We start from the raw sequence: 57,671 nt of genomic DNA on the forward strand, positions 1-57,671 counted from the left end.
CCTCCGCAAACTACGCTGCTCGACCACCCGGATTACCAGCCTCGTCCAGGCCATCCTCACCCTTCATCTGACCTGTTCAGGGTGAAGATGGAAAAGGCTCACTGAGTGGACGTTAAGTCCGTTTCTGGTAGCGGCCTCGTCCGGGCTGGGTGAGGAAGCCTTGGCGGGTGAGGCGTCCGAGGCGGCTGCGAGTGATGTTGACAGCCGCCTCGTGGGTGGGCATGCCGAGGAGTTCATGCAGCTCACGGGCTCTGAATGCCCGGCCGGGGTGCTCGTTGAAAGCGTTCACGATGGCCTGGTAGGCGGTGGCCGTCTCGGGCGGTTCGGGTTCGTCTCCCGCCGGGGCGAGTCCGGCGATGACCTTCTGGGTGGTGGCCAGGTCCGCGAGGTGCGCTTCGGTCTCGGCCAGGGCGGCGGTCAAGTGCGCGATCTGCTCGCGTAGTTCACCGGCCCGGGCCGTCGTCTCGTCGTGCTGTGCCTGGAGGCCGGCCAGCAGTTCAATGACGTTCACGCGGCCAGCTCGAGGGTGTCGCGCCAGGTGGGACTCGGTGTGGTGAGGCGGCGGGTCATGTTCGCGATGGAGGCCCAGTAGACACGCGAGGCAGAGGTGTCGAGGCGGTGGTCGTACTCGCGGGCCAGGCGGCGGCGCAACATCAACGTGCCGTTGACCTGCTCCACGATCCACCGCTTGGGCTGCGGGACGAACCCTTTGCCCTGGTCTTCGGGGTTGCGGCGGACGACCTCGACGTCGATGTCCATCAACGCGCCGTGGATGACGACTTCGTCCTTGAAGCCCTGGTCCACCAGGGCCTTCTCCAGCCGCATCCCGCACCGCTCGGCAGCCTGGTCGAGCAGGGCCATGCCGGCCATGTTGTCGTGGGCGGAGGCGGCCAGCACCACGACGCCGATGACCAGCCCCAGCACGTCGACGGCCAGCCCCCGCTTGCGGCCCGACACCTTCTTGTGCGCGTCCAGCCCCGTCGTGGCCTTCGGGACACCCGCCGCGGCGCGGACGGACTGGGTGTCGAGGATCACGAGGGACGGGTCCTCTAACCGGCGGGCCCTCTCCCGCACTTGGCAGCGCAGAAGTTCCTGAATCCGCTGGTCGAGGCCGTCCTGGCGCCACAGGCCGAAGTAGTAGAACACCGCCGACCAGGCCGGTAGATCGTGCGGCAGGTACCGCCACTGGCAGCCCGTCCGGTTCTGGTAGAAGATCGCGTTCACGACCTCCCGCAGGTCGCAGGACCCGGGGTCCCCAGTAGCCGACCGGGCCACCCGGTCCTGCTCCCAGGCCGTGATCATCGGTTCGATCAACGCCCACTGCTCGTCCGACAAGTCGCTGAGGTACGGCTCTCTCTTCACGCCCCGCATCTCAACATGGACATGCCCAGAAGGCGGCCTGGATGGCGATCGGTACCACGATCGAGCGATCACGAACCGAGGAAGATCGGACTTAACGTCCACTGAGCTCAGTGTGTGCTTTCGGCAACCACTCTGCCCCGCGTGCCACGCGCACGATCACAGGCACCGAGGCCAGTCGGAACAGTGCATTCTCTCCAAAACGGATCAGTTCCGCGCCTCTGTCGTCGAGTCCGGCGGCCCGGCATGCGGCAGTCATGACCCGGACTGCCTCAGCCGACGTGAATACCCCGCCCGATCCCCGCGCAGTGTCAACCGCCATGCCCGTACCAGCTCCCCTAGTCTAGTCGCACGCGATCAACCGGCGCATGCTGACGGGCGACCAACCCGACGCACGCCGGACACGACCACGACCGTACCCATAGGTGCCGAATGGGGGCGAGGCCGCCCGAACAGCCGGAGCTGTCACAGGCTTGCGGTGAGGGTGGCACGTGAGATCGAGGCTGCAATTGATGACAGCGGCCAGCGGACCCGCTCCGGCGGCCCCTCGCGCTCCCGCGGCCGCGCTCAAGGCGCTGACCGAAGGGTCCCTGCCTGCATTGCCTGCCGTCCGAGCGTCGAGCTGGGCGTGTTGGGGTGGGCTGAACGGGCATTACATGCGACCGATTGAGCTATTGAAGGAGCAATATCGGGTGATAATTCCCTAATGTCTGCGTGTTGGCCGATCGGGGCGGGAGGCATGTGTCCGGTGGGTGTGCTGCCGGGTCGGCGACCGTTGCGGAGGTTCTCCGGTTGCGGCACGAACAGGTACGGGCCGCCTCGAACCTCACAGCAACGGAAGGATACAGGGCATGACGGATGTGCAGGAGCCGATGGGACTGCCGGTGGCCCGCAACGCGGCGGGCGGAGTGCAGCGCGCCGGGAGGTGGAGAGTGGCGGCCGTCCTGGCAGGCGCTGCGATGGCCTTGGGCGTTAGTCCGGCAGCAGCCGAAAATGCTGTTCCGATGCCCCCGACCCCCCCGAAGCAGCCTGTGAGGGTCCAGGGCACGGACTACCCCGGAGTCCCGGTGCCTTTCGTCGAGCGGGGGCAGACAGCCGCGGTCACGTTCGGCATCAAGGACAGCACTCCCGTCGGCTATGCTCACGGTTACCCCGCCATTACGAATAACTGGGAGATGATTTTCTACGCTCCGGATCACACAGCGTTTGCGGACGACACGCTGACCCCGGTGGGGGACGCGGTGGGCTCGTGGTCTTGCACGCGGCTTTCGAGCGGAAGCTTCATGCAATGCACCTCCACATATGCTGGGCCGCCGCCCCCGGTGACGGGGGCGCAGTGGCAGGTGAACCTCACGGTCCTCCCGGACGCGCCCAGCGACACCATGCTGACTGGTGGGTACGGCGTTCTTCAGGTTGCGTCTCCCGATCCCGATGCAAGCCCGCACTGGAACAGGTGGGATACACCGAACATGAGTCTGTCCGTCGGCACGTGCCCTGCTCAGCAGGGTTGATGCACGACGAAACGCCCCTTGCGTCTCCCCGAAGGGGAGACGCAAGACGGCACAAGTGAGGTTCCCCCGCTGCGCGAGAGGTGCTCGACCACCCGGATCAGCAAACTCGTCCAGGCCGTGCTCACCCTCCATCTGACGAGCTCAGAGTGAGGATGGAAAACGCTCACTGCCTGATGGGGATTCGGGGCGATAGCCGCTCGGTCCTCGGATACATCGCGGATCTGTTGAAGAGCCCATCCCGGGATTAGCCGTGCGTCTGCCATTCATGGATGATCTCACTCGCCAGGTATGAACACGGCCTTGGGAACTCGACCGAGAGCGTCCCTGAGCGCCGTCAGCCAGTGAAACGAAGACCGGGCAGCGGTGCTGGTGAACTCCTTCGCGTGAAGTCGTTGATGGCACCTGTGCTCATACTTTCTCTGCCGGGGTGCAATAGCCTCTAATTTACGGACGGGATGTGTGCAGCTCGATTTTGGCAGCATGGACGAACCGTGGTTCTTCCTCGCTGAATTGGCGAACGGCATCAAAGTAAGATTCGGTATGGGTAGGAGGTCGAGACTGCCATCCCTCTAGGAGAGCTTCAAACTCCTCGTGGTCCAGAGTGTCAGGTGGTAGTGCGCTCTCGGCTTCACGACAGGACCGCACTGCCGCTCGGGTGGCCGGGCTGCTTGGATCAACCGGTCCTGAGGGGTCACTGGAATAAACGTTCCTCAGGGCGCTGAGTGCCTCCAAGAGTCGTGCAGCAGTGGAGCTGACGTCTGGCAGCTCGGCGTCGAAAATTCGGCCAAGCTTGCCCCATGCTCTCTCGTAAATGGCTTGCTTGCGGAGATGGTACCCCGTAATCTCCGCAGCTCGGGCCATTCCTGCAGCGGGGGCGGCGACGCTATCAGGGCCCTCTAGCTCGATAATTGTTTGTGCTTCTTTGAGGGCTACGAGAGCATCCTCAAGGGAAGATTTCCCGGACCTGATGCTCTCTGCCGATAGAGCCTCTGTATTTTCCATGGCGAATCGCTCGCCCAGGTCCCTTACCCGATTTGCGCTAAGGAGGAAAGACGCGTAGGCCTCCCGTTGAGTACTGCGACGCCACTGCAGATGGGCTGCCTCCTCCCCGGCGCGAACAGCGTCCAACGCCGCGCGGTACGCAGATGCGGCTTGAGCCAGGCCCGCTTCGCTGGTTGCCTCCGCGGTACGCAGTGTGGCCCTCAACTGCCACCGGCCGATGAGCACGCTTGCAGGTATCCCGATCAACGTTACGGCGGCCGCGGACAGCGCACCTACCCCCTCAAGGTCCATGCAGGCTATGGTGCCGCAACTGACGGGCGGGGCTACATGGCACAGGTTGGTGGAGTGGCTTTGGGCAGCACGCCGCCGCGCGGAACGAAGGACTCCTGCCCGCACAGGTTGTCGGCCGGAGGCCTTCTGCGACATGCGGAGACCGACGACTGTCGTTAGAGAACCTCTAGCAACCGAGTGGCCGCGGTGGTGTTCGCACGGCTGACCTGGGAGAAGGCGGGCAAGGTCAATTACGTCGTCATTACGTTCACTGTCATGCGTCCGCTTTCGGCGACATCTGCCTGCACGTACAACAAGACCCCGCGTCCAGCGAAGTGGCTGGTCACGGGGTCTTTAGGCACCTACTAACAGGTGCCCCCGGCAGGATTCGAACCTGCGCACACGGCTCCGGAGGCCGTTGCTCTATCCCCTGAGCTACGGGGGCGTTCACCGCTTGGCGGCGACGGGTTGAACACTACCAGCTCTCGTGGGGTGGCTGTGAACAGGTATTTCCGGTGGCCGGCGGGGGTGGGGTCCCCCGCAGGGGGCGGAAGTGGGGAAAACCCGGACGCGGCGACGGTCGCGGACCTAACCTCGAGATGTGTCAGGCGTGTCCGGCCGGGTGCTTGTTGTCGACGACAACAAGGTCATCCGGCAGCTGATCAGGGTCAACCTCGAGCTGGAGGGCTTCGAGGTCGTGACCGCGGCCGATGGTGCCGAGTGTCTGGAAGTGGTGCACCGGGTCTGTCCGGATGTGATCACTCTGGACGTCGTGATGCCACGGCTCGACGGGCTGCGTACGGCCGCACGGCTGCGGGCGGACGCGCGTACGCGGCATCTGCCGCTCGCGATCATCAGTGCCTGTACGCAGTACGAGGTCGAGAACGGGCTCGCCGCCGGTGTGGACGCGTTCCTGGCCAAGCCCTTCGAGCCGGCCGAGCTGGTCAAGGTCGTACGGCAGCTGATGCACCGGGAGGCCCCGCCGTCCGCCGACGGCAACAGGCAGCCCGGACGAGCCGGTCGGGCGGCCGGTACGAGTCGCGGCTGAGCCGTGGCGGCAGGGGTGGGTACGCCCCTTCGCCCCGCCCCAGTGCGGTCGGCCCTATGCCGTCAGCCCCTCCGGCCCCGCCGCCCGCCGACAGCAAAGTCGCGGCTGCGGGGTAGGGGAGTACGCCCCTCGCCCCCCAGTGGCGTCTGCCCGCCCCGAGCACAGTCGCGCCCAGCCCCACCCCGGCCCCGCCGCACCCTCGCCGGGGTCCCGCTGCACGCCCGCCCCGGCACCCCGGCCCCGCCGCACCCCCATCCCCCGCCCCCCGGAGGGCCGACGCCCACATCCCGAAACCGATTACCCGCCCCCACCCCCCTCTCCCATACGCTGGTCCCGTGACCCCCGCAGAGCTCTCCCGTACCGTCGTGCGTGCCGTGCGCAGTGCCGTCGACGAGGGTGTGCTGTCCGTGGTCGTGCCCGATGACGTCAAGGTCGAGCGGCCTCGGCCGGGCGGGGGCGGGGACTACGCCAGTGCCGTCGCGCTGAAGCTCGCCGCCGCCTCCGGGCTGGCGCCCCGCGCCGTCGCCGAGGCGCTGCGCGGGCACCTCACCGGCGCCCCCGGGGTCGCGCGCGTCGACATCACCGGGCCCGGGTTCCTGAACTTCACCCTCGACGCCGGCCCCGCCGCCCACGACGAGCTCGTACGTCGGGTCCTCGCGCTCGGGCCGCGCTACGGGTACGGCGACTCCCTCGCCGGGCAGCACACCTCCTTCGCCCCCGTCGACGAGCCCCGCGCCCTCGCCGTCACCTCCGTGGTCGTCGAGCTGCTGCGCTCACAGGGCGCCACCGCCGAGATCACCCCGTACGGGAGCGAGCGGATCCACGTGCTGCCCGCCCACCTCCCGGAGGTCGGGCCCGACGCCGCCCGCTGGGCCTACCTCCGCGCCGCCGCCCACGACCGGCCCGCCCCCGCCGCCGAGCTCCTCGCCCAGCGCGACAGCAATTCGTACTTCCGGGTGCGGTACGCGTACACCCGCACCCGCGCCCTCACCCGCAACGCCCACGCCCTGGGCTTCACGAGCGCCCCGGGCGACCTCGGTATCCGCGAAGGCGCCCCCGGCGCACCGCATGCCACCCACCGCACCCCGAATCGCGCCCCCGGCGACCTCGGCCTCCCCGAAACCGCCCCCGGCGACACCGGTACCCCCGACACCGCCACCCCCCTCCTCACCCGCCTCACCGACCACCCCGACGTCCTCCTCCGCGCCGCCCACCTCGCCGCCCCCGACCGCGTCGCCCGGCAGCTCGAAGGGGTGGCCGATGCCGTTCTCGACTTTCAGCACCGTGTGCTGCCGCTCGGGGACGAGAAACCCTTGGCCGCCCACCGTGCCCGGCTCGCGCTCGCCGAAGCCGCCGGGGCGGTGCTGGCCGGTGGCCTGTCCCTGTTCGGCATCGACGCCCCTGAATTCCTGTGAACTCGTGAGAGTCGTAAGAGTTGTGAGAGTGACAGCATGAGCCGTTCCGCACACCCCGCCGGGCCCCGTCACGCCGACGTCCTTCCCGAAGGGCACTACTCGGCCCCGCCCGCCGACCTCAACTTCCTTGATCCGAAGGTCTGGTCGCAGACCGTCGGGCGGAACACCGACGGAATCGCGACCGTCGCCGGGCGCGATGTCGCCTCGCTCGCCGAGGAGTTCGGCACTCCTGCCTACTTCCTCGACGAAGCCGACTTCCGCGCCCGCTGCCGCGCCTGGGCCGACGCCTTCGGCAAGGATGCGGATGTTTTCTATGCCGGGAAGGCCTTCCTTTCGCGTGCCGTCGTCCGGTGGCTCCACGAAGAAGGGCTCAACCTCGACGTCTGCTCCGGCACCGAGCTCGCCACCGCCCTCTCCGCCGGAATGCCCGCCGAGCGCATCGCCTTCCACGGCAACAACAAGTCCGAGGACGAGATCCGGCGGGCCGTCGAGGTCGGTGTCGGGCGCATCGTCCTCGACTCCTTCCAGGAGATCGTCCGCGTCGCCCACATCGCCCAGAGCCTCGGCAAGCGCCAGCGCGTCCAGATCCGTGTGACCGTGGGCGTCGAGGCGCACACCCATGAGTTCATCGCCACCGCTCATGAAGATCAGAAGTTTGGTATCGCCCTTGCTGGGGGGCAGGCCGCCGAGGCCGTGCGGCGCGCCCTCAAGCTCGATGGGCTTGAGCTCATCGGGATCCACTCCCACATCGGGTCCCAGATCTTCGACATGGCGGGGTTCGAAGTCTCCGCCCGGCGGGTGGTGCAGCTGCTCGCCGACGTGCGCGACGAGCACGGTGTCGAGCTGCCCGAGATCGACCTCGGTGGCGGGCTCGGCATCGCGTACACCTCCGACGACGACCCCCGCGAGCCGCACGAGATCGCCAAGGCGCTCAACGAGATCGTCACCCGCGAGTGCGAGGCCGCCGGGCTGCGTACGCCGCGCATCTCCGTCGAGCCGGGGCGCGCGATCGTCGGGCCCAGCGCCTTCACGCTGTACGAAGTCGGGACGATCAAGCCGCTGGAGGGCCTGCGGACGTACGTCAGCGTCGACGGCGGGATGTCCGACAACATCCGGACCGCCCTGTACGACGCCGAGTACTCCGTCGCGCTCGTCTCGCGCACCTCCGACGCCGAGCCGATGCTGGTACGGGTCGTGGGCAAGCACTGCGAGAGCGGCGACATCGTCGTGCGGGACGCGTTCCTGCCCGCCGACCTGGCGCCCGGCGACCTCATCGCGGTGCCCGCCACCGGGGCGTACTGCCGCTCCATGGCCAGCAACTACAACCACGCCCTGCGGCCGCCCGTCGTGGCCGTCCGCGACGGCGAGGCACGGGTCGTCGTACGGCGCGAGACCGAGGAAGATCTCCTGCGGCTCGACGTCGGATGATGAATAAATGAATAGATCGATGAATAAATAGTGGAATATGTGTCTCAGGATCCGGACGGGGGGGCGGAAACCTCCGTCCGGTGAGTGAGACTGGTCGGCATTCAAGCTGGTAGAAGGAAACGAGGTCGGATGATGCGTACGCGTCCGCTGAAGGTGGCGCTGCTGGGCTGTGGAGTGGTCGGCTCAGAGGTGGCGCGCATCATGACGACGCACGCCGACGACCTCACGGCGCGCATCGGCGCGCCCGTCGAGCTCGCCGGTGTCGCCGTACGCCGGCCCTCGAAGGTGCGCGAGGGCATCGACCCCGCCCTCGTCACCACCGACGCCACCGCCCTCGTCAAACGCGGCGACATCGACGTCATCATCGAGGTGATCGGCGGCATCGAGCCTGCTCGTACGCTCATCACCACCGCCTTCGAGCACGGCGCCTCCGTCGTCTCCGCCAACAAGGCGCTGCTCGCCCAGGACGGCGCCGCGCTGCACGCCGCCGCCACCGAGCACGGGCGGGATCTGTATTACGAGGCGGCGGTGGCGGGTGCCATTCCGCTCATCCGGCCGCTGCGCGAGTCGCTCGCCGGTGACAAGGTCAACCGGGTGCTCGGCATCGTCAACGGCACGACCAACTTCATCCTCGACAAGATGGACTCGACCGGCGCCGGGTACCAGGAGGCGCTCGACGAGGCCACCGCCCTGGGGTACGCGGAGGCCGACCCGACCGCCGACGTCGAGGGCTTCGACGCCGCCGCCAAGGCCGCCATCCTCGCCGGGATCGCCTTCCACACCCGGGTCCGCCTCGACGACGTCTACCGCGAGGGCATGACCGAGGTCACCGCAGCCGACTTCGCCTCGGCGAAGGAGATGGGCTGCACCATCAAGCTGCTCGCCATCTGCGAGCGCGCGGCCGACGGCGAGTCCGTGACCGCCCGGGTGCACCCCGCGATGATCCCGCTCGACCACCCGCTGGCCTCCGTGCGCGGCGCGTACAACGCGGTGTTCGTCGAGGCCGAGGCCGCCGGACAGCTGATGTTCTACGGGCCGGGCGCGGGCGGCGCGCCGACCGCCTCCGCGGTCCTGGGCGACCTGGTCGCGGTCTGCCGCAACAAGCTCGCCGAGTCCACCGGACCGGGTGAGTCCGCGTACACCCAGCTGCCCGTGAGCCCCATGGGCGACGTGGTGACGCGCTATCACATCAGCCTCGACGTGGCCGACAAACCGGGTGTGCTCGCCCAGGTGGCCACCGTCTTCGCCGAGCACGGGGTGTCCATCGACACCGTCCGCCAGCAGGGGAAGGACGGCGAGGCCTCCCTCGTCGTCGTCACCCACCGCGCGGCCGACGCGGCCCTCACCGGGACCGTGGACGTGCTGCGGGGGCTCGACACCGTGCGGGGTGTCGCCAGCATCATGCGTGTGGAAGGGGAGTAACGAGCAATGGCCCACCAGTGGCGCGGAATCATCGAGGAGTACCGGGACCGGCTCCCCGTCTCCGCTACGACCCCGGTCGTCACCCTCCGCGAGGGCGGCACGCCGCTCGTGCCCGCGCAGGTGCTCTCCGAGCGCACGGGCTGCGAGGTCCACCTCAAGGTCGAGGGCGCCAACCCGACCGGGTCCTTCAAGGACCGCGGGATGACGATGGCGATCACCCGGGCGAAGGAGGAGGGCGCGAAGGCGGTCATCTGCGCCTCCACCGGCAACACCTCCGCCTCCGCGGCCGCCTACGCGGTACGGGCCGGAATGGTCTGCGCCGTCCTGGTGCCGCAGGGCAAGATCGCGCTCGGCAAGATGGGCCAGGCGCTGGTGCACGGCGCGAAGATCCTCCAGGTGGACGGGAACTTCGACGACTGCCTCACGCTGGCCCGCGGCCTCTCCGACAACTACCCGGTGGCGCTGGTCAATTCGGTCAACCCGGTCCGCATCGAGGGCCAGAAGACCGCCGCGTTCGAGATCGTGGACATGCTCGGCGACGCGCCCGACATCCATGTGCTTCCCGTCGGCAACGCCGGCAACATCACGGCGTACTGGCGTGGTTACCGGGAGTACGCGGCCGACAAGCTGGCCACGCACACCCCCCGGATGTGGGGCTTCCAGGCCTCCGGCTCGGCGCCGATCGTGCGCGGCGAGGTGGTCAAGGACCCGTCGACGATCGCCACCGCGATTCGCATCGGCAACCCCGCGTCCTGGCAGTTCGCGGAGGCCGCGCGCGATGAATCGGGCGGTCTCATCGACGAGGTGACGGACCGTGAGATCCTGCGGGCCTACCGGCTGCTCGCCGCCCAGGAGGGCGTCTTCGTGGAGCCCGCGTCGGCCGCCTCGGTCGCCGGTCTGCTCAAAGCCGCCGAGCAGGGCCTGGTCGACCCCGGCCAGAGGATCGTGTGCACGGTCACCGGAAACGGCCTCAAGGACCCGGACTGGGCCGTCGCGGGCGCTCCGCAGCCGGTCACGGTCCCGGTGGACGCGGCGGCCGCGGCCGAGCGCCTCGGTCTGGCCTAGCCGAAACCCGTACAACGCCGTGCAACTCGGCACGTAGGGGCGCAGGGGGCTCGCGACACGCATCGTGCGCCTCCTGTGCGCCCTATGTCGCCACTGAACCTTCCTTCGATAGGCTGTACCCAACCCACCCCGCCGCATATGCCGCGGTGCAGTTGCCCCCGTGGCCGTCGGGTCTTGGGTACCTCTTCGAAAATCTCGCAGCAGTCTCACAAGGAGAGTCATCAGAGCGATGGCCGGTCCCGCATTCCGCGCCGCCGCCGTACGGGTGCGCGTCCCCGCCACCAGTGCCAACCTCGGCCCGGGCTTCGACTCCCTGGGCCTGTCACTGGGGCTGTACGACGACGTGGTCGTCCGCGTCGCCGACTCCGGCCTGCACATCGACATCGCGGGCGAGGGCGCCGAGACGCTGCCCCGCGACGAGAGCCACCTCCTCGTACGGTCGCTGCGCACCGCGTTCGACCTGCTCGGCGGGCAGCCGCGCGGCCTGGAGGTCGTCTGCGCCAACCGCATCCCGCACGGCCGGGGCCTGGGCTCCTCGTCGGCCGCCATCTGCGCCGGGATCGTCGCGGCGCGCGCGGTGACCATAGGCGGCGACGCCCGGCTCGACGACGCGGCGCTCCTGGAACTGGCCACCGAGATCGAGGGCCACCCCGACAACGTCGCGGCCTGTCTGCTCGGCGGGTTCACGCTCTCCTGGATGGAGGGCGGAGCCGCCCGGGCCATCAGGATGGACCCCGCCGATTCCGTCGTTCCGGTGGTCTTCGTGCCCGGGAAGCCGGTGCTGACGGAGACCGCGCGGGGACTGCTGCCGCGCACCGTCCCGCACGGGGACGCGGCGGCCAACGCCGGGCGTGCGGCGCTGCTCGTGGAGGCGCTGACCAGGCGCCCCGAGCTGCTGCTCCCGGCCACCGAGGACCGGCTCCACCAGGACTACCGGGCACCGGCGATGCCCGAGAGCGTGGCGCTGGTCAACCGACTGCGGGCGGACGGCGTCCCCGCGGTCATCTCCGGCGCGGGGCCCACGGTCCTGGCGCTGGTCGAGGACGGTGCGGCCGACAAGGTCGCACGGCTGGCGGGCGACGGGTGGGCCGCGAACCGGCTCCGCCTCGACGCCTCGGGCGCGAGCGTCCTGCCACTGGGGGCCTAGGGCCGTCAGGGCGGGACGCGCGGCTTGCCGGTGAACGAGAGGGGGAATGTTTGTTGGATCCGGTAGTGTTAACCTCAAGTCTGCATCGGTCGTCATTGTGGCGCGGTGCTTCGTGTCCCCTTCAGGGACCGCCATTCTTCCGGGAGCCTCCCAAACTGCCTGCGCAGCCTGCCTGAGCAGTTTCCGAGCACGCTCCGGAACCGGCTTGACACCCCCCGCTTTTCCCAGGGGGCCGAGTAGGGGAACTCGGGCCGGACCCCACGCACGTTTATCTCTCCGCCGTACGCGGCGGACCACCGCCCCGGCACGGTCAGTGACCCCAGGTCACGAGCCGCGTTCGGACAGCACAACCGGTCGCCGAGCCAGACAGGCCGACGTCCGCTCCAGGGAAGGACCCTTCGTGAGCGACACCACCGATCTGATGGGCGTGACTGCCGACACTTCTGTCGGCGACGCCGCGCCCGCCGCAGGTGCTGCCTCGGGCACCACCTCACGGCGCCGCCGCTCCGGCACCGGCCTCGACGGCATGGTCCTGGCCGAGCTGCAGCAGGTCGCGTCCGGCCTCGGCATCAGGGGCACCGCGCGGATGCGCAAGAGCCAGCTGATCGAGGTCATCAAGGAGGCGCAGTCCGGTTCCGGCTCCGCCGCCCAGGCCAAGGGCGCCGACGCGGCCGAGACCAAGCCCAAGCGCCGCGCCACCTCCAAGGCCCGTACGGGTGACGAGGCCGCCGAGAAGCCCGCCGCCCAGCAGCAGATCGAGATCCCCGGCCAGCCGGCAGGGGGCCCCTCCCGCGCGAGCGAAGCCGAGCGTGGGGGAGACGACCAGCCCGTGGGCGAGCGCCGTCGTCGGCGGGCCACCGCGGCCGCCGGATCGCCGGAGACCGCGACCGCCGTCGCCGAGCCGCAGACCGCCAAGGCCGAGGCCAAGGCGGACGTCCGGGCCGAGCAGAAGACCGACGCCCAGCCGGACGCCAAGGCCGCCGAGGCCGTCGACGGCGCCGAGGGCCGGCGCGACCGCCGGGACCGCGGCGAGCGGGGCGACCGCCAGGGCCGCCAGCGCGGCGACCGCGACCGCGGCGAGCGGGGTGAGCGCCGCGGCAAGGGCGACGACCAGCAGGGCCAGGGCGGCCAGCGCCAGCAGCGCCAGGGCGGCCAGGGCCAGCAGAACAACGGTCCCCAGGACGACAGTTACGACGACGAGGGCCGCCGCGGGCGTCGCGGCCGCTACCGGGACCGCCGCGGCCGCCGCGGTGGCCGGGACGAGTTCGGCGCCGAGCCGCAGGTCAACGACGACGACGTGCTGATCCCCGTCGCGGGCATCCTGGACATCCTCGACAACTACGCGTTCATCCGGACCTCCGGCTACCTGCCGGGCCCGAACGACGTGTACGTGTCGCTCGCCCAGGTCCGCAAGAACGGTCTGCGCAAGGGTGACCACGTCACCGGCGCGGTGCGTCAGCCGAAGGAGGGCGAGCGCCGCGAGAAGTTCAACGCGCTGGTCCGCCTGGACTCGGCGAACGGCATGGCGGCCGACTCCGGCCGGGGCCGTCCCGAGTTCAACAAGCTGACCCCGCTCTACCCGCAGGACCGCCTGCGCCTGGAGACCGACCCGGGCGTGCTGACCACGCGGATCATCGACCTCGTGTCGCCGATCGGCAAGGGCCAGCGCGGTCTGATCGTGGCCCCGCCGAAGACCGGCAAGACCATGATCATGCAGGCGATCGCCAACGCGATCACCCACAACAACCCCGAGTGCCACCTGATGGTCGTCCTGGTCGACGAGCGTCCGGAAGAGGTCACCGACATGCAGCGGTCGGTCAAGGGCGAGGTCATCTCCTCGACCTTCGACCGTCCCGCCGAGGACCACACCACCGTCGCCGAGCTGGCCATCGAGCGCGCCAAGCGCCTCGTGGAGCTGGGTCACGACGTGGTCGTGCTGCTTGACTCGATCACCCGTCTGGGCCGTGCGTACAACCTGGCGGCCCCGGCCTCCGGGCGCATCCTGTCCGGTGGTGTCGACTCGACCGCGCTCTACCCGCCGAAGCGCTTCTTCGGTGCCGCGCGCAACATCGAGGACGGCGGCTCGCTGACCATCCTCGCCACCGCGCTCGTGGAGACCGGCTCGCGCATGGACGAGGTGATCTTCGAGGAGTTCAAGGGCACCGGCAACATGGAGCTCAAGCTTGACCGCAAGCTCGCCGACAAGCGCATCTTCCCGGCGGTGGACGTCGACGCGTCCGGCACCCGCAAGGAAGAGATCCTGCTCGGCAGCGACGAGCTCGCGGTCGTCTGGAAGCTGCGCCGGGTGCTGCACGCGCTCGACCAGCAGCAGGCGATCGAGCTGCTCCTGGACAAGATGAAGCAGACGAAGTCGAACGCCGAGTTCCTGCTCCAGATCCAGAAGACCACCCCGGGCAACGGCAACGACTGACGTCACCGCCGTAGCCTGCGAGAACGCCCCCGGCACCTCGGTGCCGGGGGCGTTTTTCGTCCGTACGAGACCAATCCGGGCGTAGAGAGCTTCACCACAGGCCCAGGGCGTTCTTAAGGCGTTCTTAGAACCCTGTGCAACCCTTCTTGGTGCTTCTCCGTCTGACAAGTGTCGACAAACCGTGCCTGACAGACACGGCGGGGGGTACCAGGAGCGGCAGCGAGGACTGAGGAGACCATGGCCGAGCAGAGTGAGAGCGGCAGCGCCCGAATAACCGGCGGTGGCCGGGGACGGCGCCGCAAGCGCCCGACCACGGGCCGCCGCGCCGTGAAGATAGCGGCCTGGTCCGCGGCGGGCGTCGTGCTGGCCGGCGGGGCCGGCCTCGGGTACGTCTACTTCAAGCTGAACGGCAACATCAAGGGCGTCGACATCAACGCCCAGCTCGGCACCGACCGCCCGCAGGACGTCGACAACGGATCCATGGACATCCTGGTCCTGGGCTCCGACTCGCGGGCCGGCGCCAACAAGGAGTACGGCAAGGACGAGGGCGGTGCCCGCTCCGACACCGCGATGATCGTCCACGTCTACGAGGGCCACAAGAGCGCCAGCGTCGTCTCCGTCCCGCGCGACACCCTGGTCACCCGGCCGTCCTGCACCACCACGGACGGCAAGACGGACCCCGGTGGCAAGCGCCAGATGTTCAACACGGCGTACGAGGTCGGCGGCCCGGCCTGTGCGGTCAAGACGGTCGAGCAGATGTCCGGCATCCGGATGGACCACTACATCGAGGTCGACTTCACCGGCTTCAAGAAGCTCATCGACGAGCTCGGCGGGGTGCCCGTCACCACCGCGAAGCCGATCAAGGACACCAAGAGCCATCTGGACCTGCCGGCCGGAAAGCACACCCTCAACGGCGAGCAGGCGCTCGGCCTGGTGCGCACCCGGCACGGCGTGGGCGACGGCTCGGACCTCGGCCGCATCCAGCTCCAGCAGGCCTTCATCAAGGCGCTGATCGAGCGGGTCAAGGGCGTGGGCGTCTTCACCAGCCCCACCAAGCTGTACGGCCTCGCGGACGCCGCCACCAAGGCGATCACCACCGACTCCGACCTGAACTCGATCAACAAGCTGATCGGCTTCGGCAACGGGCTCAAGGGCCTGGGCGCCAACGACGTCCACATGGTCACCCTGCCGGTGATGTACGACCCGGCCGACCTCAACCGCGTACTGCCGCAGCAGGCCCAGGCCAAGCAGGTCTGGGACGCCCTGCTGAAGGACCAGCCGATCCCGGCCTCCGCCACCAAGGACTCGGCGGGTGACAAGGGTGACGCGGGCACCGTGGTCAGAACCGGCTGACCTGCGGTTTCGCCGAGCGGGACGAGCCGTGGAATAGATCGGGGCAGACCCCGGTTTTGGGAGATACGGCCAGTCCTGGCAGACTGGTACGTCGGCCCCGGTTCACGTGTGCGCATTCCCGCGCGGACGACCCGGAGCCCTCCCTGAACTAGGAGACACCTTGAAGCGCGACATCCACCCCGAGTACGTCGAGACGCAGGTCAGCTGCACCTGTGGCGCGTCGTTCACCACCCGTAGCACCCTGGCCGAGGGCACCATCCGTGCCGAGGTCTGCTCCGAGTGCCACCCGTTCTACACGGGCAAGCAGAAGATCCTCGACACCGGTGGCCGCGTGGCCCGCTTCGAGGCCCGCTTCGGCAAGGCTGCTGCCGCCAAGAAGTAGCGAGCCACTGCGCCGGTCTTCGGCCGCCCCCGTGCGGGGCGGCTGGGACCGGCGCTTTGCCGTCTGCCGCAGCCACTCAACGATTACCAGGAGCCCCCGATGTTCGAGGCGGTCGAGGAACTGATCGGCGAACACGCCGATCTGGAGAAGAAGCTCGCCGACCCTTCGGTCCACGCCGACCAGGCGAACGCGCGCAAGCTCAACAAGCGCTACGCCGAGCTGACGCCGATCGTCGGGACGTACCGCTCCTGGAAGCAGACGGGCGAGGACATCGAGACGGCCAAGGAGTTCGCGGCGGACGACCCCGACTTCGCGGCCGAGGTCAAGGAGCTGGAGAAGCAGCGCGAGGTGCTGACGGAGAAGCTGCGGCTGCTCCTGGTCCCGCGCGACCCCAGCGACGACAAGGACGTCCTCCTGGAGATCAAGGCGGGCGCGGGCGGCGACGAGTCGGCCCTGTTCGCCGGCGACCTGCTGCGGATGTATCTGCGGTACGCCGAGCGCGTCGGCTGGAAGACCGAGATCATCGACGCCACCGAGTCCGAGCTGGGCGGCTACAAGGACGTCCAGGTCGCGGTGAAGACCAAGGGCGGCAACGGCGCCACCGAGCCCGGCCAGGGCGTCTGGGCGCGGCTGAAGTACGAGGGCGGGGTGCACCGCGTGCAGCGCGTGCCCGCCACCGAGTCGCAGGGCCGCATCCACACCTCCGCCGCCGGCGTGCTCGTCACGCCCGAGGCCGAGGAGGTCGACGTCGAGATCAACATGAACGACCTGCGCATCGACGTGTACCGCTCGTCGGGTCCCGGCGGCCAGTCCGTCAACACCACCGACTCGGCCGTGCGCATCACGCACGTCCCGACCGGTGTGGTCGCCTCCTGCCAGAACGAGAAGAGCCAGCTCCAGAACAAGGAGCAGGCCATGCGCATCCTGCGCTCCCGGCTGCTCGCGGCCGCCCAGGAGAAGGCCGAGGCGGAGGCCGCCGACGCCCGGCGCAGCCAGGTGCGTACCGTGGACCGCTCCGAGAAGATCCGCACCTACAACTTCCCGGAGAACCGCATCTCGGACCACCGGGTCGGCTTCAAGGCGTACAACTTGGACCAGGTGCTCGACGGCGACCTGGACGCGATGATCCAGGCGTGCGTCGACGCCGACTCCGCCGCCAAGCTCGCCGCGGCGAGCTGACACCCGTAAGACACCCGGCACTTCCCCCGCCGCACGATGGGGCGGGGGAGGCCCATTGCAGCCCGGAGGACCAGCGTGCCGCAACATTCTGGGGGGCGAACCCCAGGCCCCCGCAGTGTGCTGCTCGCGGAGGTGGCCCAGGCCACCCAGCGGCTGGCCGACGCCGGCGTGCCCTCGCCGCGCTTCGACGCGGAGGAGCTCGCCGCGCACATCCACGGCGTCAAGCGGGGAGAGCTGCACCTGGTCAAGGACGCCGACTTCGACGCCCGGTACTGGGAGGCGATCGCCCGTCGTGAGGCGCGCGAGCCGCTCCAGCACATCACCGGGCGGGCGTTCTTCCGCTATCTGGAGCTCCAGGTCGGCCCCGGCGTCTTCGTGCCGCGCCCCGAGACCGAGTCGGTCGTCGGCTGGGCCATAGACGCCGTGCGCGCCATGGACGTGGTCGAGCCGCTCATCGTCGACCTGTGCACCGGCTCCGGCGCGATCGCCCTCGCCATGGCCCAGGAGGTGCCCCGCTCGCGGGTGCACGCCGTGGAGCTGTCCGAGGACGCGCTGGAGTGGACCCGCAAGAACGTCGAGGGCTCGCGCGTCGTGCTGCACCAGGGCGACGCCCTGACCGCGCTGCCCGAGCTGGACGGCCAGGTCGACCTGGTCATCTCCAACCCGCCGTACATCCCGCTCACCGAGTGGGAGTACGTCGCCCCCGAGGCCCGGGACCACGACCCCGAGCTCGCCCTCTTCTCCGGCGAGGACGGCCTCGACACGATCCGGGGCATCGAGCGCACCGCCCACCGGCTGCTGCGGCCCGGCGGCCTCGTCGTGATCGAGCACGCCGACACACAGGGCGGCCAGGTGCCGTGGATCTTCAACGAGGAGGCCGGCTGGGCGGACGCCGCCGACCACCCCGACCTGAACAACCGTCCGCGCTTCGCCACGGCCCGCAAGGCCCTGCCGTGACCGTCGTTACCCCCAACCGCTTCAAGACCGCGTACGTGTACGAGGAGGCCCCGTAAATGGCTCGGCGATACGACTGCAACGACGCGACCGACCGCACGACCGGTCTGCGCGAGGCCGCCTCCGCAGTGCGCCGCGGCGAGCTCGTCGTCCTCCCGACGGACACCGTCTACGGCATCGGCGCCGACGCGTTCAGCTCCGAGGCCGTCGCTTCCCTGCTGGACGCCAAGGGCCGCGGCCGCAACATGCCCACCCCCGTCCTGATCGGGTCCCCGAACACGCTGCACGGCCTGGTCACGGACTTCACCGAGCAGGCGTGGGAGCTCGTCGACGCGTTCTGGCCGGGCGCCCTGACGCTGGTCGCCAAGCACCAGCCGTCGCTCCAGTGGGACCTGGGCGACACCCGGGGCACGGTCGCGATCCGGATGCCGCTGCACCCGGTCGCCATCGAGCTGCTCACCGAGGTCGGCCCGATGGCCGTCTCCTCCGCCAACCTGACCGGGCACCCCTCGCCCGAGGACTGCGACGCCGCGCAGGGGATGCTCGGCGACGCCGTCTCGGTGTACCTGGACGGCGGCCCCACCCCGGGCATCGTCCCGTCGTCGATCGTCGACGTCACGGGCAAGGTGCCGGTGCTGCTGCGCGCGGGCGCGCTCGACGCCGACGAGCTGCGCAAGGTGGTACCCGACCTCGAGGTGGCGAATTGACAGCCCCTGAGACGGGGCGTGGCATAGGCACCGGGCTCACCGGCACCACCTTCCGCATCCTCCACGTCAGCACCGGCAACGTGTGCCGCTCGCCCATCACCGAGCGGCTGACCCGGCATGCCCTGACCGATCGCCTCGGCGACCCCTTCACGGGCGGCCTGATCGTGGAGAGCGCGGGCACCTGGGGCCACGAGGGCGCCCCGATGGAGGCCAACGCGGCGGCCGTCCTCGCCGACTTCGGCGCGGACGCCTCCGGCTTCACGGGGCGCGAGCTCCTGGACGAACACGTCATCACCGCGGACCTGGTCCTCACCGCCACCCGCGACCACCGCGCCCAGGTCATCTCCATGGGCCACTCGGCGGGCCTGCGCACCTTCACCCTGAAGGAGTTCACCCGCCTGGTCCGCGCCATAGACCCGGCCACCCTGCCGGACGCCTCGCAGGAGGGCATGGTCGAGCGCGCCCGCGCCCTGGTCCGCGCGGCCGCGGCCCTGCGCGGCTGGCTGCTGGCCCCGAGCGCCGAGGCGGACGAGGTGAACGACCCGTACGGCGCCCCGATCACGTTCTTCCGCTCGATCGGGGACGAGATCAACACGGCCCTCGAACCGGTCGTCACGGCTCTTACGGGTGTGCCCGCGCCGCACTGACGGGATTCCGTCGGGCGCCGGTGCACGCGTCGGCCTACATTGGATCTGACGCCTCACACCACCCCCTGTCAGGCCCGGAGACCCCGATGACGGTCACCACCGCAGCCGTGTCCGCTGCCCGCTCCACCGCCCCCGAAGGGGCGTTGGACGCCCTGCGGCGCCAGGATCCCGAGATCGCCGACGTGCTGCTCGGCGAGACGCGGCGGCAGGCCACCTCGCTCCAGCTCATCGCCGCCGAGAACTTCACCTCGCCCGCCGTGCTCGCGGCGCTCGGCTCCCCGCTCAGCAACAAGTACGCCGAGGGCTACCCCGGCGCCCGCCACCACGGCGGCTGCGAGATCGTGGACGTGGCCGAGCGGATCGCCGTGGACCGGGCCAGGGCGCTCTTCGGGGCCGAGCACGCCAACGTACAGCCGCACTCCGGCTCCTCGGCCGTGCTGGCGGCCTACGCGGCGCTGCTGCGCCCGGGTGACACGGTGCTCGCCATGGGGCTCCCGTACGGGGGACACCTCACCCACGGCTCGCCCGCCAACTTCTCCGGCCGGTGGTTCGACTTCGTCGGCTACGGCGTCGACCCGGAGACCGGCCTCATCGACTACGAGGAGGTCGCGGCCCTGGCCGAGCGCCGCCGCCCGAAGGCGATCGTCTGCGGCTCGATCTGCTACCCGCGCCATCCCGACTACGAGGCGTTCCGCGAGATCGCCGACTCGGTGGGCGCCTACCTCATCGCGGACGCGGCGCACCCGATGGGCCTGGTGGCCGGGGGAGCGGCGCCCAGCCCCGTCCCGTACGCCGACGTGGTCTGCGCGACCACCCACAAGGTGCTGCGCGGCCCGCGCGGCGGGCTGCTGCTGTGCGGCGGGGAGCTGGCGGCCCGGATCGACCGGGCGGTCTTCCCGTTCACCCAGGGCGGCGCCCAGATGCACACCATCGCGGCGAAGGCGGTCGCGTTCGGGGAGGCGGCGACCCCGGGGTTCACGGGGTACGCCCATCAGGTGGTCGCCAACGCGCGCGTGCTCGCGGCCGGGCTGGCCGCCGAGGGGTTCGGCGTGGTGACCGGCGGCACCGACACCCACCTCATCCTGGCCGACCCCGGCCCGCTGGGAGCCGACGGAAGGGCCGCCAGGGGCCGCCTGGCGGGCGCCGGGCTCGTCCTGGACACCTGTGCCCTGCCGTACGACGAAGCGCGCGGCATCCGGCTCGGTACGGCCGCGCTGACCACCCAGGGGATGGGCGAGGCGGAGATGGCGAGGATCGCGGTGCTGTTCTCGGCGGCGCTGCGCGGGGACGCCGAAGCGGGCGGTGGGGCGCACGCCGACGTCCGTGCCGAAGTGCGGGAGCTCGCGGGAAGATTTCCCCCGTATCCGCACTAGATGGGGTTGATATCCCCACTGGATGGGGTTGACTGCAACCATCTCGTGTACCCGCATGTCCTCAACCATGTGGGCGCGAAGCTAGTGTGTGGGGCTGAGATGGCCAGCGATACCTCTGGGGCAGCCCGTGCGTGAATACCTGCTGACGCTCTGCGTCACGGCCGCGGTGACCTACCTGCTCACCGGGCCGGTGCGGAAGTTCGCCATCGCGACCGGCGCGATGCCGGAGATCCGCGCCCGGGACGTGCACCGCGAACCGACGCCGCGGCTCGGCGGCATCGCCATGTTCGGCGGACTGTGCGCGGGCCTGCTCGTCGCCGACCACCTGGACAGCCTCAACGGCGTCTTCGAGCGCTCCAACGAACCGCGCGCGCTGCTCTCGGGCGCGGCCCTGATCTGGATCATCGGCGTCCTGGACGACAAGTTCGAGATCGACGCGCTGATCAAGCTGGGCGGTCAGATGATCGCCGCCGGTGTGATGGTCGTGCAGGGTCTGACGATCCTGTGGCTGCCCATCCCGGGCATCGGCGCGGTCTCGCTCACCTCCTGGCAGGGCACGCTGCTCACGGTCGCCCTGGTGGTGATCACCATCAACGCGGTGAACTTCGTGGACGGCCTGGACGGCCTCGCCGCGGGCATGGTCTGCATCGCCGCCGCGGCGTTCTTCATGTACGCGTACCGGATCTGGTTCGGGTACGGCATCGAGGCCGCGGCCCCGGCCACCCTCTTCGCCGCCATCCTGATGGGCATGTGCCTGGGCTTCCTGCCGCACAACATGCACCCCGCGCGGATCTTCATGGGCGACTCGGGCTCGATGCTGATCGGGCTCGTCCTCGCGGCCGGCGCCATCTCCATCACCGGCCAGGTCGACCCGGACGCGCTGCGGATGAACCTCAGCCTCAGCGGCAGCGAGCGCGAGGCCACCCACGCGATGCTCCCGGTGTTCATCCCGCTGCTGATGCCGCTGACCATCATCGCGATCCCGATGGCCGACCTGGTGCTGGCGATCGTGCGGCGCACCTGGAAGGGCCAGTCGCCGTTCGCGGCCGACCGCGGGCACCTGCACCACCGGCTCCTGGAGATCGGCCACTCGCACAGCCGCGCGGTGCTGATCATGTACTTCTGGGCGGCCCTGATCGCCTTCGGGACGCTGGCGTACTCGGTGCACTCGGCGTCGATGTGGATCGTCTTCGTCATCGTCGCGCTGAGCGCGGTCGGTCTGGTCCTGCTGCTGCTCCCGCGCTTCACCCCGCGCGCCCCGCGCTGGGCCGAGGCGTTCGTCCCGCCGCGCTACCGGCGCCGTACGCGGCTCGCCGCGGCGGCCGCGGCCGCGGAGGGCACCGAGGAGTGGGACGGGGCCGAGGAGGAGCGCACACCGGTCGGCGCGGGCGTCTCAGGCGTCAACGGGGCGACCGCCGTCGGCCCCCGTTCGCGCTTCCCCGACCGGCGGAAGACCGGCGCGTCGCGCTGACGAATTGCCGCACCGGGCCCTAATACCAGACAAGTTGCCGTCCGTTCTGCACATGCGCGCACGTTCACTCTCATGTGTGACGGGCAGCACACCATCATGGTAAAGACCTCATCAAATAGTTTGTGATACGGTTCACGAGACCCGGCAACAGAGCCGAAGGACCGTAGTGCGACGGCCCATTGGCCCGAGGGATCCCCTCGGCCGGGGCCTACGCTCGTCCATGACGACACCCTGCCCCCACCCAGTAAGCGGAGCTGCCGCCATGCCGTCCAACGACGCCCGCACCCTCCTTCGGACCGCCCTACCCACCGCTGCCGCCGGCGTCATCGCCGTCGCGGTCAGCGCCGGGGTCGCGGGCGGCAAGGGGGCCATCGGCGCCGCCATCGCGACGGTCGTGGTCATCGGCTTCATGGGCATCGGGCTGCTCGTCCTGGAACGTACGGCGAAAAGCCTGCCCCACCTGTTCCAGGCCATGGGGCTGATGCTGTACACGGCTCAGTTGCTGTTGCTCTTGATCTTCGTCGCGGTCTTCAAGGACACGACGCTGTTCAACCCCAAGGCGTTCGCCGCCACGCTCGTCGCGCTGACCCTCGTCTGGATCGGCATGCAGGCACGTGCGCACATGAAGGCCAAGATCCTTTACGTCGAGCCGGATTCGGAGGCTCACAAGCCCACGAAATCCGGGTCTTCGTCGTGAAAGGTAGGGGCGGAATAAATGCGAGTTCGAGACCCTGCTATCGTCCGGTGCCAACTGCGGCACTGCGGGCGCGGGCATCTGAGCTGACGCCTGCTCGATCGCGAGGCTTGATGCCCGACCGCCGCCCCATCATCCGTAACACCAGTCCAGTGCCGAACCGCGGCTGCGCGCCGCGCCGACACAACGAGGTTGCCGTACCTATGCGCCACGCTGAAGGAGCCCGCGGTGAGTGCTGACCAGACCCAGCTCGCCTTCGACTGGAACTGCCGCATCCTGTCCGACAACGGCTGTGGCTTTCCGGCTCCGGGCCTGCACTCCTTCCTCTTCAAGCCGCTCTTCACCGTCGGTGGCTACGAGTTCAACAAGGTGATGCTGCTCGCGCTCGTCACCACCCTGCTCATCATCGGCTTCTTCTGGGTGGCCTTCGGCCAGGCCAAGGTGGTCCCGGGCAAGCTCCAGATGGTCGGCGAGGCCGGCTACGACTTCGTGCGCCGCAACATCGTGTACGAGACGCTGGGCAAGCGGGAGGGCGAGAAGTACGTCCCGCTGATGGTCTCGCTGTTCTTCTTCATCTGGATCATGAACGTCTGGTCCGTGATCCCGCTGGCGCAGTTCCCGGTCTCCTCGGTCATCGCCTTCCCGATGGTGCTCGCGGGTCTCGTCTGGGTCCTCTGGGTCAGCGTGACCTTCAAGCGCCACGGCTTCGTCGGCGGCCTGAAGAACATCACGGGCTACGACAAGAGCCTCGGTGCGGTACTGCCGCTGGTGATGGTGATCGAGTTCCTGTCGAACCTGTTCGTCCGGCCGTTCACGCACGCCGTGCGACTCTTCGCCAACATGTTCGCCGGCCACCTGATGCTGGTCATGTTCACGGTCGCGTCCTGGTACCTGATGAACAGCTACATGATTCCGGCCGCCGGAGTCTCGTTCGTCATGACCATCGTCATGATCCTCTTCGAGCTTTTCGTGCAGGCGGTGCAGGCGTACGTCTTCGTGCTCCTCGCCTGCTCGTACCTCCAGGGCGCTCTGGCCGAGCACCACTGAGCCCTGGCCCGCCCCGCAAAACCCCTAGTCGTCCGGTGGCCAACCCCCACCGGTCCATGAAAGAGAAGGAAGAACTGGCATGTCCCAGATCCTCGCTGCCTCCGAAGTCACCGGCTCGCTCGGCTCGATCGGCTACGGCCTCGCCGCCATCGGCCCCGGCGTCGGCGTCGGCATCATCTTCGGTAACGGCACCCAGGCCATGGCCCGTCAGCCCGAGGCCGCGGGCCTGATCCGCGCCAACCAGATCCTGGGCTTCGCCTTCTGTGAGGCGCTCGCCCTCATCGGCATCGTTATGCCGTTCGTGTTCGGTAAGTAAGCACCTATTACTGACACGCATCGACGAAAGGCACTGATGTGATCGCCAACCTGGCTGCACTCGCGGCCGAGGAAGAGCAGAACCCGCTCATTCCCGCGGGCCCCGAGCTGCTCGTCGGCGCCATCGCCTTCGCCATCGTCTTCTTCGTCTTCGCCACGAAGCTGCTCCCGCGTATCAACAAGACGCTGGAGGAACGCCGCGAAGCCATCGAGGGCGGTATCGAGAAGGCCGAGGCCGCGCAGACCGAGGCTCAGAGCGTGCTGGAGCAGTACAAGGCCCAGCTCGCCGAGGCCCGCCACGAGGCTGCCCGCCTGCGCCAGGAGGCGACCGAGCAGGGCACCGCGCTCATCCAGGAGATGAGGGCGGAAGGCCAGCGGCAGCGTGAGGAGATCATCGCTGCCGGCCACGCCCAGATCGAGGCCGACCGCAAGGCCGCGGCGCACGCGCTCCGTCAGGACGTGGGCAAGCTCGCCACCGACCTGGCCGGCAAGCTCGTCGGCGAGTCCCTTGAGGACCACGCCCGGCAGAGCCGCACCATCGACCGCTTCCTCGAGGGTCTCGAGGACGCTTCGAAGGCCGAGGCCACGCGATGAACGGAGCGAGCCGCGAGGCACTGGCTGCCGCGCGCGAGCGTCTCGACGCGCTGATGGACAACACGTCCGTCGACGCGGCGAAGCTCGCCGGGGAGCTGGCGGCCGTCACCGCGCTGCTCGACCGCGAGGTGTCGCTGCGTCGGGTCCTCACCGACCCGTCGCAGCCCGCCGAGGCCAAGGCCGAGCTGGCCGGACGCCTCCTCGGCGGCCAGGTCGGCGGCGAGACCGCCGACCTGGTGAGCGGCATGGTCCGCTCCCGCTGGTCGCAGTCGCGCGACCTGGTGGACGCCCTGGAGGAGCTGGCGAGCACCGCCGACCTCACCGCCGCGCAGCAGGCCGGTGCGCTCGACGACGTGGAGGACGAGCTGTTCCGGTTCGGCCGGATCGTCACCTCCAACGCCGACCTGCGCTCCGCGCTGACGAACCGCGCCGCCACCACGGCCGCCAAGGGCGAGCTGCTCGGCAGCCTGCTCGGCGGCAAGGCGAACGCGGTCACCGAGCGGCTCGTCGCGCGTCTTGTGACCAAGCCGCGTGGACGTAGCCTGGAAGCGGGACTCGACTCCCTCTCCAAGCTCGCCGCGGAGCGCCGGGACCGCATGGTCGCCGTGGTCACCTCGGCGGTGCCGCTGACCGACGTGCAGAAGCAGCGCCTCGGCGCGGCTCTGGCGAAGGTGTACGGCCGCCAGATGCACCTGAACCTGGACGTGGACCCGACGGTCCTCGGCGGGATCTCGGTGCGGGTGGGCGACGAGGTCATCGACGGCACGATCGCGCAGCGTCTCGACGAGGCGAGCCGGCGACTGGCCGGCTGACCTGCCTCGGCAGGTCACCTGAGTACACAGCATCACAGCGGCCCGGTTGGGCCGTGCAGAACTTGCAGAAGTTCCTGGGGGCCGCCCCCAGACCCCCTAAGAAGCTTCAGGCCCAACAAGGAGAGCAGGGAACCCAGATGGCGGAGCTCACGATCCGGCCGGAGGAGATCCGGGACGCACTGGAGAACTTCGTCCAGTCGTACCAGCCGGACGCGGCCTCGCGCGAGGAGGTCGGTACGGTCAGCGTTGCCGGCGACGGCATCGCGAAGGTGGAGGGCCTGCCCTCCGCCATGGCGAACGAGCTGCTGAAGTTCGAGGACGGCACCCTCGGTCTCGCCCTCAACCTCGAGGAGCGCGAGATCGGTGCGATCGTCCTCGGCGAATTCAACGGCATCGAGGAGGGCCAGCCGGTGCAGCGCACCGGTGAGGTCCTCTCCGTCGGCGTCGGCGAGGGCTACCTCGGCCGCGTCGTCGACCCGCTCGGCAACCCGATCGACGGTCTCGGCGAGATCGCGACCGAAGGCCGCCGCGCCCTCGAGCTGCAGGCCCCGGGCGTCATGGTCCGTAAGTCGGTGCACGAGCCGATGCAGACCGGCTACAAGGCCGTCGACGCGATGGTGCCGATCGGCCGTGGCCAGCGTCAGCTGATCATTGGTGACCGTCAGACCGGCAAGACCGCTCTGGCCGTCGACACGATCATCAACCAGCGCGACAACTGGCGCTCGGGCGACGTGAACAAGCAGGTCCGCTGCATCTACGTCGCCATCGGCCAGAAGGGCTCGACCATCGCGTCCGTTCGCGGCGCCCTGGAAGAGGCCGGCGCGCTCGAGTACACGACGATCGTCGCCGCCCCGGCGTCCGACCCGGCCGGCTTCAAGTACCTGGCGCCGTACACCGGTTCCGCCATCGGCCAGCACTGGATGTACGCCGGCAAGCACGTCCTGATCATCTTCGACGACCTGTCGAAGCAGGCCGACGCCTACCGCGCCGTGTCGCTGCTGCTGCGCCGCCCGCCGGGCCGCGAGGCCTACCCGGGCGACGTCTTCTACCTGCACTCGCGTCTGCTGGAGCGCTGCGCCAAGCTCTCCGACGAGATGGGTGCCGGTTCGATGACCGGTCTGCCGATCGTCGAGACCAAGGCGAACGACGTGTCGGCGTTCATCCCGACCAACGTCATCTCCATCACCGACGGTCAGTGCTTCCTGGAGTCCGACCTGTTCAACGCGGGCCAGCGCCCGGCGCTGAACGTCGGTATCTCGGTCTCCCGCGTCGGTGGCTCGGCCCAGCACAAGGCCATGAAGCAGGTCTCCGGCCGACTTCGCGTGGACCTCGCCCAGTACCGCGAGCTGGAGGCGTTCGCCGCCTTCGGCTCCGACCTGGACGCCGCGTCGAAGGCCTCGCTGGAGCGCGGCAAGCGCATGGTCGAGCTGCTGAAGCAGGGCCAGTACCAGCCGATGCCCGTCGAGGAGCAGGTCGTCTCCGTCTGGGCCGGCACCACCGGCAAGATGGACGACGTCCCGGTCAACGACATCCGTCGCTTCGAGTCGGAGCTGCTGGAGCACCTGCGCCGTGAGCGCAAGGAGCTCCTCACCTCCATCGCCGAGGGCGGCAAGATGTCGGACGACACCCTGACCTCCATCGCTGACGCCATCGCTGCCTTCAAGCGGCAGTTCGAGACCTCGGACGGCAAGCTTCTGGGCGACGACGCGCCGGTCTCCACCAGCAAGTGACGACGGAAGGGACCTGACTCATGGGAGCGCAGCTCCGGGTCTACAAGCGTCGCATCCGTGCCGTCACGGCGACCAAGAAGATCACCAAGGCGATGGAGATGATCGCCGCCTCGCGCATCGTCAAGGCGCAGCGCAAGGTGGCGGCGTCGATGCCGTACGCGACCGAGCTCACCCGTGCGGTGACCGCGGTGGCGACCGGCTCGAACACCAAGCACGCCCTGACCACCGAGGCCGAGGCGCCGACCCGTGCCGCGATCCTGCTCATCACGAGCGACCGCGGTCTGGCCGGCGGCTACTCCTCGAACGCCATCAAGCAGGCGGAGCGGCTCACCGAGCGGCTGCGCGGCGAGGGCAAGGAGGTCGACGCCTACGTCGTCGGCCGCAAGGGTGTGGCCTACTACGGCTTCCGTGAGCGCAAGATCGCGGATTCGTGGACCGGCTTCACCGACAGCCCGGCCTACGCCGACGCCAAGCGCGTCGCGGCGCCGCTGATCGAGGCCATCCAGACGGAGACGGCCGAGGGCGGCGTCGACGAGCTGCACATCGTCTACACGGAGTTCGTGTCGATGATGACGCAGAACGCGGTGGACAACCGGATGCTGCCGCTGTCGCTGGAAGCGGTCGAGGAGGAGAGCGGTACGAAGGGCGAGATCCTTCCGCTGTTCGACTTCGAGCCGTCGGCGGAGGACGTCCTCGACGCCCTGCTGCCGCGCTACGTCGAGAGCCGCATCTACAACGCACTGCTGCAGTCGGCCGCTTCCGAGCACGCCGCCCGCCGCCGTGCGATGAAGTCGGCCACCGACAACGCCGGGGACCTCATCAAGAGCCTCTCCCGGCTTGCCAACGCGGCCCGCCAGGCCGAAATCACCCAGGAAATCAGCGAGATCGTCGGTGGCGCGAGCGCCATGGCTGACGCGACCGCGGGGAGTGACAAGTAATGACGACCACTGTTGAGACGGCCGCCGCCACGGGCCGCGTCGCCCGGGTCATCGGCCCGGTCGTCGACGTGGAGTTCCCCGTCGACGCCATGCCCGAGATCTACAACGCGCTCACCGTCCAGGTGGCCGACCCGGCCGAGGACGGCAAGCTCAAGACGCTGACCCTGGAAGTCGCCCAGCACCTGGGTGACGGCCTGGTCCGCACCATCTCGATGCAGCCCACCGACGGTCTGGTCCGCCAGGCCCCGGTGACCGACACGGGCACGGGCATCACCGTCCCCGTCGGTGACTTCACCAAGGGCAAGGTGTTCAACACCCTGGGCGAGGTGCTCAACTACCCCGAGGCGAACGCCGAGGTCACCGAGCGCTGGCCGATCCACCGCAAGGCCCCGAACTTCGACGAGCTCGAGTCGAAGACCGAGATGTTCGAGACCGGCGTCAAGGTCATCGACCTCCTCACCCCGTACGTCAAGGGTGGAAAGATCGGTCTGTTCGGTGGTGCCGGTGTCGGCAAGACCGTTCTGATCCAGGAAATGATCTACCGCGTCGCCAACAACCACGACGGTGTGTCGGTGTTCGCGGGCGTCGGTGAGCGTACCCGTGAGGGCAACGACCTCATCGAGGAGATGGGCGACTCCGGCGTCATCGACAAGACGGCGCTCGTCTTCGGCCAGATGGACGAGCCCCCGGGCACCCGTCTTCGGGTCGCGCTGGCCGGTCTGACGATGGCGGAGTACTTCCGTGACGTCCAGAAGCAGGACGTCCTCTTCTTCATCGACAACATCTTCCGGTACACCCAGGCGGGTTCCGAGGTGTCGACCCTGCTCGGCCGTATGCCCTCCGCGGTGGGCTACCAGCCGAACCTGGCCGACGAGATGGGTCTCCTCCAGGAGCGCATCACCTCGACCCGTGGTCACTCGATCACCTCGATGCAGGCGATCTACGTCCCCGCGGACGACCTGACCGACCCGGCCCCGGCCACCACGTTCGCCCACCTCGACGCGACGACGGTTCTCTCCCGTCCGATCTCCGAGAAGGGCATCTACCCGGCCGTGGACCCGCTGGACTCCACGTCCCGCATCCTGGACCCGCGCTACATCGCGAAGGACCACTACGACGCCGCCATGCGCGTCAAGGGAATCCTCCAGAAGTACAAGGACCTCCAGGACATCATCGCGATCCTCGGTATCGACGAGCTGGGCGAGGAGGACAAGCTCGTTGTCCACCGTGCCCGTCGCGTCGAGCGCTTCCTGTCGCAGAACACCCACGTCGCCAAGCAGTTCACCGGCGTGGACGGTTCGGACGTGCCGCTCGACGAGTCGATCACCGCGTTCAACGCGATCTGCGACGGTGAGTACGACCACTTCCCCGAGCAGGCGTTCTTCATGTGCGGTGGCATCGAGGACCTGAAGGCCAACGCCAAGGAGCTGGGCGTCTCCTGAATCGCCTGACTCGTAAGAGTCGCGTTTCGGCGGAGAGGGGCGGGCACGTCCCGCCCCTCTCCGTACGCCCACGCTGCATCTCCCGGGGGACAACCCCCGGACCCCCGGCCGAAAGGCCGGGTGGGCCCCGGCGCTCCATCGCTCCGGGCCCTACTAGACTTGACCCAACACCCGGCTCCAATCGCCGGGTGGTGACCCGAGGAGCCCACCTTGGCTGCTGAGCTGCACGTCGAGCTCGTCGCCGCGGACCGCAGTGTCTGGTCCGGCGAGGCCACCCTGGTCGTCGCGCGCACCACGTCCGGCGACATCGGCGTCATGCCCGGTCACCAGCCGCTCCTCGGAGTGCTGGAGTCCGGCCCGGTGACCATCCGTACGAGCGAGGGCAGCACCGTCGTCGCCGCTGTGCACGGCGGGTTCATCTCGTTCGCGGACAACAAGCTCTCCATGCTCGCCGAGATCGCGGAGCTCGCGGACGAGATCGATGTCCAGCGCGCCGAGCGGGCGCTGGAGAGCGCCAAGTCGGCCGAGGACGGCGCCGCCGAGCGTCGCGCCGAGGTCCGGCTGCGTACGGTGTCGGTGCGCTAGCACCCCGCCGAACAGTTTTGCCCTCAGCCGCGGTCACGGGTCTGGAATCTTCCGGACCCGGCCGCGGCTGAGGCGATGCAGGCACAAGAGAGACCGGGGCGATCCCCCGGCCCCGAATGGAGCGAGGAGGTCGGTGTAGATGACCCTCGTTCTGCTTGTGGGCGGCCTGGTCGTCGCGCTGGTACTGGTGGGACTCTTCGTCTTCGGTCTGCGCCGGCGGCTGATCCAGCGTTCCGGCGGGACCTTCGACTGCAGTCTGCGCTGGGACGTGCCGGAGGGCGGCGATCCCGGGGGCAAGGGCTGGGTGTACGGAGTCGCACGGTACAGCGGTGACCGGATCGAGTGGTTCCGTGTCTTCTCCTACGCGCCTCGGCCGCGGCGGCTGCTCGAGCGCTCCGCGATCGAGGTCGTGGCGCGGCGGCAGCCGGCGGGGGAGGAGGAGCTGGCGCTCCTGTCCGACGCGATCGTTCTCGGCTGTACGCATCGGGGCGTGCGCCTCGAACTCGCGATGAGCGAGGACGCGCTGACGGGCTTCCTGGCGTGGCTGGAGGCGGCACCGCCGGGCCAGCGCGTGAACGTGGCGTAGGGGTTTTTCCCCACCCCGCCCCTTCCCTGAAGCCCTGGGCGGGCGGCCTGTTCTTCGTCTGCGCGCCGTCCCCCACTGGTCGCGCAGTTCCCCGCGCCCCTAGGAGCGCCCCGAAGGGGCGCATTTAAGGGGCGCGGGGAACTGCGCGAGCAACCCGCCACCGGGCCGCGGACAAACGGTGACACCGGGGAACGGGGACGGGCCGTCCGCCCGGTGTCGTACCAGGAGCGGGTTACCTGAGGCCGCTGTCGATCGCCGAGATCAGCTCACCCCCGGCCGTGTCGCCGCTGAATTCCCAGAAGAACGCGCCCTTCAGGCCCTGCGCCTTCACATACGACATCTTCCCCGCGATCGTCGACGGCGTGTCGTAGCTCCACCAGTTGGAGCCGCAGCGGGCGTACGCCGTGCCCGCGATCGTCCCCGTCGTCGGGCACGAGCTCTTGAGGACCTTGTAGTCCTCGATGCCCTGCTCGTACGTCCCGGGGGCCGGCCCCGTCGCCGTACCGCCCGGCGCGTCCTGGGTGACGCCGGTCCAGCCGCGGCCGTAGAACCCGATCCCCAGGTTGAGCTTGCTCGCCGGAATCCCCTTGCCCCGGTACTTCTGGATCGCCGCGTCCGTGTTGAAGCCCGCGATCGGGATGCCGTTGTACGAGGTGAGCGGGGAGTGCGGAGCCGTCGGCCCCTTCGCGTCCCACGCACCGAAGAAGTCGTACGTCATCACGTTGTACCAGTCGACGTACTGCGCCGCTCCGGCGTAGTCGGCCTGGTCCATCTTGCCGTTGGCCGAGCCGTCGGCCGTCACGGCCGCCGTCACCAGGTTCGAGGAGCCGAACTTGGCCCGCAGCGCGGACAGCAGGTTCTTCAGCGCGGCCTGGCCGCTGGTGTCGCAGGAGAGCCCGCAGGCGTTCGGGTACTCCCAGTCGATGTCGATGCCGTCGAAGACGTCGGCCCAGCGCGGGTCCTCCACCAAGCTGTAGCAGGAGTTGGCGAACGCCGTCGGGTTGGCCGCCGCCGCGCCGAAGCCGCCGGACCAGGTCCAGCCGCCGAACGACCACAGCACCTTGATGTTCGGGTACTTCTTCTTCAGCTCGCGCAGCTGGTTGATGTTGCCCGCGACCGGCTGGTCCCAGGTGTCGGCGGTGCCGTCGACGCTGGAGGAGGCGTCGTACGTCTTCTGGTAGTCGGCGTACGCGTCACCGATGGCGCACTGGCCGTTGGTGACGTTGCCGAACGCGTAGTTGATGTGCGTCAGCTTGGCCGCCGAGCCCGAGGTGACGATGTTCTTCACGTGGTAGTTGCGCTGGTAGACGCCCCAGTCGGTGAAGTAGCCGAGCTTGACCGTGGAACCCGGGTCCGGATTGCCGCCGCCGCCCGTCGTGGTGACGGTCGTCGAGCCGGAGGAGGGGCCCGTCTGGTCGGCGGTGTCGCGCGCGGTCACGCTGTACGTGTACGTCGTTCCGGCGGTGAGGCCCGAGTCCGTATACGTGGTGCCTGTCACCGTCGCGATCTTCGACGAGCCGCGGTAGACGTCGTAGTTCTTGACGCCCTTGTCGTCGGTCGCGGCGGTCCACGACAGGTTCACCGAGGTGTTGGTGACGCCGCTCGCCGTCGGAGTGCCCGGCGCGGAGGGCGGGTTGTCGCCCGGCGGGGTGGTACTCCCGTCGCAGGAGCCGCCGTTGAGCTTGCAGCCGGACGGGGCGCCGGAGCCCGCGCCGTTGAAGCCGAAGGTGACGCTGGCGCCGGGTGCCAGCGTGCCGTTGTACGACTTGTTCTTGGCGGTCCAGTGGTTGACATCATGAGTGACGTCCGCGTCCCAGAACGAGGTCACGGACGTCCCCGAGGGGTAGTCCCACTCCACGGTCCAGGAGGTGAGCGCCGTGGTGCCGGTGTTCTTGACGGTCCACTGGGCGCCGAAGCCGGAGCCCCAGTCCTGGGTCTTGACGTAGGTGGCGGTCGCCGAGGCGGCGGCCGCGGCGGGAGTGGCGCCGGCCAGGCCGACGACTGCGGCCAGGGGAAGGGCCAGCGCGGTGAGGACGGCCGCGGCTCTGGTTCTGAAGCGGGTGCGGGTGCGGATGCGCGTGGGAGTGCTCAAGGAAGCTCCTCGAGTGAGGTCCGACGGGTGTGGGTGGGACCCTGCTCCGCCCGGTGAGCACACGGTGGGTCGTGGGCACGCTCACACAGCAGTGCCGTGAGCGTAGAAAGGTCTGTACCAACCGTCAAGAGGTCCAGACCAACGGCCGGAACCTGCCGTCAGACGCCCAACTCCTGGGCCAGTACGGCCGCTTGGACCCGGCTGCGCAGCTCCAGCTTCCCCAGCAACCGGCTGACATGGGTCTTCACCGTGGCCTCGGCCATCGCGAGGCGACCCGCGATCTCGGCGTTCGACAGCCCCTCGCCGATGCACGACAGCACCTCCCGCTCGCGGCGGGTCAGCGTGTCGAGGGCGGCCGGGCACACGGAAGGCGCCTTGGCCGCCGGGGCCGCGAACTCCGCGATCAGCCGGCGCGTGACGGCCGGGGCGATCGTGCCCTCGCCGCGCGCCACCGTCCGTACCGCCTCGATCAGGTCCCTCGCCTCCGTGTTCTTCAGCAGGAAGCCCGCCGCGCCCGCGCGCAGCGCCCCGAAGACGTACTCGTCGAGGTCGAACGTCGTCAGCACCAGCACATCGGCCAACCGCTCCGCGACCACCTGACGGGTCGCCGCGACCCCGTCGAGCCGGGGCATCTGCACATCCATCAGCACCAGGTCCGGGCGCAGTTCGCGGGCGAGCCGGACCGCCTCCTCGCCGTCGGCGGCCTCCCCGGCCACCTCGATGTCCGGGGCGCTGCCCAGGATCAGGACCAGACCGGCCCGTACCGACGACTGGTCCTCCGCGACCAGCACCCGGATCGTCATGTGGTCGACTCGCTTTCCTGGATGGGCAGTTCGGCCCGGACCCGCCAGATCTTGGTGCCGTCGTCCCCCGGCTCGGGCCCCGACTCGAAGCTCCCGCCGAGCAGGACGGCCCGCTCCCGCATCCCGACGAGCCCCGCGCCCGAGCCCGGCGCGCGCGGCCCCGGACGCTCCTCACCGTACGGGCTGGTCACCCGGACCGTCAGCGCCCGCCCGGTGTGCGCGAGCGCGGCGGTGACCGTGCCGGGGGAGGCGTGCTTGAGGGCGTTGGTGAGCGACTCCTGGACGATCCGGTACGCGGCCAGCTCGACCGGGGCGGGCAGCGCGGCCCCCTCGGGGCGGGCGTCGTCGAGGGCGAAGTCGAGCCCGCTGGAGGCGCCGTTCGTACGGGCCTGGGCGATCAGCGCGTCCAGGCCCGCCAGCGTGGGCGCGGCGGCCGGGGCGCGCCCGGCGCCGCTGTCGCGCAGCAGCCCGATCAGCCGGCGCATCTCCGCGAGCCCGTCCACACTGTTGGTCCGGATCACCGTGAGTGCCTGGCGGGTGGTGGCCGGGTCGTCCAGGGAGAGCGCGGCGGTGGAGTGGATGGCGATCGCCGAGAGGTGGTTGGCGACCATGTCGTGCAGCTCGCGGGCCATCCGGGCGCGCTCGGCCACCACCGCCTGGGTGCGGTCGATCTCGGCGAGCAGCGCGGTCTGCTCGGCGCGCAGGGTGGCCGCCTCGGCGGCGTCGCGGTGGTTGCGCACCAGCGCGCCGGTGGTGGCCGGCGCGAACGAGACGAGGCCGGTGAGCAGCCCGATCAGGAGGGCCTCGGGCTTGTGCAGCCACGCCAGGAAGCCGATGGCCACCGCGACCGAGAGCAGCCCGGTGGTGACGGGGATGCGGCGGGCGGCGGCCGGGGTGCCGTACAGGACGGCGGCGTAGACCAGGTCCGTGAACATCAGGACCGTCACCACGCTGCCGAGCGTGAACTGGTCCGCGATGATCGCGAAGGTCCCGGTGACCAGGGCGAACCGCGGGGCGGTCCGGCGTACGAGTTCGAGGGCCGCCATGACGACGAGCGGCAGCAGCACCCACGCGCCGCCGAACGGGTGCCCGCCCTGGGTGTGCAGCCCGAGCGCCCAGCCCGCCAGGCCGGTCAGCAGGCCGACGACGGCGATGATCACGTCGTGGCGGTGCGGGCGGCGGCGGAAGAGGTTCACGGTCCCATGAAACACGGGGCCGGGGGCCCGGGCCTCCACGTACGGGGCGATCCGGGACTACATCGAAGGATGCAGTGTCGTTTCCTCACTGTCGACGACGAGCGGGCGCGATCTCGGGCCGACGCTGGAAGGGAGTCCGAGGAGAGGAACGGGGAACGCCGTGATCGTCACACTGATCGTCATCTGCGAGGTCGGCTTCTGGGTGCTGCTCGCCGGGGGCCTGGCACTGCGCTACTTCGCCAAGATGCCCAGGGCGTCGGTGGCGGTCCTGCTCTGCGAGCCGCTGCTGGAGGCGCTGCTGCTCGTGGTCACCGTGATCGACCTCAAGAACGGCGCCGAGCCGGACTGGAAGCACGGCCTCGCCGCCGTGTACATCGGCTTCTCGGTGGCGATGGGCCACTCCATGGTGAAGTGGGCCGACGCCCGGTTCGCCCACCGCTTCGCGGGCGGCCCGCGCCCCGCCAAGGCCCCGGCGGGCGGCGCGGCCCGCACGCTCCACGAGTGGAAGACCGCGGGCCGCTGGACCCTCGCCGCCGCGATCGCGATCGGCCTGCTCCAGGCTGGCATCTGGTACGTGGGCGGCGACGGGAACGTGGACTCCCTGCGGATGTGGCAGCAGCGGATGCTGTGGCTGATCGGCATCAACGTGATCATCGCGCTGAGCTACACGGTGTTCCCGAAGAAGGTGGAGGAGTCCCGGTCCCGCAAGAGCCTGTTCTGAGCGGCCTACCGTTCACCGCCCGGTACCCACAGCACGTCCCCGACCTCCTTGTTCGCCGTCCTGGCCAGGATGAACAGCAGGTCCGACAGCCGGTTCAGATACGTCGCCGTCAGCGGGTTCATCGTCTCGCCGTGCACCTCCAGCGCCGCCCACGTGGAGCGCTCCGCGCGGCGCACCACCGTGCACGCCTGGTGCAGCAGCGCCGCCCCCGGCGTACCGCCCGGCAGGATGAAGCTGCGGAGCTTCTCCAGGCGCTCGTTGAAGCGGTCGCAATCCGCCTCCAGCCGGTCCACGTAGAACTGCTCGACCCGCAGCGGCGGGTACTTCGGGTCCTCGACCACCGGCGTCGACAGATCCGCGCCCACGTCGAACAGATCGTTCTGCACCCGGGTGAGGACCTGCACGACCTCCTCCTCCAGAGCGCCGAGCGCGATCGCCGTGCCGAGCACCGCGTTCGCCTCGTTGGTGTCCGCGTACGCCGAGATCCGCAGATCCGTCTTGGCGGTACGGCTCATGTCTCCCAGGGCCGTGGTGCCCTGGTCGCCGGTACGGGTGTAGATGCGCGTCAGATTGACCATGGGGTCAGCCTAGTTACGCGGGGCCCGTCCGCCACGCCCGGACATTCCCCGCCCAAGTACGCGGTACGGGACGACCGGTAGGCCCCGCCGAGCCCCGTCGTGAGACGCCGCTCACCCGTCTTGGTGTGATGTCCGTCATCTGAGACGTGACGCGCATCTCTTACGGCTCCCAAGACGCCTCACGGCCGATAGCCTCCGCCGGAGAGCCGTAGCAGTAAGCCGTCAAAGGGGTGTGAAGTGGCCAGGAAGCTCGCCGTCATCGGGGCCGGACTCATGGGTTCGGGCATCGCGCAGGTCTCGGCCCAGGCGGGCTGGGACGTCGTCCTGCGTGACGTCACCGACGAGGCGCTGGCCCGTGGCACCGACGGCATCAAGGCCTCGTACGACAAGTTCGTGAGCAAGGGCAAGCTGGCCGCCGAGGACGCGGAGGCCGCGCTCGCCCGCATCACCACCACGACCGACCTGGACGCCGCCGCCGACGTGGACGTCGTCGTCGAGGCCGTCTTCGAGAAGCTGGAGGTCAAGCACGACATCTTCCGTACGCTCGACAAGATTGTGCGGCCGGACACCGTGCTCGCCTCCAACACCTCCGCCATCCCGATCACCAAGATCGCGGCGGCCACCGAGAACCCCGAGCGGGTCGTCGGCGTCCACTTCTTCTCGCCGGTCCCGATGATGCAGCTGTGCGAACTGGTGCGCGGCTACAAGACGAGCGACGAAACCCTGGCCACCGCCCGGGAGTTCGCCGAGTCCGTCGGCAAGACCTGCATCGTCGTCAACCGCGACGTCGCCGGTTTCGTCACCACCCGGCTGATCTCGGCGCTCGTCGTCGAGGCGGCGAAGCTGTACGAGTCGGGCGTGGCCACCGCCGAGGACATCGACCTCGCCTGCAAGCTGGGCTTCGGCCACGCGATGGGCCCGCTGGCCACCGCCGACCTCACCGGCGTGGACATCCTGCTCCACGCCACCAGCAACATCTACACGGAGTCCCAGGACGAGAAGTTCGCGCCGCCGGAGCTGATGCGCCGGATGGTTGACGCGGGTGACATCGGCCGCAAGAGCGGGCAGGGCTTCTACAAGCACTGATTGACGCACCCTCACCTCCCCTCGCCCCAGAATCACTCCATGGGGTGAATTAGGTATCGGTTCGCTTACAGACGGCAACTTCCCTGCGGTCTGTGCAGTCAGTTGGTGCAGTAAGAGACGACAGGCAGACAGGCATACGGAGCACTCCGGGGAGTACATATGCACATCAGGGGCGACCACGTCGAGCTGGTCGTCGGGGGCCGCCTCGACGTCCGCAGCGCGGCGGACGCCCGTACGGTCCTGCACTCGGCGGTCGACGACGGAGCCGGCGACCTGGTGCTCGACCTGACCGAGCTGGACTCCTGGGACGCCACCGGCCTCGGTGTGATCATGGGCGCCCACCGGCGGGCCGGCCGCTGCGGCCGGCGCCTGGTGCTGCGGGGCGTGCCGCCCCAGATGCAGCGCCTGCTGGTGGCGACCCGGCTGCACCGCATCCTCGCCATCGAGGGCGGCATCGCCGCGGAGGCGCTGCCGCGCGTGTGAGCGTGCGCGGCGCCACCGCCGTACGAGACTGGTACGGGCCTCTTGAGCACGACCTGTGCGGCACTTGTGCAGGTGATGTGGAAGCCGGTCCTCCGGGTGCAATCCTCACCGGACTGTGACGCTCTGGGCGGGGTGGCACCCCGCCCGTTCGGAGATACTGGGCGAAGGTTTAGGGTGCGGTCTCCCGCCGGTCGACATCCCTGCGGCGGGTACCGGACCAGAGCGACAGCGCAGTGCGTAGCGGCCGGGAGGGGCAAGGTTACGCAGGCGCATCTGGGGGGCTTTCACCATGAACCCGATGGACACCCGGGGACCGGACGACTTCGACCACGAGCAGGACGGAACGGGCACCGGCACGGGCGCGGCCGCACCGCGCAAGGAGCGCGACCGCGACGCCGTCACCCCGGAGATCGGCGCGCGCGCCGCCGGACTCGCGCGCACGGTCCAGCTCGTCTCCGGCGACTTCCTGCTCACCGTCAACCCGGTCGACGGCAGCGAGATCGAGCCCTGCCCGCCCGGCGAGATACCCGGCCGCCCCGAACGCCAGTCCGCCGCCGAACGCGCCGACCGCGAGCGCGCCCTGCGCCCGCCGGTGCCCGCCGGGCCCGCGGCGCCCGCGCCGGTCCTGTTGGAGCGCGGCGAGGAGCGCGAGCGCCTCGTGCGCCTGCTCGGCCGGGGCCGCTCGGTCCGGCTGACCGGGCCCGCCGGGTCCGGGCGCACGGTCCTGCTCGACGCGGTCGCCGCCGACTGCGCCCAGCTCGCGCCCGACGGCGTCATCCGCCTCAGCGGCCACCGCCGCACCCCCCAGGAACTGCTGCACGAGCTGTACGCGACGGTCTTCCGCGCCCCGCTGCACCGGCCCGACCGGGCCGGGCTGCTCGACCAGGTGCGCGAGATCGGGGCGGTCGTCCTCGTCGACGACCTGGAGTTCGGCGGGGCCGCGCTCGAAGAGCTGCTGGCCGCCGCCCCCGAATGCGCCTTCCTGCTCGCCGCGACGCCCGAGGTGGCGGCGCCGCCCGCCGAGTCGCACCTCGAAGAGGTCTTCCTCACCGGGCTCGGGCGCAGCGCCTCCCTGGAACTGCTCGAGCAGGCCGTGGACCGGCCGCTCAGCGACGAGGAGGCCAACTGGGCGGGCGACCTCTGGTTCGAGTCGGAGGGCCTGCCGCTGCGGTTCGTGCAGGCGGGCTCGCTGCTGCGGCGGCGGGACGGGCTGCGCGGCGAGGGCGTGCCGCGCGACGAGTTCGGGCTGCCGGTGGACGAGCCCTCCGACCTCTCCGTCTTCTCCGCCGAGGGCCGCGAGGTGCCGCTGCCGTCGCTGGGCGAGGGCGCCGCCGCCGCCGCGCCGCTCGCGGCCCGGCTCGGGCAGGCCGCCCGGGAGACCCTGCGGTTCGCCGTCGCGCTCGGCGGCGAGGTGCCGCACCAGGCGCATCTGCCCGCGCTCGTCGGGGACACCCACGCGGACGCCGCGCTCGGCGAACTGCTCGGCTGCGGGCTGCTCTCCCCGGTCGGTACGCGCTACCGGCTCGCGGCGGGCGTGCTCACCCAGCTGGAGGCGGCCGGGTACGGGGAGGACGCGAGCGAGCGGGCGCACACCGCCGCCCAGCACTACGCCTGGTGGACCGGGCACCCCTCGGTCACGCCCGAGCGGGCGGCGGCCGAGGCGGACGCGGTCCTGGCGGCCCTGGGCGCGCTGGTGCCCGGCGGTGACGCCGGCCACCCCGCCACGGCCGTCAAGCTCGCCCGCAGCGCGGCGCCCGCCTTCGCGGCCGGGCTGCACTGGGGGGCGTGGGAGCGGTCCCTGCGGATCGGCTCGGCGGCGGCCCGGCTCACCGGCGAGGTGGCCGAGGAGGCGTACTTCCACCATGAGCTGGGCGTCCTGGCGCTGTGCGCGGGGAACGTGGACCGCGCCCGTGCCGAGCTGGAGGCGTCCATCGGGCTCAAGGGCGCGCTCTCCGACAAGCGGGGCACGGTCGCCGGGCGCCGCGCGCTGGCCCTCGTCGAGGACCGCTCGGGCGGCCCGGTCGTCTCGGGCGGCCGTACGCCGTCCGGTGACGAGGTCCCCGCCGCGCGCTACGAGGAGTCCCAGTCGCCCCCGGCCGGCGTCCCGGTCCCCGACACCACCCCCACGGTCCTGATCCCCAGCGGGGTGCCCGCCGCCAAGCGGACGCTCTTCACCGGCACGCGCCGCAATCTGGTGGCGGCGGGGGCCGGGGCGGTGCTCGCGGCGGTCCTGGGCACGGTGGTGACGCTGGGCGCGACGTCCGGCTCCGACGCGCCCGGCAAGGTCGAGCAGCGCCAGTCGGCGAACGAGGACGCGACGGACCCGGAGCTCCCGGCGGACTCGCCGACGGCGGGGGCGCCGTCGCACGGGTCGGGGGCGGGGTCCACGTCGCCTACGCCGTCTCGGCGGGGGACACCGGGGACGACGCCGACGTCGGAGTCATCCCCGGGGACGGCTCCTTCCGGGAAGCCGTCGACGCCTTCGGAGACCCCGTCGGGGCCGTCCACATCGCCGGGTGGGCCGAAGCCGTCGGTTCCGGGGCACACGTCGCCGTCGCCCAAGCCTTCGACGACGAAGCCGTCGAGCCCGACGCCGATACCGCCGACTCCGACCAGTCCCTCGCCGACGCCGACCGAGTCCACGCCGACGACCACGGGCGGCTCGTCCGGTGGTACGCCGCCGAGCAACACTGCGTCGGGGCCCACCACGCAGAGCCCGGTGGCGTCGCCTACGGCGTAGGCCCCTCCCCGCCCCTTCCCTAAACCCTCCGGGGGTGGGGGTGGGGGTGGGTTTCCCGGGGGCTGCGCCCCCGGACCCCCCTGTCTTCGGCTGCAGGCCGTCTGTGGCTGAGCGCGCAGTTCCCCGCGCCCCTAACTACCTAGGGGCGCGGGGAACTGCGCGAGCAACCCAGCACGGTCCGCAGACGAACGGGGTCGGGGCGAAGCCCCGGGAAACCGTGCCTCAGAACAGGCGCAGCTTGTCGTCCTCGATGCCTCGCATCGCGTCGTAGTCGAGGACCACGCAGCCGATGCCCCGGTCCGTCGCCAGTACCCGCGCCTGCGGCTTGATCTCCTGGGCCGCGAACACACCCCGTACGGGGGCCAGGTGCGGGTCGCGGTTCAGCAGCTCCAGGTAGCGCGTGAGCTGCTCGACACCGTCGATCTCGCCGCGGCGCTTGATCTCCACCGCCACCGTCCCGCCGGACGCGTCCCGGCACAGGATGTCCACGGGACCGATCGCCGTCGCGTACTCGCGGCGGATCAGCGTGTACCCCTCGCCCAGCGTCTCGATCCGGTCCGCGAGGAGCTCCTGAAGGTGCGCTTCCACGCCGTCCTTGATGAGGCCCGGGTCCACCCCAAGTTCGTGCGAGGAGTCGTGGAGGATCTCCTCCATCTTGATGATGAGCTTCTCGCCCGCCTTGTTCACGACCGTCCAGACGCCCGAATCGTCCCCCGTCCCCTCCTTGAGGGTGCAGGGCGGAGACATCCAGTTGAGGGGCTTGTACGCCCGGTCGTCCGCGTGAATGGAGACGCTGTTGTCCGCCTTCACCAGGATCAGCCGGGTGGCGGAGGGCAGATGGGCGGTGAGGCGGCCCGCGTAGTCGACGGAGCAGCGGGCGATGACGAGACGCATGGTCGGCAACGCTACTCGAATCCCCCCGCCGAACGCGATTCGTCCGGCAAAGCGCTGTTCGTTATTGGCCGGTTACGTGCCAAGTACCTGTCGCAGCCACCATGCCGCGCCTACCGTGTAAGCGGGAGGTTGTCGGTCAGGCACGCTGCGTGGCCGACTTCGTTCCTTTCCCTGCCCGTAAGACCCCCTCCCCGGGGTCGCGAGAGGAGAAACCATGTCGCTCGACGTCTCACCGGCCCTACTCGAACAGGCCGAGCGAGGCGAGGTCGACGAAGCCGATTTCGTCGACTGCGTCCGGACCTCCCTGCCGTACGCATGGGAGATGATCAGTTCTCTGGTGGCCCAGCTGAAGGTGGACGGTGGTGAGTTCGCCGACAACCAGACGCCTCCGCCGGACGAGCAGGCGCGCGGCCAGCTTCTGCGTGCGCTCGCGAGTGACGCCATCCGCGGTTCGCTCCAACGGCACTTCGGTGTCCGTCTGGCGTTCCAGAACTGCCACCGCGTCGCCGTGTTCCCCCTGGACCCGTCTTCCGACGAGCGGCTCGCCCGCTTCACCTCGGTCCGGGGCCAACTGCTCAACCAGTCCCCGGAGTTGAGGGACTGCTGACGGCTTCGCCGCCGCTCCGCATCGCGGGAGGTGCAACTGATGCGGAGCGGGGGCCTTTTGTGGGGCCCCGAGCCCCCGCGCCCCACCGGGCGCCGTCCCCCTCGGGCCTCACCCCAGCAGCGGCAGCACTTCCGCGCCCAGCCTTCGTACGTTCTCCTCCGTCGCGGCCAGGTCGCCCGATCCCTCCACCAGGAAGGCGAAGCGCGTGATGCCCGTCTTCTGTGAGGTCGCCGCGATGCGGTCGGCCGCCTGGCGCGGGGTGCCGACCGGGTGGAGGCCGCAGAGCAGTTCCGTGTACAGCACGGGGTCGCGCATCGCGCGGTGGCGGCCGTCGACCGTCACATGCGCGTCGAGGCCCTGCTTCAGCCAGCCCGGCATCGCCTTGAGCAGGGTCTCGGCGGCCCGGGCGCGGTGGTCCTCGATCTGCGCCACCCCGGCCGACACATGCGGCGCGGCCGCCACCGCCTCCGGTGCGACGCCGGACGCCAGCGCGTGCGACCGCCACAGCGCGACCATCTCCGCCTTCTCCTCGTCGCCGCAGTGCATCCCGAGCAGCATCGGCAGGCCCCGCTCGGCGGCCAGCTTCACGCTCTTCGGCGAGGTGCACGCCACGATGACCTCGGGGCCGGCCGGACCGTCCGACAGCAGCTCGTCGGGCCTCGGCACCACCGGGACCTCCCGGAAGGTGAAACGTTCTCCCAGACTCGATACCCGGGGTTCGGACAGCCACCGCAGCAGCAGGTCCAGGGACTCCGGGAAGCCCTCCTCGTACGCCCGCAGGCCCGAGCCGAAGACCTCCAGGTCGACCCAGGGCCCGCCGCGGCCCACGCCCAGCGAGAACCGCCCGCCGGACGTCAGGTGCAGCAGCGCCGCCTGCTCGCCGAGCGCCACCGGGTGCGCGCTGGGCAGCACGCTGACCGCCGTCCCCACGCGGATCCGTCGCGTACGCCCCAGGAGCAGGGCCGCCAGCGTCACCGCCGACGGGCACACCCCGTACGGAACGAAGTGGTGCTCGGCCAGCCACACCGCGTCCAGGCCCGCTTCCTCGGCCACCTCGGCGGACCGCACCGCCCGGTGCAGTGCCTCCCCCTGGCCCTGGCCCGGGAATTGGGCTGCCAGTACAAAAGTTCCGACACGCATCGCCTTCTGCCTCTCTCGCGGCCGACGCGGCTCCCCCTCTTACCGGCAACAACGCCTGACAAGTGCCAAGGGCACGGCCCAAGGCGAACTTCTTGCGATAGTCCGGTAAGTGTCCCCCGTACGAGTTACCGTGCCACCCCTGTACGAGCTCGGGTACCCGGGGCAAGTACCTCTACGCTGGAGGCAGTCATCCGTCCGGCCCCGTGAGGTGTTTCCGTGTCCCCGCGCCGCAACCGCCCCAAGCCCAAGGGCGGCGACCAACCGACCGAACCCACCGGCGGGGCGGGGGAGCGCTTCGGCCTCCAGCGCTCCGAGACGTACCAGGGCGAGGAGTGGTCCGTCCGGCACGTCAGCGGCGCGAGCGCGCAGGGCAAGCGCTACCGCTGCCCGGGGTGCGACCAGGAGATCCCCTCCGGCGTCCCGCACGTGGTGGCCTGGCCCGAGTACGGCGGCGTGGACGACCGCAGGCACTGGCACAAGGCCTGCTGGAACGCGAAGGACCGCCGCACCAGCAGGGTGCAGCGGTCCAGGAACGCGCCCAGGTACTAGGCGCCGGGTCAGACGTCCCGGCTGTTCAGCGCGGCGAACGCGCCGCCGAGCGCGGCGGCCGTCACGGCGCCCAGGATCAGCAGCGGCGTCCAGCCGGTCGGGCCCGAGTCGCTCACCGACGAGCCGTAGAACACGGCCAGTTGGCTGGGGATCGAGTACTCGAACAGGGCCTGGCGCACGCCTTCGAGCGACGGCGCGAACATGAACAGCGCGAGCACCAGCGGCAGCAGCACCACGCCGATCATGACGGTGATCGCGCCGGCCGAGTGCCGGATCAGCGCGCCGACCGCCAGCGAGAGCAGGCCGAGCGTCGAGACGTAGAGGCTGACGCCGATCGTCGCCTTGAACAGCTGGGAGCCGGTCGGCTGCTCGGCGGAGCTCACCATCCCCATCTGCAGCATCGCCACCAGGCCGGTGCAGAGCGTCACGATGACGAAGGACAGCAGGAAGAAGACGACCGACTTGGCGGCGAGGATCCGGGCCCGGCTGGGGCACGCGGTCAGCGTCGTGCGGATCATCCCCGTGCCGTACTCGGAGGCGATGGTCAGCACGCCGAGCGTGATCACGCAGATCGAGCCGAGCAGCACGCCGTAGAAGCCGAGGCTGAGCAGCGGGGTGTCGCCCATGTGCGCGTCGGAGGCGTTGACCGCGACCGCCGCGAGCAGCCCGATGCCGAGCACGAGCAGGATGAGCACGCCCAGCGTCCACATCGTGGAGCGCACCGAGCGGATCTTGGTCCACTCGGAGGCGAGCGCGTCGCCGAGGCTGGCGGGCCGCACCGGGATCGGCGAGGTGTACGTCCCGAGGGGCGCACCCGGTGCCTGCTGCTGGTAGGGGGTGGTCATCGGGCGTCCTCGGGCTTGGTCAGGGCGGGGGCGGGCGCGGCCGCGGGCGGGGCGGCCGGGGGAGCGGGCTGCGGGGCCGCGGCCGGGGCCTGGGGCACGGGCGGGGCCGCCGGGGCCTGGGGGGCCTGCGGGGCCGTGTACGGGTTCGCTCCGGGCGGCGGCGGGGCGTACCAGCCCTGCGTCGGCACCTCGGGGATCGCCGGCGGCGGCTGGTACCCGGGCGGCATCGGCTGCATCAGACCGGCCTTCTGGTCGGCCGTGGAGCGGTAGTCCACCGCGCCCTGCGTCATCCGCATGTACGCCTCTTCCAGCGAGGCCTGGTGCGGGGAGAGCTCCCACAGGCGGACGTCCGCGCCGTGCGCGAGGTCGCTGATGCGGGGCAGGGCGAGGCCGGTCACCCGCAGGGCGCCGTCCGGCTCCGGCATGACCTGGCCGCCGGCCTCGGTCAGCGCGGCCGTCAGCTTCTCCCGGCCGGCGGGCTCGGGGGTGCGCACGCGCGCGAAGTCGGCGGAGTTGTGGGAGATGAAGTCCTTGACGCTCATGTCGGCGAGCAGCTGGCCGCGGCCGATCACGATGAGGTGGTCGGCGGTCAGCGCCATCTCGCTCATCAGGTGCGAGGAGACGAAGACGGTCCGGCCCTCGGCGGCGAGCTGCTTCATGAGGTTGCGCACCCACAGGATGCCCTCGGGGTCGAGGCCGTTGACCGGCTCGTCGAAGAGCAGTACCTGCGGGTCGCCGAGGAGGGCCGCGGCGATGCCGAGCCGCTGGCCCATGCCGAGCGAGAACCCCTTGGAGCGCTTGCCCGCGACCTCCTGGAGGCCGACGACCCCGAGCACCTCGTCGACCCGGCGGGCCGGGATGCCGGAGAGCTGGGCGAGCGAGAGCAGGTGGTTGCGGGCGCTGCGGCCGCCGTGCACGGCCTTGGCGTCGAGCAGCGCGCCGACCTGGCGGGGCGCGTTGGGGAGCGTACGGAAGGGGTGGCCGCCGATGGTGACATGGCCGGAAGTGGGCTGGTCAAGGCCGAGGATCATGCGCATGGTCGTCGACTTGCCGGAGCCGTTGGGCCCCAGGAAGCCGGTGACGGCGCCGGGCCTCACCTGGAAGGAAAGGTTGTACACGGCTGTCTTGGCGCCGTAGCGCTTCGTCAGGCCGACTGCCTCGATCATTCTCCAGCCCCATCGACGGTGTAGGTCGTCGGGGCGGTGGCGGATCGCCAGGGTGCCCCCGTATGAGTGAGGAGCTTATCGAGGACTTTACGGTTCCGGCCAAGCGATGAGATGTGCGTTACGTAGGCGTTTGTCCGGTATATGGACTAGGCGTCGCGCTTCTTCAGGACCAGGTAGCCGCCCACGAGCGCCACGATCACCCACAGCGCCATGATCCCGAGTCCGGCCCACGGGCCGTACGGCGGCGGCTCGCTGTTCATCGCGTTCGGGACCACCTGCATGATCTTGGAGCCCGCCTGGTCGGGGAAGTAGCGGGCCACCTTCTTGGCGCCCGGCACCGCCGACAGGATCTGCGAGATCAGGAAGAAGAACGGCATCAGGATGCCGAGCGAGAGCATCGAGCTGCGCAGCATCGTGGCCACGCCCATCGAGAAGAGCGCGATCAGCGCCATGTAGAGGCCCGCCCCGAAGACCGCCCGCAGCACGTTGGGCTCGCCGATGGTGGTGCGGTGCGGGCCGAGCAGCGCCTGGCCGAGGAAGAACGAGAGGAAGCTGGTCGCCATGCCCACGACCAGCGCGAGCGCGGTGGCGACCAGGAGCTTGGAGAAGAGGAACGTGGCCCGCTGCGGCACGGCGGCGAGCGAGGTGCGGATCATGCCCGAGCTGTACTCGGTGCCGACCACCAGGACGCCGAACACCACCATCGCCAGCTGGCCCAGCACCATCCCGGAGAAGCTGATGAAGGTCGGGTCGAAGGTCAGCCGCTCGGCCGGCTTGAGGTCGTCGAACTGCGACTTCATCAGCGCGCACAGGGCCGCGCTCACCGCGACCGTGACGACGAGCGCGCTGACCAGCGTCCAGGAGGTGGAGGAGACCGTACGGATCTTGGTCCACTCGGACTTGAGGACCGCGGGTACCGATGCCATGGGTCAGACCCCTTCGCCGTCGGACGCCGAGCGCTCGGCCGTGACGTTCCCGGCCGGGCCCTGGGCCTTCGCCCGGTAGCTCTCGCCCCAGTTCGCGGCGGGCGCCGGGGGCGGCCCGTGGCCGGTGTCCGAGTGCGCGTGGTACTCCACCGATCCCGCCGTCATCTGCATGAACGCCTCTTCGAGCGAGGCCTGCTGGCCGGAGAGCTCGTGCAGCACGATCTGGTGCTGGGCGGCCAGTTCACCCAGCCGCTCGATCCTGCCGTTGTCGACTTCCAGGGCGCCGTCGGCGGTCTGGGTCACGGTGATCCCGTTACGCGCCAGTACGTCGAGCAGGTGTTCCCATTGCGGTGAGCGCAGCCGTACGAAACTCCGCGAATTCTGCCGGATGAAATCCGCCATCGATGTATCGGCGAGCAGTCGGCCCTGGCCGATGACGATCAAATGATCCGCCGTCAGCGCCATTTCGCTCATCAGGTGAGACGAGACGAAGATCGTTCTGCCCTCCGCCGCGAGGGCTTTCATGAGATTGCGGATCCAGTGAATTCCCTCGGGGTCCAGACCATTGACGGGTTCGTCGAACATCAGGATCTCGGGGTCGCCGAGCAGCGCGGAGGCGATTCCGAGCCGCTGGCCCATGCCGAGCGAGAACCCCTTCGACTTCTTCTTCGCCACGGCCGTCAGACCCACCGTGTCCAGCACCTCCGCGACCCGCCGCTCCGGGATCCGGTTCGACTGGGCGAGACACAGCAGGTTGTTGTACGCGCTGCGGCCGCCGTGCATCGACTTGGCGTCCAGGAGCGCGCCGATGTACTTCAGCGGCTCGTCGAGGTCCCGGTAGTGCCGGCCGTCGATGCGCACGCTGCCGCTGGTCGGGTTGTCGAGATCGAGCATCATCCGCATGGTGGTGGACTTGCCGGCGCCGTTGGGTCCCAGGAACCCGGTCACCACACCCGGTCTGACCTGGAACGACAGGTCGTCGACCGCGGTCTTGGAACCGAAGCGCTTGGTGAGACCGGCTAGCTCGATCATGTCGCCACGCTAAAGGCGGACAAAGCCCCCCGCCACCGGAGTGGCGAGGGGCTCTCGACCGTGCGAACGCAGCCCACGGGGGAGGAGCTGCGGTCCCGACGGGACTAGCGGGACTGCTGCGCCGGAACGCCGCGCGAGACGGGCTCGTCGTCGACCGGGGAGCCGGCCGCCGCGACCGCCGCACCCGTCAGGGTGGCCAGCATCTCGCGGACGTTGGTCAGCTGCGCGTTGATCGAGTCGCGGCGGTTGGTGAGCGCCGCCAGCTCGCGCTCGGATTCCGAACGGATGCGGTCGGCCTTGGCGTTGGCGTCCGCCACGATGTCCTCGGCCTGGCGCTGGGCCGTCTCGACCGTCTGACGGGCCCGGCGCTCCGCGTCCGTACGCAGCTTCTCGGCCTCCAGGCGCAGCTGCTCGGCGCGGTGCTCGATCTCGGCGAGACGCTTCTCCGCCTTGGCCTGACGCGAGGCCAGGTCGCGCTCGGACTGCTCGCGGCGCTTGGCGAGGTTCGTCTCGAAGTCGGCCGCCGCCTGCGCGGCCTTGGCGCGGGTCTCCTCGAAGAGGGCGTCCGCTTCCTCGCGCTTGGACTGCGCGTCCTTCTGCGCCTCGGAGCGCAGCGTGGAGGCGTCACCCTTCGCCTTCTCGACGATCCGGACGCCCTCGTCCTCCGCCTTGGCCTTGCGCTCGGCGGCGAACGACTCCGCGTCGTTGCGCACCTGCTGGGCCGCCGACTCGGCCAGCTCGCGGTGCTGTTCGGCAGCGCGGCGGGCCTCCTCGCGCAGGTCCTTCGCCTCTTCCTCGGCGAGACGGAGGATCTTCTCGACCCGGGCACCGAGGCCCGCGTACGACGGCTCCGCGTCGTTCACCTGGGCCTGGGCGTTCTGCGTTTCGAGGTGCAGTTCCTCGATGCGCTTTTCCAGAGAAGTGATCCGTGCCAGAGCGCTGTCACGGTCGGCGACGAGCTTGGTAATGCGGTCGTCCACCTGACCGCGGTCGTAACCACGCCGCACGAGCTCGAAGCCGAAGGGGGAGGAAGTGTCGCTCATGGGGTTCCTGTCGAATGAGACCGGTGAGGTGATAGGGGGAATCCTAGGGGCCCAGGCGGCGTGTCATCGAGCGTATGCCCGTTTGATCTGGAGAATGTCCAGCCTTTTGAGTGGCTAGGCCTCCGAGGACTTGCCACTCGAACGGGTACCCCCGGCAGCCGCACCCGCCTTGGCCGCCTCCTTGCCGCCGGAGGACGGGGCCTCGAAAGATTCCAACGCCTCAAGTACGTCCTGGACACGGGAGATCTCTGCATTGATGTCCGCGCGGCGCCTGACCAGCACGTCCAGCTCGCGCTTGCCCTCGTCGACCGTGCGCCGGGCCTCCGCCGCCGCGTCGTCGCGCAGCTTCGTCGCCTCCCGGATCAGCTCGGCCTTCTTGGTCTCCGCCTCCTTGAGCAGCGCCTCGGCCTTCTTCACGGCCGCGATGCGCACCTTGCTCGCCTCGGAGTTGGCGTCCGAAAGCAGCTCCTTGGCCTTCGCCTCGGCCTGGGTCGTCTGCTCGGTGGCGGCCGTGACCAGCTTGTCGACGCGCTCGCCCGCCGTCTTCATCTGCTCGGCGCTCTCCCGCCGGGCCCGCTCGTGCAGCTCCTCGATCTCCGCCTCGGTCCGCGCGCGCACCTCCTCGGTGCGCTCCCTTATGGCCGTCGCGTCCGCGCGCGCCCCGGCCAGCAGCTCGTCCGCGTCCGTACGGGACTTCTCCACCAGGGAGTTGCCCTCCACGGTCGCCTCGGCGACGATCCGCTCGGCCTCCTTGCGGGCCGCGCCGACCATCGTGTCGGCCTGCTCCTCGGCCAGCGTGGCCGCGAGCAGCGCCTCCTCCTGGGCCTTGGCCATGAGCTGGTCCGCCTGCTCGGCCGCGTCCGCACGGCGCTTGTCGGCGGCCGTGCGCGCCTCGTCGAGCAGCCGGTCGGCCTCCTCGCGGGCCTCGGTACGGATCTTCTCCGCGGCCTCCTCGGTCCGGGCGCGGCTCTTCTCGGCCTCGGCGCGGATCCGCTCGGCGGCCTGCTGGGCCGAGCCCACGGTCTCGGCGGCCTCGGCACGCAGCCGCTCCGCCTCCCCGTTGGCCTCGGTGAGCACCTTCTCGGCCTCGCCGCTCGCCTCCGCGACGAGCTTGTCGGCCTGCTCGGCGGCGTCCGCACGGCGCTTGTCGGCGGCCTTGCGGGCCTCGTCGAGCAGCCGCTCGGACTCCGTACGCGCCTCGGTGAGGATCTGCTCGCCCTGCTCGCGGGCGTCCGCGACCGTCTGCTCGGCCTCGGCGGCCGCGGCGCTCAGGACCGAACTCGCGTCCGCGCGCGCCTCGGTGGTGACCAGCTCCGCGTAGGTGTCGGCCTCGGACGTGGTGCGCTCGGCGTGCGCGGTGGCCTCCGCGAGCAGCCGGTCGTGCTCCGACTGGCCCTCGTCGTGCAGCTGCTGGGCCTCCGCCACCAGACGCTCGGCCGTGGCCGTCGACTCGGCGGCCAGCCGCTCGGCCTCCGCGGTCGCCTCGGTGACCAGGCGGTCGGCCTGGCTCGCGGCGTCGTTGCGGATCCGGTTGGCGTCCTCGCGGGCGTCGGCCCGGGTGCGCGAGGCGTCCTGCTCGGACGAGGCCAGCGCGTCGGAGGCCTCGGTGCGCATCCGCTGCGCGTACTCCGACGCGTCCGAACGGGCCTTCTCCGCCTCGGCGATGGCGTCCGCGACGGTCCGCTCGGCCAGCTCCCTGGCGGCCTCCGAGTCCTCCTGCGCCCGGGTGCGGACGCGCTGGGCGTCCTCGGCGGCGCGCTCGCGCTCGGCGTGCGCGTCGGCGCGGACCCGGTCCGCCTCCTCCTGCGCCTCCGTCTTCGTACGCTCCGCCACGTGCTCGGCCGTCGAGCGCAGCCCGGCGATCTCCTGCTCGGCCTCCTCGCGCAGCCCCGACACCGAGTCCCGCACCTGCTGGGCGGTCTGCTCGGCCGCCGCCACCAGCTCGGTGGCGCGCCGGTCGGCCTCCTCGCCGAGCCGCTGCGCCTCGGCCTGCGCCTCCTCCACCCGCTTGCGGGCGGAGGCGAGCAGCTCCTCGCTCTGCTCGCGGGCCTGCGCCCGCTCCGAATCCGCCTCGGTACGCGCCGAGTCCAGCGTCTCCTCGGCCTCGCGGCGCCGGCGCGCGGCCTCCTCCTGGGCGGCGGCCAGCGCCTCGGCGGCCTCGGCCCCCACCCGCTCGGCGGCGGCCGCGGCCTCCGCGCGCATCCGGTCGGCGGTCTCCTGCGCCTCGGACTTGAGCCGCTCGGCCTCCGCTGCCGCCTCGGACCGCAGCCGTACGGCCGCGCCCTCCGCCTCGGCACGGGCGGTCGAGGCGTCGGCGGCGGCCTCGGTGCGCAGCCGCTCGGCCTCCTGCTCGGCCTGCGCCTGGAGCGTACGGACCCGCTCGGCGGCCTCGGTGCGCAGCCGCTCGGTCTCCTCGGCGGCCTCGCGCCGGATCCGCTCGCTCTCGCCGCGCGCCTCGGTCAGCGCCTGCTCGGCGGAGGCGTGCCGCTGCTCGGCCTCGGTGTGCAGCCGCGTCAACTCGTCGGCGGCGTCGGCCTGGCGGGCGGCGACGGCCCGCTCGGTCTCCTCGCGCAGCGTGGCGGAGGCCTGCTCGGCGGCCGTTCGGACCGCCTCGGCCTGCTCCTCGGCCTCGGCCCGCATCCGCTCGGCCTCGGCCCGGGTGCGCTCCAGTGTCTCCTCGGCCTGCTTGCGCAGCGTCGTGGCGCGCTCCATGGCCTCGGCGCGGACCCGCTCCGACTCGGCCCCGGCCGAGGTGCGCAGCTCCTCCGCGTCGGCCTTCGCCTTGGTCAGCAGCTCCTCGGCGGTCCTGGCCGCCTCCTCGATCTGCTGGACGCCCTCGCGGCGGGCCTCGCCGCGGATGCGCTCGCCCTCGGCGACCGCCTCGGCCCGCAGCTGCTCGGCCTCGCCGCGCAGCCGGCGCGCCTCCTCCTGCAGCTCGACCGTCTTGGCCCGGTACTCCTTGGTGTCGTCCTTGGCCGCGCCCTTGAGCTGGTCGGCCTGCTCCTCGGCCTGCGAGCGCAGCCGGTCCGCCTCGGCGTCGGCCTCGCGGCGGATCCGCTCGGCCTCCTCGGACGCCTTGCGGGTGGTCTCCTGGGCGTCCGCGGACGCCTTGGTGAGCACCTCCTCGGCGGCCCGGGCGGCCTTGGCGAGCTGGGCGGCGGTGTCCTCGGCCGCGCTGGTACGGGCCTTCTCGGCGGCCTCGGAGACCGTCGCCTCGGCCTTGGCGCGCGCGTCGGCGAGCGCCTGCTCGGCCTCCGACTTCAGCGCCTCGGACTCCTTGGTCGCCTCGGCGACGAGCCGGGCGATCTCCGTCTTGGCGGTACGGGTGCGCTGCTCGTTGGCCGACTCGGCGCCGGCGAGCTGCTTGGCCGCCGAGTCCTTCGCCTCGGCCAGCACCTTCTCGGCCTCGGCCCGCGCCTCGCGCAGTGTCGACTCGGCCTCCTGCATCCGCTGCTCGGCGGCCCGGCTCAGCTCGGCCGCCTGCTGGCGCGCCTGGTCGGACTCGGCGGTGGTGGACGAGCGCAGCTGCTCGGCGTGGGAGGTGGCCTCCTGGGCCTGCGTGGAGGCGGCGTTAAGCAGCCGCTCGGCGTCCTTGCGGGCGCGCAGCAGGATCGCTTCGGCTTCCGTACGGGCCGACTCGGCCTCGGAGCCGAGCCGTTGCCGGGTCTCCTCGGCGACCCGGGCGGCCTCCGCGCGGGCGGCGGCCAGCGCCGCCTCGCTCTCGGCGCGCGACTCCTCCAGCAGGCGCCGGGCCTGCGACTCGGTCCGCGCCCGCAGCTGCTCGGCCCACGCCACGTTCTCGTTGACGTGCGACTCGACGGTGGCGCGCCGCTCGGCCAGCTCCTGGTCGAGCCGCTGGCGGCGGTTGACCGCCTCCGCGTGCAGCTCGGCCTGGAGCCGGGCCTGGTGCTCGGCGTGCTCCTGGAGGATGCGCTGGGTCTGTGCACGGGCGTCGCGCAGCTCGCGCTCGGCGTCGTTGCGCAACTGCTCGGCCTGCATCTGCGCGTTGCGCAGCAGCTGTTCGGCCTGGTAGCCGATGTCCGCGGCGTCGTAGGCAGGACGCGTCGCGAGGTTGCGGCGCGCCTCGTGCAGCTTGGCGCGCAGCACCTCGACCTGGTAGCCGAGGTCCTCGGCGTGCTGAACGGCCTTCTCCCGCTCGGTCTTCAGCCGGTCCATCTCGGCCTCGAACCGCGAGAGGTGGTCGTCAGGCCGGTGGCTGTCCTGGCGTTCGTAGCCCCGCACTGCGCGGTCCCATCCGTCCCCTGGTCGCGAACACTGCCCGTACGAGCACCGTCCGACGACGGACGGGCCCCCGGTGAATGGTGTCAGATCGACAAGGGGGCGTGGGTCCCAGGCCCCGACCCGACCCCGGCCCGGAACCGCCCACTGTACCGGCCCCGGAATCCCGGGGTCAGTGCTCCGCCGCCGAGGTGACCAGTTCGGTCAGTACGCCGTGGCAGTCCTTGGGGTGCAGGAAGGTGATCCGGGAGCCCATCGAGCCGATCCGGGGCTCGTCGTAGAGGACCCGGACGCCCTTGCCGCGGATGGCCTCGGCGTCCCCGTCGACGTCGGCGGTGCCGAAGGCGATGTGGTGCACGCCCTCGCCGTTCTTGGCCAGCCACTTCCCGACCGCAGAGTCCTCCCGGGTGGGCTCCAGGAGCTGGAGGTAGGAGGCGCCGCCGTCCGACGTACCGTTGATCTTGAGCATGGCCTCGCGTACGCCCTGCTCCTCGTTGACCTCGGAGTGGAACACCTCGAATCCGTACGTAGCACGATAGAACTCGACGGTCTTGTCGAGGTCGAAACAGGCGATCCCGATGTGGTCGATGCGCGTCAGCATGGGACCAGTGGAGCGCCCCGGGAGGTGGTTACGCAACGTGCGCGCGATCACACCGGCTGCCCGGTGACGCCGCCGGTACCGCTCAGTACATTTCCAGTAAACCCTCGTTCACTTCTCACCTCCCAAGGGGCTGTGCCTCATGTCTGGAACGACCGGTACCACTTCAGTGATCGTCGCGGGCGCCCGGACGCCCATGGGCCGACTGCTCGGCTCCCTCAAGTCCTTCTCGGGCGCGGACCTCGGCGGTGTGGCCATCAAGGCGGCGCTCGACCGGGCGGGCATCGGCGGTGACCAGGTCCAGTACGTGATCATGGGCCAGGTGCTCCAGGCCGGCGCGGGCCAGATCCCGGCCCGCCAGGCCGCCGTCAAGGCCGGCATCCCGATGAACGTGCCGGCGCTCACGATCAACAAGGTCTGCCTCTCGGGCCTGGACGCGATCGCGCTCGCCGACCAGCTGATCCGCGCCGGCGAGTTCGACGTGGTGGTCGCGGGTGGCCAGGAGTCGATGACCAACGCCCCGCACCTGCTGCCGAAGTCCCGCGAGGGCTACAAGTACGGCGCGATCGAGATGCTCGACGCGATGGCGTACGACGGTCTGACCGACGCCTTCGAGAACATCGCGATGGGCGAGTCCACCGAGAAGCACAACACCCGCCTGGGCATCGAGCGCGCCCCGCAGGACGAGTTCGCGGCCGCCTCGCACCAGAAGGCCGCCGCCGCGCAGAAGAACGGGCTGTTCGAGGCCGAGATCACCCCGGTCGAGATCCCGCAGCGCAAGGGCGAGCCGGTGATCTTCGCCAAGGACGAGGGCATCCGCGCGGAGACCACCGTGGAGTCGCTGGGCAAGCTGCGCCCGGCGTTCGCCAAGGACGGCACGATCACGGCGGGCACCTCCTCGCAGATCTCGGACGGCGCGGCCGCGGTCGTGGTCATGTCCAAGGCGAAGGCCGAGGAGCTGGGCCTGGAGTGGATCGCGGAGATCGGCGCGCACGGCAACGTGGCGGGCCCGGACAACTCGCTCCAGTCGCAGCCGTCGAACGCGATCCTGCACGCGCTGGGCAAGGAGGGCATCGGCGTCGACGACCTCGACCTCATCGAGATCAACGAGGCGTTCGCGGCGGTCGCGGTCCAGTCAATGAAGGACCTCGGCGTCTCCCCGGAAAAGGTGAACGTCAACGGCGGCGCGATCGCCCTGGGCCACCCCATCGGCATGTCGGGCGCGCGCGTGGTGCTCCACCTCGCCCTCGAACTCAAGCGCCGGGGCGGCGGTACGGGTGCGGCGGCGCTGTGCGGCGGCGGTGGCCAGGGCGACGCGCTGATCATCAAGGTCCCGGGCAAGTAGGCGCTGTTCCCGCGGTACGTACGCACTGATCACTGGCACCTGACCGAACGGAGCGGCAATGGTGGACGTCCCCGAACTGGTGGCACAGGCGAGGGAGGGCCGGCCGCGGGCCGTGGCCCGGCTGATCTCGCTGGTCGAGGGGGCGTCCCCGCAACTGCGCGAGGTGATGGCGCAGTTGGCTCCGCTGACGGGCGGGGCGTACGTGGTGGGCCTGACGGGTTCACCGGGTGTCGGCAAGTCGACATCGACGTCGGCGCTGGTGACGGCGTACCGGCGGGCGGGGAAGCGGGTCGGGGTCCTCGCCGTCGACCCCTCCTCGCCGTTCTCCGGGGGCGCGCTGCTCGGCGACCGGGTCCGGATGTCGGACCACGCCTCCGACCCCGGGGTCTACATCCGCTCCATGGCCACCCGGGGCCACCTGGGCGGCCTCGCCTGGTCGGCCCCGCAGGCGATCCGGGTCCTGGACGCGGCGGGCTGCGACGTGATCCTGGTGGAGACGGTCGGCGTCGGCCAGTCCGAGGTGGAGATCGCCTCCCAGGCGGACACCTCGGTGGTGCTGCTCGCGCCCGGCATGGGTGACGGCATCCAGGCGGCGAAGGCGGGGATCCTGGAGATCGGCGACGTGTACGTCGTCAACAAGGCGGACCGGGACGGGGCCGATGCCACGGCCCGGGAGCTCAACCACATGCTGGGGCTCGGCGAGGCGCGCGGCCCCGGCGACTGGCGGCCGCCGATCGTCAAGACGGTGGCGGCCCGTTCCGAGGGCATCGACGAGCTGGTCGAGGCGCTGGAGAAGCACCACGCGTGGATGGCGGAGCACGGGGTGCTGGGGGAGCGGCGGCTTGCCCGGGCGGCTCGGGAGGTCGAGACGATCGCGGTCACGGCGCTGCGGGAGCGGATCGGTGACCTGCACGGGGACCGCCGCCTGTCGGCCCTGGCGGGCCGGATCATCGGGGGGGAGCTGGATCCGTACGCGGCGGCGGACGAGCTGGTGGCGGGCCTCACGGGCGAGTAGCCCCTCCGGGGGCAGTGCTCGGCTGCGGACCGTGGTGGGTTGCTCGCGCAGTTCCCCGCGCCCCTAAGAACGCCCCTCCGGGGCGCTCCGGGGATTGCCGCGCAGCGGCATCTTTAGGGGCGCGGGGAACTGCGCGACCAGCCCCCACCGGGCCGCAGACGAACTGACCGGCGTCAGAGCTTCCCGCGGTGGCCGCGCAAATGCTCCGCCACCGGGGTCAGCGAGGCCCGCAGGTCCGACAGCGCCTCGCTCGACAGCAGGTCGATGAAGTGCTTGCGCACCGACGCCACATGGTGCGGTGCCACCTTCTCCATCGTCTCCACCCCCGCCTCGGTCAACACCGCGAACAGCCCCCGCCGATCGGACTCGCAGTTCTCCCGGCGCACCAGCCCCGCGTTCTCCATCCGCGTGATCTGGTGCGAGAGGCGGCTCTTGGACTGAAGGGTCGCGGCGGCGAGGTCGCTCATGCGCAGCCGCTGCCCCTCGGCCTCCGAGAGGTTGACCAGGATCTCGTAGTCGTTGTTGGTCAGGCCGAACGGCTGCAGGTCCTTTTCCATCTGGTGCGTCAGCATCCTGTTGACGTCCAGATAGGTACGCCAGGCGCACTGCTCGCTATCGGTCAGCCAGTTGGTGGCCGTCTCGGTCTCCATATGTGGATTCTACCTAAGAAGTTGAATTCTGAACGAAGCCTGGGAGTGTGACGCCCCGCACGCACCGCGCGCAAGGGTGCGTCAGCCGCCCGGTCCAGGTCGTGGTCAGCGCCTGGCAAGGGTGCACGCGTTCGACGTCACACTCCGCAGACTACCGCTCACAGGCCGAAGCGACGCTGGAGGTCTCCGAGCTGGCCGGGAAGACGCGGTACCGAACCCGCCGCCCCGCCCGCCCCGGCCGGCGCCCCGCCGCCCGGAACACCCGGTTCCGCGGGCACTTGCCCGGTTGTCTGCTCCGCCATCAGTGCCTCGGTGGACTGGAGCAGCACCGTACCGGCGCCCACGAACTCGAACTGGTGCTCCTCGCCGGACGTCCCGCCGAGCCCGGTCAGTGACCGGATTCCGCCCAGTACGCCCGTCATGTAGCCGTGATCGTAGTGATGGCAGGGCGACGGACAGTCGGCCCAGCCGACCAGCGCCTGCGGGTCCACCCGGATCGGCGGCTCCATGAACACCACCGGTCCATTGGACGCCGCCACGAACTTCCCGGTTCCGATCAGCGTCAGGAAACCCGGCACGATCGACTGCTTGAGCGCCAGCGTCGGCTGGTAGGCGAGCAGGTTCCCGGCCCGGATGGTGAGGTTGCCGTCCTCCAGGTCGTAGCTGTTGACATCGAACGCCCGGTCCGCGAGCAGCATCTTGCCGGAGCCGTCCGCGACCACCCAGTCGCTCGCGTGCAGCGGCGAGTGGAAGCTGGTGCGCAGCAGCCGGTCGAGGCGGCCGTGGCCGATGCCGTTGAACTCGATGCGCCCGTAGTAGGCGATCATCTTGCCCTTCTGCAGGAACCACTGGCTCGACTTGAGCTCCACGCAGAAGGTGTACTTGTTGACGTTGTCGTCCGCGGGCAAGGAGTGCGGGTCGAAGATCACCGGGCCGGTCACAGCTTCTCCTCCGAGGCCTGGACGTACACCGCGCCGTTTCCGGACAGTTCGAGCTGGAAGGCCTCTCCCGAGCCC

At 70.5% G+C, this 57,671-nt stretch carries 51 protein-coding genes, 1 tRNA gene and 1 pseudogene (1 of these 53 running past the window's edge); 34 read left to right on the top strand and 19 right to left on the bottom strand.

The features are described 5' to 3' along the window. A pseudogene (locus IE252_RS20175) lies at window positions 1-85 on the top strand (IS5/IS1182 family transposase); the annotation flags it as partial. 27 nt (window positions 86-112) lie between these two features. Here IE252_RS20175 and IE252_RS20180 read toward each other — a convergent pair. From IE252_RS20180 to IE252_RS20190, 3 genes are all read right to left on the bottom strand, one after another. Next, a complete protein-coding gene (locus IE252_RS20180; protein ID WP_190090856.1) occupies window positions 113-511 on the bottom strand; it encodes a hypothetical protein in 399 nt (132 codons plus the stop codon). Beyond that, window positions 508-1,362: an IS5 family transposase gene (locus IE252_RS20185; protein ID WP_373298581.1), complete on the bottom strand. Its 855-nt coding sequence runs from the start codon at window positions 1,360-1,362 to the stop codon at window positions 508-510. The genes IE252_RS20180 and IE252_RS20185 overlap by 4 nt, the downstream gene beginning before the upstream one ends. 3,153 nt (window positions 1,363-4,515) lie before the next feature. Further along, a tRNA-Arg gene (locus tag IE252_RS20190) sits at window positions 4,516-4,587 on the bottom strand. Between the two features lie 156 nt (window positions 4,588-4,743). Here IE252_RS20190 and IE252_RS20195 point away from each other — a divergent pair. The 25 genes from IE252_RS20195 to IE252_RS20315 all read left to right on the top strand — a co-directional run bounded on the left by IE252_RS20195 (window position 4,744) and on the right by IE252_RS20315 (window position 30,907). Then, window positions 4,744-5,190: a response regulator gene (locus IE252_RS20195; protein ID WP_190090858.1), complete on the top strand. Its 447-nt coding sequence runs from the start codon at window positions 4,744-4,746 to the stop codon at window positions 5,188-5,190. Between the two features lie 335 nt (window positions 5,191-5,525). Further along, complete coding sequence (gene nrtL, locus IE252_RS20200; protein WP_190090859.1) at window positions 5,526-6,605, top strand: ArgS-related anticodon-binding protein NrtL; 1,080 nt, start codon at window positions 5,526-5,528, stop codon at window positions 6,603-6,605. A 36-nt stretch (window positions 6,606-6,641) separates the two neighbouring features. Beyond that, window positions 6,642-8,033, top strand: coding sequence for a diaminopimelate decarboxylase (lysA, locus tag IE252_RS20205; protein WP_190090860.1), 1,392 nt, complete (start codon window positions 6,642-6,644; stop codon window positions 8,031-8,033). Window positions 8,034-8,165: 132 nt separating this feature from the next. Next, on the top strand, window positions 8,166-9,455 hold the full coding sequence (locus IE252_RS20210; RefSeq protein ID WP_190091100.1) for a homoserine dehydrogenase: 1,290 nt from the start codon (window positions 8,166-8,168) through the stop codon (window positions 9,453-9,455). A 6-nt stretch (window positions 9,456-9,461) separates the two neighbouring features. After that, complete coding sequence (thrC, locus tag IE252_RS20215) at window positions 9,462-10,520, top strand: threonine synthase (protein ID WP_190090861.1); 1,059 nt, start codon at window positions 9,462-9,464, stop codon at window positions 10,518-10,520. A 229-nt stretch (window positions 10,521-10,749) separates the two neighbouring features. Continuing rightward, a complete protein-coding gene (gene thrB, locus IE252_RS20220) occupies window positions 10,750-11,667 on the top strand; it encodes a homoserine kinase (RefSeq protein WP_190090862.1) in 918 nt (305 codons plus the stop codon). Window positions 11,668-12,067: 400 nt separating this feature from the next. After that, window positions 12,068-14,098, top strand: a complete 2,031-nt coding sequence (gene rho / locus IE252_RS20225; protein WP_190090863.1) for a transcription termination factor Rho — start codon at window positions 12,068-12,070, stop codon at window positions 14,096-14,098. A gap of 237 nt (window positions 14,099-14,335) precedes the next feature. After that, window positions 14,336-15,451 (top strand): LCP family protein, encoded by a 1,116-nt coding sequence (locus IE252_RS20230; RefSeq protein WP_190090864.1) that lies wholly within the window; start codon window positions 14,336-14,338, stop codon window positions 15,449-15,451. 160 nt (window positions 15,452-15,611) lie between these two features. Continuing rightward, window positions 15,612-15,833, top strand: coding sequence for a 50S ribosomal protein L31 (gene rpmE / locus IE252_RS20235; RefSeq protein ID WP_101390144.1), 222 nt, complete (start codon window positions 15,612-15,614; stop codon window positions 15,831-15,833). A gap of 99 nt (window positions 15,834-15,932) precedes the next feature. Further along, window positions 15,933-17,012 (top strand): peptide chain release factor 1, encoded by a 1,080-nt coding sequence (gene prfA / locus IE252_RS20240; RefSeq protein WP_190090865.1) that lies wholly within the window; start codon window positions 15,933-15,935, stop codon window positions 17,010-17,012. Window positions 17,013-17,087: 75 nt separating this feature from the next. Further along, on the top strand, window positions 17,088-17,969 hold the full coding sequence (gene prmC, locus IE252_RS20245) for a peptide chain release factor N(5)-glutamine methyltransferase (protein ID WP_190090866.1): 882 nt from the start codon (window positions 17,088-17,090) through the stop codon (window positions 17,967-17,969). Between the two features lie 56 nt (window positions 17,970-18,025). Further along, a complete protein-coding gene (locus tag IE252_RS20250; protein ID WP_101390147.1) occupies window positions 18,026-18,673 on the top strand; it encodes an L-threonylcarbamoyladenylate synthase in 648 nt (215 codons plus the stop codon). After that, window positions 18,670-19,320: an arsenate reductase/protein-tyrosine-phosphatase family protein gene (locus IE252_RS20255; protein ID WP_190090867.1), complete on the top strand. Its 651-nt coding sequence runs from the start codon at window positions 18,670-18,672 to the stop codon at window positions 19,318-19,320. Before IE252_RS20250 ends, IE252_RS20255 begins: the two co-directional genes overlap by 4 nt. Window positions 19,321-19,406: 86 nt before the next feature. Beyond that, a complete protein-coding gene (gene glyA, locus IE252_RS20260; RefSeq protein ID WP_190090868.1) occupies window positions 19,407-20,693 on the top strand; it encodes a serine hydroxymethyltransferase in 1,287 nt (428 codons plus the stop codon). 115 nt (window positions 20,694-20,808) lie between these two features. Then, the gene (locus IE252_RS20265) at window positions 20,809-22,164 is read left to right on the top strand and encodes an MraY family glycosyltransferase (protein WP_190091101.1); all 1,356 of its coding nucleotides are present in this window, start codon (window positions 20,809-20,811) and stop codon (window positions 22,162-22,164) included. A gap of 262 nt (window positions 22,165-22,426) precedes the next feature. After that, complete coding sequence (locus IE252_RS20270; RefSeq protein ID WP_190090869.1) at window positions 22,427-22,861, top strand: Cg1360 family ATP-synthase-associated protein; 435 nt, start codon at window positions 22,427-22,429, stop codon at window positions 22,859-22,861. A gap of 225 nt (window positions 22,862-23,086) precedes the next feature. Further along, window positions 23,087-23,905 carry a F0F1 ATP synthase subunit A gene (atpB, locus tag IE252_RS20275; protein ID WP_506417291.1) on the top strand — a complete coding sequence of 273 codons (819 nt, stop codon included), beginning with the start codon at window positions 23,087-23,089 and terminating at the stop codon, window positions 23,903-23,905. Window positions 23,906-23,984: 79 nt separating this feature from the next. Continuing rightward, window positions 23,985-24,221: an ATP synthase F0 subunit C gene (gene atpE / locus IE252_RS20280; RefSeq protein WP_067163944.1), complete on the top strand. Its 237-nt coding sequence runs from the start codon at window positions 23,985-23,987 to the stop codon at window positions 24,219-24,221. A gap of 38 nt (window positions 24,222-24,259) precedes the next feature. Continuing rightward, window positions 24,260-24,814, top strand: coding sequence for a F0F1 ATP synthase subunit B (locus IE252_RS20285; protein WP_190090870.1), 555 nt, complete (start codon window positions 24,260-24,262; stop codon window positions 24,812-24,814). After that, window positions 24,811-25,626 (top strand): F0F1 ATP synthase subunit delta, encoded by an 816-nt coding sequence (locus IE252_RS20290; protein ID WP_190090871.1) that lies wholly within the window; start codon window positions 24,811-24,813, stop codon window positions 25,624-25,626. The genes IE252_RS20285 and IE252_RS20290 overlap by 4 nt, the downstream gene beginning before the upstream one ends. Before the next feature lie 137 nt (window positions 25,627-25,763). After that, on the top strand, window positions 25,764-27,356 hold the full coding sequence (atpA, locus tag IE252_RS20295) for a F0F1 ATP synthase subunit alpha (RefSeq protein WP_190090872.1): 1,593 nt from the start codon (window positions 25,764-25,766) through the stop codon (window positions 27,354-27,356). A gap of 20 nt (window positions 27,357-27,376) precedes the next feature. Beyond that, window positions 27,377-28,294 (top strand): F0F1 ATP synthase subunit gamma, encoded by a 918-nt coding sequence (locus IE252_RS20300; protein ID WP_190090873.1) that lies wholly within the window; start codon window positions 27,377-27,379, stop codon window positions 28,292-28,294. Continuing rightward, entirely contained in the window at window positions 28,294-29,736 is a 1,443-nt protein-coding gene (gene atpD / locus IE252_RS20305; RefSeq protein WP_190090874.1) for a F0F1 ATP synthase subunit beta, read from the top strand. Before IE252_RS20300 ends, atpD begins: the two co-directional genes overlap by 1 nt. A gap of 210 nt (window positions 29,737-29,946) precedes the next feature. Continuing rightward, on the top strand, window positions 29,947-30,321 hold the full coding sequence (locus IE252_RS20310; protein WP_101390157.1) for a F0F1 ATP synthase subunit epsilon: 375 nt from the start codon (window positions 29,947-29,949) through the stop codon (window positions 30,319-30,321). 139 nt (window positions 30,322-30,460) lie between these two features. Further along, window positions 30,461-30,907, top strand: coding sequence for a DUF2550 domain-containing protein (locus tag IE252_RS20315; RefSeq protein ID WP_190090875.1), 447 nt, complete (start codon window positions 30,461-30,463; stop codon window positions 30,905-30,907). 232 nt (window positions 30,908-31,139) lie between these two features. Here IE252_RS20315 and IE252_RS20320 read toward each other — a convergent pair whose 3' ends face one another. From IE252_RS20320 to IE252_RS20330, 3 genes are all read right to left on the bottom strand, one after another. Further along, window positions 31,140-32,999 carry a glycoside hydrolase family 18 chitinase gene (locus IE252_RS20320; protein ID WP_190090876.1) on the bottom strand — a complete coding sequence of 620 codons (1,860 nt, stop codon included), beginning with the start codon at window positions 32,997-32,999 and terminating at the stop codon, window positions 31,140-31,142. A gap of 158 nt (window positions 33,000-33,157) precedes the next feature. After that, entirely contained in the window at window positions 33,158-33,802 is a 645-nt protein-coding gene (locus IE252_RS20325; RefSeq protein ID WP_190090877.1) for a response regulator, read from the bottom strand. Continuing rightward, on the bottom strand, window positions 33,799-34,998 hold the full coding sequence (locus tag IE252_RS20330; RefSeq protein WP_190090878.1) for a sensor histidine kinase: 1,200 nt from the start codon (window positions 34,996-34,998) through the stop codon (window positions 33,799-33,801). Before IE252_RS20330 ends, IE252_RS20325 begins: the two co-directional genes overlap by 4 nt. A gap of 160 nt (window positions 34,999-35,158) precedes the next feature. On the opposite strand from IE252_RS20330, the gene IE252_RS20335 reads away from it, so the two are divergent. After that, window positions 35,159-35,719 carry a hypothetical protein gene (locus tag IE252_RS20335; RefSeq protein WP_190090879.1) on the top strand — a complete coding sequence of 187 codons (561 nt, stop codon included), beginning with the start codon at window positions 35,159-35,161 and terminating at the stop codon, window positions 35,717-35,719. Between the two features lie 5 nt (window positions 35,720-35,724). Here the strand turns inward: IE252_RS20335 and IE252_RS20340 are convergent, their stop codons facing one another. After that, window positions 35,725-36,297: a cob(I)yrinic acid a,c-diamide adenosyltransferase gene (locus IE252_RS20340; RefSeq protein WP_190090880.1), complete on the bottom strand. Its 573-nt coding sequence runs from the start codon at window positions 36,295-36,297 to the stop codon at window positions 35,725-35,727. A 237-nt stretch (window positions 36,298-36,534) separates the two neighbouring features. Here IE252_RS20340 and IE252_RS20345 point away from each other — a divergent pair, with 237 nt between their 5' ends. The 3 genes from IE252_RS20345 (at window position 36,535) to IE252_RS20355 (ending at window position 40,606) form a co-directional block, all read left to right on the top strand. Next, the gene (locus IE252_RS20345) at window positions 36,535-37,383 is read left to right on the top strand and encodes a 3-hydroxyacyl-CoA dehydrogenase family protein (RefSeq protein WP_190090881.1); all 849 of its coding nucleotides are present in this window, start codon (window positions 36,535-36,537) and stop codon (window positions 37,381-37,383) included. A gap of 159 nt (window positions 37,384-37,542) precedes the next feature. Continuing rightward, a complete protein-coding gene (locus IE252_RS20350; protein ID WP_067163978.1) occupies window positions 37,543-37,866 on the top strand; it encodes an STAS domain-containing protein in 324 nt (107 codons plus the stop codon). Between the two features lie 289 nt (window positions 37,867-38,155). Continuing rightward, complete coding sequence (locus tag IE252_RS20355; protein ID WP_190090882.1) at window positions 38,156-40,606, top strand: ATP-binding protein; 2,451 nt, start codon at window positions 38,156-38,158, stop codon at window positions 40,604-40,606. Window positions 40,607-40,828: 222 nt separating this feature from the next. Here IE252_RS20355 and nucS read toward each other — a convergent pair whose 3' ends face one another. Further along, entirely contained in the window at window positions 40,829-41,500 is a 672-nt protein-coding gene (gene nucS, locus IE252_RS20360; RefSeq protein ID WP_190090883.1) for an endonuclease NucS, read from the bottom strand. Between the two features lie 214 nt (window positions 41,501-41,714). On the opposite strand from nucS, the gene IE252_RS20365 reads away from it, so the two are divergent. After that, a complete protein-coding gene (locus IE252_RS20365) occupies window positions 41,715-42,107 on the top strand; it encodes an SCO5389 family protein (protein ID WP_190090884.1) in 393 nt (130 codons plus the stop codon). A gap of 108 nt (window positions 42,108-42,215) precedes the next feature. On the opposite strand, the gene IE252_RS20370 is transcribed toward IE252_RS20365, so the two are convergent. After that, window positions 42,216-43,247 carry an LLM class flavin-dependent oxidoreductase gene (locus IE252_RS20370; RefSeq protein ID WP_190090885.1) on the bottom strand — a complete coding sequence of 344 codons (1,032 nt, stop codon included), beginning with the start codon at window positions 43,245-43,247 and terminating at the stop codon, window positions 42,216-42,218. A gap of 216 nt (window positions 43,248-43,463) precedes the next feature. Here IE252_RS20370 and IE252_RS20375 point away from each other — a divergent pair, with 216 nt between their 5' ends. After that, entirely contained in the window at window positions 43,464-43,796 is a 333-nt protein-coding gene (locus IE252_RS20375; RefSeq protein WP_101390167.1) for an Rv1322 family protein, read from the top strand. A gap of 8 nt (window positions 43,797-43,804) precedes the next feature. On the opposite strand, the gene IE252_RS20380 is transcribed toward IE252_RS20375, so the two are convergent. The 7 genes from IE252_RS20380 to mce all read right to left on the bottom strand — a co-directional run bounded on the left by IE252_RS20380 (window position 43,805) and on the right by mce (window position 53,648). Beyond that, window positions 43,805-44,641, bottom strand: coding sequence for an ABC transporter permease (locus IE252_RS20380; protein WP_190090886.1), 837 nt, complete (start codon window positions 44,639-44,641; stop codon window positions 43,805-43,807). Continuing rightward, on the bottom strand, window positions 44,638-45,807 hold the full coding sequence (locus IE252_RS20385; protein ID WP_190090887.1) for an ABC transporter ATP-binding protein: 1,170 nt from the start codon (window positions 45,805-45,807) through the stop codon (window positions 44,638-44,640). The genes IE252_RS20380 and IE252_RS20385 overlap by 4 nt, the downstream gene beginning before the upstream one ends. A gap of 146 nt (window positions 45,808-45,953) precedes the next feature. Continuing rightward, complete coding sequence (locus IE252_RS20390) at window positions 45,954-46,733, bottom strand: ABC transporter permease (protein ID WP_190090888.1); 780 nt, start codon at window positions 46,731-46,733, stop codon at window positions 45,954-45,956. Between the two features lie 3 nt (window positions 46,734-46,736). After that, window positions 46,737-47,765, bottom strand: coding sequence for an ABC transporter ATP-binding protein (locus IE252_RS20395; RefSeq protein WP_190090889.1), 1,029 nt, complete (start codon window positions 47,763-47,765; stop codon window positions 46,737-46,739). A gap of 104 nt (window positions 47,766-47,869) precedes the next feature. Beyond that, on the bottom strand, window positions 47,870-48,808 hold the full coding sequence (locus IE252_RS20400; RefSeq protein ID WP_101390172.1) for a coiled-coil domain-containing protein: 939 nt from the start codon (window positions 48,806-48,808) through the stop codon (window positions 47,870-47,872). 114 nt (window positions 48,809-48,922) lie between these two features. Beyond that, window positions 48,923-53,050: a polarized growth protein Scy gene (scy, locus tag IE252_RS20405; protein WP_190090890.1), complete on the bottom strand. Its 4,128-nt coding sequence runs from the start codon at window positions 53,048-53,050 to the stop codon at window positions 48,923-48,925. 169 nt (window positions 53,051-53,219) lie between these two features. Then, entirely contained in the window at window positions 53,220-53,648 is a 429-nt protein-coding gene (mce, locus tag IE252_RS20410; RefSeq protein ID WP_101390174.1) for a methylmalonyl-CoA epimerase, read from the bottom strand. 139 nt (window positions 53,649-53,787) lie between these two features. Between mce and IE252_RS20415 the strand changes: the two genes are divergently transcribed. After that, window positions 53,788-54,990, top strand: coding sequence for an acetyl-CoA C-acetyltransferase (locus IE252_RS20415; protein ID WP_190090891.1), 1,203 nt, complete (start codon window positions 53,788-53,790; stop codon window positions 54,988-54,990). 58 nt (window positions 54,991-55,048) lie between these two features. After that, entirely contained in the window at window positions 55,049-56,005 is a 957-nt protein-coding gene (gene meaB / locus IE252_RS20420) for a methylmalonyl Co-A mutase-associated GTPase MeaB (protein ID WP_190090892.1), read from the top strand. Window positions 56,006-56,178: 173 nt separating this feature from the next. Here the strand turns inward: meaB and IE252_RS20425 are convergent, their stop codons facing one another. From IE252_RS20425 to IE252_RS20435, 3 genes are all read right to left on the bottom strand, one after another. Further along, window positions 56,179-56,655 (bottom strand): MarR family winged helix-turn-helix transcriptional regulator, encoded by a 477-nt coding sequence (locus IE252_RS20425; RefSeq protein ID WP_190090893.1) that lies wholly within the window; start codon window positions 56,653-56,655, stop codon window positions 56,179-56,181. Window positions 56,656-56,813: 158 nt separating this feature from the next. Next, on the bottom strand, window positions 56,814-57,596 hold the full coding sequence (locus IE252_RS20430; RefSeq protein WP_190090894.1) for an AIM24 family protein: 783 nt from the start codon (window positions 57,594-57,596) through the stop codon (window positions 56,814-56,816). Then, window positions 57,593-57,671, bottom strand: partial view of an AIM24 family protein gene (locus tag IE252_RS20435; protein WP_067163995.1) — the end only. Its footprint extends 572 nt past the window's final position; the window shows 79 of its 651 coding nt (coding positions 573-651); the start codon falls outside the window, past its right edge; the stop codon is at window positions 57,593-57,595. Before IE252_RS20435 ends, IE252_RS20430 begins: the two co-directional genes overlap by 4 nt.

Source organism: Streptomyces melanogenes (genome assembly GCF_014649795.1).
Classification (GTDB): Bacteria; Actinomycetota; Actinomycetes; order Streptomycetales; family Streptomycetaceae; genus Streptomyces; species Streptomyces noboritoensis.

Excerpts from the sequence above, each read along its gene's own strand:
- lysA (WP_190090860.1), top strand. The coding sequence starts at position 6,642 with ATGAGCCGTTCCGCACACCCCGCCGGGCCCCGTCACGCCGACGTCCTT.
- IE252_RS20210 (WP_190091100.1), top strand. The coding sequence starts at position 8,166 with ATGCGTACGCGTCCGCTGAAGGTGGCGCTGCTGGGCTGTGGAGTGGTC.
- thrC (WP_190090861.1), top strand. The coding sequence starts at position 9,462 with ATGGCCCACCAGTGGCGCGGAATCATCGAGGAGTACCGGGACCGGCTC.
- thrB (WP_190090862.1), top strand. The coding sequence starts at position 10,750 with ATGGCCGGTCCCGCATTCCGCGCCGCCGCCGTACGGGTGCGCGTCCCC.
- IE252_RS20230 (WP_190090864.1), top strand. The coding sequence starts at position 14,336 with ATGGCCGAGCAGAGTGAGAGCGGCAGCGCCCGAATAACCGGCGGTGGC.
- prfA (WP_190090865.1), top strand. The coding sequence starts at position 15,933 with ATGTTCGAGGCGGTCGAGGAACTGATCGGCGAACACGCCGATCTGGAG.
- IE252_RS20250 (WP_101390147.1), top strand. The coding sequence starts at position 18,026 with ATGGCTCGGCGATACGACTGCAACGACGCGACCGACCGCACGACCGGT.
- glyA (WP_190090868.1), top strand. The coding sequence starts at position 19,407 with ATGACGGTCACCACCGCAGCCGTGTCCGCTGCCCGCTCCACCGCCCCC.
- IE252_RS20270 (WP_190090869.1), top strand. The coding sequence starts at position 22,427 with ATGCCGTCCAACGACGCCCGCACCCTCCTTCGGACCGCCCTACCCACC.
- atpE (WP_067163944.1), top strand. The coding sequence starts at position 23,985 with ATGTCCCAGATCCTCGCTGCCTCCGAAGTCACCGGCTCGCTCGGCTCG.
- IE252_RS20290 (WP_190090871.1), top strand. The coding sequence starts at position 24,811 with ATGAACGGAGCGAGCCGCGAGGCACTGGCTGCCGCGCGCGAGCGTCTC.
- atpA (WP_190090872.1), top strand. The coding sequence starts at position 25,764 with ATGGCGGAGCTCACGATCCGGCCGGAGGAGATCCGGGACGCACTGGAG.
- IE252_RS20300 (WP_190090873.1), top strand. The coding sequence starts at position 27,377 with ATGGGAGCGCAGCTCCGGGTCTACAAGCGTCGCATCCGTGCCGTCACG.
- atpD (WP_190090874.1), top strand. The coding sequence starts at position 28,294 with ATGACGACCACTGTTGAGACGGCCGCCGCCACGGGCCGCGTCGCCCGG.
- IE252_RS20315 (WP_190090875.1), top strand. The coding sequence starts at position 30,461 with ATGACCCTCGTTCTGCTTGTGGGCGGCCTGGTCGTCGCGCTGGTACTG.
- IE252_RS20325 (WP_190090877.1), bottom strand. The coding sequence starts at position 33,802 with ATGACGATCCGGGTGCTGGTCGCGGAGGACCAGTCGTCGGTACGGGCC.
- IE252_RS20340 (WP_190090880.1), bottom strand. The coding sequence starts at position 36,297 with ATGGTCAATCTGACGCGCATCTACACCCGTACCGGCGACCAGGGCACC.
- IE252_RS20350 (WP_067163978.1), top strand. The coding sequence starts at position 37,543 with ATGCACATCAGGGGCGACCACGTCGAGCTGGTCGTCGGGGGCCGCCTC.
- IE252_RS20355 (WP_190090882.1), top strand. The coding sequence starts at position 38,156 with ATGAACCCGATGGACACCCGGGGACCGGACGACTTCGACCACGAGCAG.
- nucS (WP_190090883.1), bottom strand. The coding sequence starts at position 41,500 with ATGCGTCTCGTCATCGCCCGCTGCTCCGTCGACTACGCGGGCCGCCTC.
- IE252_RS20365 (WP_190090884.1), top strand. The coding sequence starts at position 41,715 with ATGTCGCTCGACGTCTCACCGGCCCTACTCGAACAGGCCGAGCGAGGC.
- IE252_RS20370 (WP_190090885.1), bottom strand. The coding sequence starts at position 43,247 with ATGCGTGTCGGAACTTTTGTACTGGCAGCCCAATTCCCGGGCCAGGGC.
- IE252_RS20380 (WP_190090886.1), bottom strand. The coding sequence starts at position 44,641 with ATGACCACCCCCTACCAGCAGCAGGCACCGGGTGCGCCCCTCGGGACG.
- IE252_RS20385 (WP_190090887.1), bottom strand. The coding sequence starts at position 45,807 with ATGATCGAGGCAGTCGGCCTGACGAAGCGCTACGGCGCCAAGACAGCC.
- IE252_RS20390 (WP_190090888.1), bottom strand. The coding sequence starts at position 46,733 with ATGGCATCGGTACCCGCGGTCCTCAAGTCCGAGTGGACCAAGATCCGT.
- IE252_RS20395 (WP_190090889.1), bottom strand. The coding sequence starts at position 47,765 with ATGATCGAGCTAGCCGGTCTCACCAAGCGCTTCGGTTCCAAGACCGCG.
- IE252_RS20400 (WP_101390172.1), bottom strand. The coding sequence starts at position 48,808 with ATGAGCGACACTTCCTCCCCCTTCGGCTTCGAGCTCGTGCGGCGTGGT.
- mce (WP_101390174.1), bottom strand. The coding sequence starts at position 53,648 with ATGCTGACGCGCATCGACCACATCGGGATCGCCTGTTTCGACCTCGAC.
- IE252_RS20415 (WP_190090891.1), top strand. The coding sequence starts at position 53,788 with ATGTCTGGAACGACCGGTACCACTTCAGTGATCGTCGCGGGCGCCCGG.
- meaB (WP_190090892.1), top strand. The coding sequence starts at position 55,049 with ATGGTGGACGTCCCCGAACTGGTGGCACAGGCGAGGGAGGGCCGGCCG.
- IE252_RS20425 (WP_190090893.1), bottom strand. The coding sequence starts at position 56,655 with ATGGAGACCGAGACGGCCACCAACTGGCTGACCGATAGCGAGCAGTGC.